Raw genomic sequence first — 55,611 nt, forward strand, 5'->3', positions numbered from 1 at the left:
CCTTCAACGCCTGGGCGGAGGAAATCCGCGCCTTGCCGCAGAACGCCAACTATGGCGAATGGATGTTTGCGCATCCTGATGGCCGTGAAGCGATCGGCTATCGCACCGGCGCCGAGCTGGTGCGTCGCGCCATGGCGAACTCCGGGCTCGGGATTGTCGAGCTCAGTGCGTACAGCCCTGACGAAATCTGGCGCATGGCGGGATTTGAGGGGCTTTAGGGCCATGACATCAGCCGCAATGGCGGACACGGGTTTTCATACTCGTCCGGCATGGCTATAAGCCGCGGCAAATCCATTCACCCCTCGAGGACAGAGGGGCCAGTCAGGGACCATCATTCATGGCGATCCAGCGCACCTTCTCCATCATCAAACCCGACGCGACCGCGCGGAACCTCACCGGCGCCATCAACGCCAAGATCGAGGAAGCCGGTCTGCGCATCATCGCCCAGAAGCGCATCCGCCTGAGCAAAGAGCAGGCTGAAGGCTTCTACGCCGTGCACAAGGAGCGTCCGTTCTTTGGCGATCTCGTGAGCTTCATGATCTCCGGCCCGGTGGTCGTTCAGGTTCTCGAAGGTGAAGACGCCATCGCGAAATACCGCGACGTCATGGGCGCGACCAACCCGGAGAACGCCGAGCCGGGCACCATCCGCAAGGAATTCGCTGAATCCATCGAAGCCAACTCCGTGCACGGTTCCGATGCGCCGGAAACCGCCGCTCAGGAAATCCCGTTCTTCTTCTCCGAAGACGAGATCGTCGGCTAATCTGCCTCTCGCAGAGCTGAACAAGACCCCGGCGGAGCCATCCGCCGGGGTTTTTTGCATGCAGGCGCTTGGACAGCGGTAGTGGCTCGGCCGGACTTGTCGTTGCCCGCGGAAGCCTGTTTGATCACGGCCCTTGAGGACGCAGGGCGAACCTGCGTCATTGCACTTCCGGCAAGGATGCAGACCCTGGCGGGATTTCAGTGATCTGCATCACGATGATGGCCCCATGACTCTTCCCGAGACGATCAGAGAGAAGCTCGAAGTCCTGCTGGGATGGTTGCTCAGAACCCTGGGCGGGATCTGGCGTTTCATCGGAACGATCACGACCTTCCCTCCGCGGTCGAGCTGGTATTGGGGTGATCGCAACTCGATGCTGGCCTGGGCGCTGTTCAATACGGTCGCCCTGGTCCGGTTCATCAGCCCTTTGCAGTGGTGGAAGCGCCTGTACAGAAAGGACTGGTCCAACCGCTCTTCCAGCAAGCGGCCGAATTTTCACGCGCTCCATACCGAGCGCTATTTCGTCTCGGTCATGATTGTGGCGGTTGCGGCGGCGAACCTGTTTCCCGACGCGCTGAAATACAGCCCGTTCGTCATGCCCGTCGTCATTCTGCTGACCATCGAGACGATCGGATGGATATTCTATTATCTGTTCGTCCGGAATTTTGTTGAGCCCGATTATACGCTGTACCACCGAGCGGAGTACTTTGTGCTTCTGCCTGTCGTTGTGGTCGCGCAGACCGCCTTGCTCTCGATCCTCTATGAAAGCCCGATGGTGAATGTGTTCTTCGCCATTTTTGGCGGTGGGGCGGGGGAAGATGCGAGCCCTCAGGGCGCCTGGGAATTGCGCCTGCTCGGATTGTGTTACCTGGCTCTGATCATTGGCAATTTACGGATGATGTATCCGGAGACGCGCTTCAAGCAGACCACGGTCTTCTCGATCATCGGCTATGGCGATGTGACGCGGAACCGCATTCTGCCGGCCTTGAAGGCTCTGGAGGTTCCTGGCCGACGTTATGATGTGATGACGGACGAGCTGTCCAACGCCGAGCTGGGCGAGGCGGCGCTTGCCGGGCTCCGGGTTCAGGGCGCCCCGCCCGCCCAGATCGAGAAACAGATCAAGGCGCAACGTCATCCTGTCTATATTGCGACGCCTACGCCGTCTCACATGGATTATATCCAGTTGCTGGCGGATGAGGGGATACGCTTTGTCGTCGAAAAGCCGATATCAGCCCATACGTCCGAGATCGCGCAGCTGAAACGACGGGCGGCGGTCCTGTTCAAGGATGGTTTTGCAGCCAGTTACTACACGCTCGAGAAGTCGCTGCCGCTGACCTATCTGTACAATCCTCACAGATCGTATCTGAAGTATCTGGAATTCTCGGAGGGGCTGCCCAAGGAATATGCCTCGATAACCCGCGAGCTGGGCGCGCTTGAGGCCGCGCGCATCGAGATCCTCGAAGGCCCCAACCGGTCCCCCAGCCATGATCGGCGGTTGTGGACGCTGGATCCAACCAAGAGCGGCGAGCTGTATGAGACGTTCATCCATACGGTGACGGTGGCCCTGAGCGCCGAGGTGGATCTGCAGCGTTCAAACCTCGTCTCACTCAATGTCGGAACCTTCCGGAACTCGCCCAAGAAAGGCTGCCCGACGCTCTACTCGGCGGTTCTCGAGACCCCTGGCCAGGCCCGGATCGTTCTCAGCAGCGGCAAGTACATGCCAGAGGCGTCTTGCCGACGCTCAGCGGAGTTCGTCTTTTCCGGAGGCCGGCTGACGATGGACTTCAACGCCAAGCGGCTCGACATCAAAACCCCCACGGTAGAGGGCCATATCCGCGTGCGTGACGAGTATCAGTGCAACTATGCGGTTTCGATGTCGCTCGCGATGGACTTCATGCAGAACGGGTGGAGCGCCTCACGCTTTGACGATCTGGATAATCAGCTTGAAGCGTTGAGCTGGCTGGTCAGCTCCAGCCCGTTCCACACTCAGCCGCCCACGCTCTATGATGACGAAGATGTGGAAAGGCTCGTTCAGCCCATGGATCCGGCCTCGCAGACTGGCGTTCTGCTCTAGGCGGCCTGAACTGAACGGCATGCAGAGCGCGCAGGAGACATCCCGGCGGAAGGCTCCGCCGGGATAACCATCTAGCGCAAAACGCCTTCAACATGAGTAATGGCTGCGTCTAGGACGCGGTCGCCCTCATCGCCGAGTCGGGGCGAGGGCAGACGCACATCCGGAATGAGCGGCGTCGAGCTTTCATCCCCATTGGGACGGATGATCAGGGCCTTGGGATAGCCGACCACAAGCCCGGTGCGGGGCAAGGGGAAATGCTCCATCGCGCCATAGGTGGTGGCCATGTCCGTGGTCGCTTCGCCCATCACTACGCCAAAGCCGTAATCCTGAATGATCGCGCCGACCGAGACGGCGTTCGAATAGCTCTGCCGGTTCACAAGGGCGTAGACCCGGCCTTCAAAGCGCCGCCCGTCGCGCGGATGGACATAGTCGATCTCGAAGCTCACCGTCTCTCCCACGGGAACGCCGTCATAAAGATCGGCCAGGGTCCGAGATAAGCCGGTATCTCCCGCATCGATCCGGGCCTGGTTCGAAGCGATGCTCTGCTCGCTGATGCGGATGCGGAAGTCGGACGCAAAGCGGAAGGGACGGTCCGCGATCCAGCTCAGAACCAGATCGGAGAACGCATTGCTGCCGCCCGGATTGTTTCGCAGATCGAGGATGAGCGCCTCTGCGCCGGAGGCGAGGAAGGTCTCAAAGCTGGCGTCCACGAAGTCGGAGAATCGCGCGACCGCTTCGGGCAGATACGCGGTCTCCGCCGATTGCGCCTCAAGATCATAAAAGGGGCCAGGGCGCAGATAGGCGATCTCATCGGTCAGCATGCGCGCCTCACGCCCGTTCAGATCCAGCCGGGACAGACCTTCCCGGTCCATCAGCGCGTCATAGGAGATTGCGGGCAGTTCAAGCGTGCGCCGCGCGCCGTCTTGGCTCTCGATCTCAAGCGTGAAGCGCTCTCGCGCGCCGTATTCGAGCCAGACGAAATAGGCTTCGCTGCCTTCCATCTGGGCATAGGCGAAGGGGGCTGTTTCGGCGGGGACATTCCGCGTCAGTCGCGCCAGCCAGTCAGAGTTCGCTGCGCCTTCAAGCGAGATGATACGGTCGCCGGGGCAGGCCGGGAAATTCGCTGGCGCCTGGGTGATGATCACTTCGCCGTCGCGCACCTCAAAACTCACGGGGAAAAGCCGGGCGTCGTCGTCTGACAGATACTCCAGAAAGCCCGGGTTGAGGCCCTCGATACGGGTATGGGCGAAATGGGCGTGCGCTGCGAAGCGCTGGAAGGCGCGATGCAGCTGCGGCAGGCTTCGGGGTTCGGAGGCCAGCTCCTCGCGGAGCTCCCGAAAATATTGATCGTAGAGTGGTTCGGGTGTCGTGGCGAACAGGTCATAATGCGCCTCTTGCAAGCCGTCATACAGCATTTGCGCATCGGCTAGGGCGTCTTGAGGCGGGACAAGGTCCTGCGCATGACAGGCGGGGAGCAGAAGGTTGGCGACAAGGCCGGCGAACAGGGATCGCGATAGCATGGCGTACTCTCATCATGGTGTTTCAGCGCCTCTTGCCGGCGCCTTGAACAGAGAGGCTGGCCGGGGCGAGATTGCCATGACCGACGCTTCCTGATTGTCTGACCATTCCTCCTTTTACCGGATTAAAGCTGACATGAGCGCTGATACGCCCTTCCTGATGGGCCCGGTCCGGGTCGAACCGGCGATGAACCGCATCACCAGCGAAGAGGGGCCGGTCGAGCTGGAGCCGCAGGTGATGGACCTTCTGGTCTATCTGGCTCAGGCGAAGGGTGAGGTGCGCTCCAAGGACGACATCGCCCGTGCGCTCTGGCCTGACGCCAGCGTCAATGACGACGCCCTCTCGCGCACCATCTGGAAGCTGCGTCAGGCGCTGGGCGATGACGCGAAATCGCCGCGCTTCGTGCAGACCGTGTCACGGCGCGGCTATCGTCTGATCATGCCGGTGGCGACCCTGGGCGCGGGTATGGAGGCGCAGACCGAGACGGGCCCGCGAATGAGCGCAACGGTCTTGCTGGCCTCTGCGGCGGTGCTGGTGGTTCTGCTGGTCGGGGCCAGTGTGATCCTGCGCCAGCCTGCGGACATCGCCCCGCCCATGGCCGCCCAAACGGACGAGGCCGGTGCGCTGCTCAATCGCGCGGACGGTTTTTATGCCCAGTACACGCGCGCGGACAATGAAGCAGCCTTGCGCCTTTATGAGCGGATACTGGCGGGCGATCCGCAGAACGCAGCGGCCTTGGCCGGGCAGGCGAACGCGCTCACCCAACGGGTCATCCGCTGGGGTCTGGAGGGGCAAGCGAACCGCACCACCCTGACCGAGGCGCTGCAATCGGGGGAGTTGGAGACACCCCGGTCTCAGGCGGCTCTTGAGCGCGCCGAGGCCCTGGCGCAAGAGGCGACCCGGCTGGATCCCGGTCATGCGCGAGCCTGGCGGGCGCTGGGGCTCATCAAGGCGGCGCAATCAGACTTTGACGCCGCGCGCCGGGCCTATGACCGGGCGCTGGTGATCGACCCTGAAAACTGGGGCGCGATGATCAATCTGTCGGAACTTGAGGACCTCTCAGGTCATCCCGAACGGCAGGCGGATCTTCTGGCGCGCAGCTTTGAGGTGATGTCGCGCGACTATGCCGCCAACCCGGTCGCGATCCGGCCCTGGCAGTCTGAAGTGGGGCTGGCGGTGGCGCGCTTGCGCGCCGAGGCAGGTGAGCCGCAACAGGCCGAGCTCTGGTATCGCCGCGTGCTGGCGCTGGACCCTTTGAACGTCGAGGCCGTGAACGGGTTGGCGTCGGTGCTGCGAGACGGCGGGGATGAGCAGGGCGCCGAGGCGCTGTGCCGCGAGCTGGAAGCGGCGGGCGGCGGGCTGTGTGATCAGCCTGCGCAGCCATAGCGGTCCGGCAGATAGTCTGACAACACGCCGCAGCCTTCACCGCCCGGTCCTGTGCCGTCCGCGAAGATGATTGCGGTGAAGGCGATGCTGATCACCCCATAGCTGAGCACATGAGTCAGGATGGACGCGCGGGTGGCGCGGGCGGCGATGACCACGCCTGCAAACAGGACCAGAGACACGATCACTGGCAGCACCCAGAAGGGCAGGCCCATCATCAGGCTGACGCGCGCCTCGTCATTATGGACCCCGGCGACCGTCCCCACGGTCAGCGCCAGGAAGCGCTGTGCGAACGCCACCACGATAAGCTCATAGCCCAGAAAGCTCTTCCTGCTCACCGCCAGCCAGACGCCCAGCGCGCCCAGCAGCCAGGTGAAGACCGGGCCGGAGATCGAGACGAGCGCTGTCTCCAGCAGGGTCGGGTTGGCGTCATCATGCACGAAACCGGCGCGGGTGAGCTGCATGAACATGTCATGGCCCAACGCGTGACCGGTCAGCCAGTGCACGGCTTCATGGGTGATCATGGTCAGCCAGATCAGCACCAGCATGGATGCAAAGAACAGCACGCCGGGCGTGCGGCGTTTCGTGTTCATCGTCAGACTCATGATGTTCCCCCAAACAGCTTCCAGAAGCCTATGGGAGGTATACGGACTTGTCCCGGATAAACGCCAATATGTCGGTCTTCAATCCAGACGGGGCTTCTGACGCAGGCTCTTGGTTTGGCTCTTCTTCGCCTTCTTGTCCTTCTGGCGCTTGATCGAGCTGAGGGATGGGCGGGACTTGATGCGCGGCTTGGGCTTGCGGCTCGCCTGTTCGATCAGGCGCTTGAGTCGGGTGCGGGCTTCGGCGCGATTGCGGTCCTGGGAGCGGTGGTCTTCCACATGCAGGATCAGCACGCCGTCCTGGGTCATCCGCGTGCCCGCAATCCGTTTCAGGCGCTGCTTGATCGCGTCGGGCAGGGCGCTGGCGCTGACATCAAAGCGCAGCTGCACCGCGCTTTCGGTCTTGTTCACATGCTGGCCGCCCGGCCCGGACGAGCGGACGAAGCGTTCGGTGATCAGGCTTTCATCAATGCTGAGATCATCAGTAATGCGCATGTCAGCCAGAGACGGGTTTGAGCGAGACGGCGAGCCCGGCGCCTGCGAGAGCGCTCAGGGCGAGGCCGATCATGACCCAGGGGCCGGCCAGTTGATAGAGCCCGCCCATGACAAGACCATAGACCAGCAAAAGCACCCCGATCACCGTGTTGGAGACGGCGGTGTAGCTGGCGCGGGTGTCCTCGTCCGCGAGATCCACCAGATAGGTGGAGCGGCCCAGCCGGACGCCCTGATGGCCGAAGGCGAGGATGAAGAGGATGGCGGCGTGAAACACCATCAGCTCCGCCCAGGGCGCCTGCATCAGAAGGCTTGCCCCGCTTGCCAGACAGGCGACAGCGCCCGCAAGCCCGCCCGCCGCCAGCACCCAGCGGCTCGATCTGTCGGCCAGTCGTCCCCAGGCCCAGCCACTGACAAAGCCCGCCCCCGCGGACGCCATCAGGAAGCCGCCCAGACCCGCAAGCTCGGCCCCCGTGCGCGCCTGTGCTGCGGAGACGAGGAAGGGCGGGGCGATGGATGTGGCGATCATCAGCGTGCGCGCAGCGACGAACTTGCCGAAATCGGGATCGGTGCAGAGAAGCCGGAGTTGCCTGATCGCTTCGGGAAAGGCGTTGGCGCCGCCCTCGGTCGAGCCCGGCGCCTCGGCGAGCTGGAGATAGACGAGCGCCGCGATCACCCACAGGGCCGCCCCCAGAAACAGCAGGCCGGCGATGATCGGAGCGCTGGTGTCAGGCGAGACCACCAGCACGCCGCCAAGAAGCAGCGCCACAAGTCCCGAGACCGTGGTGGCGTAACCGCTGACCGCGCCGCGGCGGGTTTTGGACACGGTCTTTCCCAGCACATCCTTGTGGCTCACCGAGCAGAGCGAGCGGGAAACGGCGAACACGGCCACCATCCCCACCAGCAGCCAGCCCGCCAGCGCGCCTTCAAGGCTCAGAGCGGTGACGCCCATGATCACCAGCGCCAGGGCCTGACCCAGCGAGCCGAAAGCCCAGACATATTTGCGTTTCTCGCGTTGGCGAATGCCAGCAGCGATAAAGAGCTGGGGCAGCAGCGCCCCCGCTTCGCGAACCGGCGCCAGAAGACCGATGAGAAAGGCCGGCGCGCCCAGAGCGCCCAAGAGCCAGGTCAGGGTCAGTTTGGGATCAACCAGTGCGTCGCCGGTCTTGGTCAGGCTGAGAGACAGGGTCGAAAACACCCAGTTGCGCGGCTGGTGCTGGCAGGCGCTTTCGGGAACATCCTTGCAGACCCGCGCTTCATCATCATCGTACAGCGCGGAATAGACGGTTTCAGACACCGTATCTGCAGGTGTTTCGCTCATGCTTTCAGTCCTCTCACGGCGATCGTGAGACTGAGCTAGACCGACGGATTGATCAGAACAGTCTCGGCGTCCGGTTCGCTGCCTTCGGCAATGCGCACGCATTCGGCCGAGACGCGCGCCTTGCCTTCAGCGACGAGCTTGAGACAGGCGGGGTAAAGCTTGTGTTCGGCTTCAAGCACGCGGGCAGAGAGGGTTTCAGGCGTGTCGCCCGCCATGACGGGCACTGCGGCCTGGCCGATGATCGGGCCGTCATCCATTTCCGCGCGCACGAAATGCACGCTGCAGCCATGGACGCGCACGCCCTGTTCCAGCGCCCGCTCATGGGTATGCACGCCCTTGAAGGCGGGCAGGAGCGAGGGGTGAATGTTGATGAGGCGGTCCCGCCATTTCTCGACAAACCAGGGCGTCAGGATGCGCATGAATCCGGCGAGGCAGACAATCTGAACGCCAGCTTCGCGCAATTTCGCGTCCAGATCTTTTTCAAAGTCCTCGCGGTCTTCGTAGAGCGTATGGTCGATGAAGCCTGTGGGCACATCCACCTTGCGCGCCCGTTCGAGCCCTTGCGCGCCTGCCTTGTTGGACAGGACCAGAACGATCTCGGCCGGATAGTCGTCATGCTGGGCCGCGTCGAGCAAGGCCTGAAGGTTTGATCCCCGACCGGAGATCAAAACGCCGACTTTGGTTTTCGCCATGCTTAGCTCGCCTTCAAAACGCCAATGACACTCGCGGTTTCACCCGCGGCGTTTAACGTGTCGCAAATCGAGTGCGCCTCAGACGCCTCGACCGCGAGGATCATGCCGACGCCGCAATTGAACGTCCGACGCATTTCGCTTTCGGCGACATTGCCCGCCTCTGCCAACCATTTGAAGACGGCGGGGCGCTCGAAGCTGTCATAATCCACCTCGAAGGTCAGGTGGTCGGGCAGCATTCGCGGCGTGTTCTCGGTGATCCCGCCGCCCGTGATATGGGCGAGGCCCTTGATGCGGCCCTCGCGGATCAGCGGCATCAGCGCTTTGACATAGATCCGGGTCGGTTCCAGCAGCGCTTCGGCCAGCTTGCGGCCCGACGCGAAGGGCGCATCGCTGTCAAAGTCCAGACCGGCATGGTCGATGATGCGGCGGATCAGAGAATAGCCGTTCGAGTGCGGACCGGAGGAAGCGAGACCGATCAGCGCATCGCCTTCTTTCATCAGGTCATGACGCGGCAGCAGCGCGCCGCGCTCGGCGGCGCCGACGACAAAGCCCGCCAGATCAAAATCCTCGCCCGTATACATGCCCGGCATTTCCGCGGTCTCGCCGCCGATCAGCGCACAGCCGGACTGGCGACAGCCTTCGGCGATGCCTTCAACGACCGCCGCGCCACGGGCCGGGTCGAGCTTGCCGGTGGCGAAGTAATCGAGGAAGAACAGCGGTTCGGCGCCCTGGGCCAGAATGTCGTTCACGCACATGGCCACAAGGTCGATGCCGACCGTGTTCACGATGCCCGAGCTGATGGCGAGCTTGAGCTTGGTGCCCACGCCATCGGTGCCGGACACCAGAACCGGATCGTTGAAGCCGGCGGCCTTGAGATCAAAGGCGCCGCCAAAGCCGCCCAGACCCGTATCCGCGCCCGGACGGGCCGTGGATTTCGCCAGCGGCTTGATGGCCTGGACCAGCGCATCGCCGGCATCAATGCTCACGCCGGCTTCCGCGTAGGTCAGTCCGGTTTTGTTGGTCGCGTCGGATTGGGACACGGGCGGCTCCCTTGGCCAAGTCGTCAGTTTCCGCGTGCATAGCGCGCAATTGTCAAAAGCGCGAGGGGGCGGGGCGCCGCAACAGGGTTCACCGCAGCGCCCAAGCGCGTATAGTCGCCGTCGAACTGGCGCATTAGGGGATGACCATGCAAGCGATCAGGCAGGCGATGCAATGGGCTTTGGCGGGTTTGGCGGCGGGCGCGATGAGCGCTGCAGCGCTGGCGGACAATCCCTTCGTGGTGGATGGCGTGGCCATTGATGCACGCGCGGACAATGCGACCGAAGCCCAGCGCACCGCTCTGCAACAGGGCCAGACAGAGGGCGCCGTGCGACTGATCGAGCGTCTGACGCTGCCGGAAGACCGGATGGAATCAGACCTGCCCGTGGTGAGCGCCGATGAGGCCGCCAGCCTGCTCGCCGGGTTGCAGATCTCGGACGAACAACGCTCGTCCACCCGCTATCGCGGCGTGCTCAGCCTCGAGTTCGATCCGCGGGCCGTTCGGCGCTATCTGACGGGGCTGGGCGTGCCGTTTGTGGAATCCCAGGCGGCGCCGATCGCGCTGATCGCCGTGACCGAGCGCCCGACCGGAGAGCGTGTGCTGGGCGGAGACTGGCAGGAGGCCTGGGCCAGGGGCGGATTTGAACATGCCCTGACCCCGGTCCGGCTCGTGCCGGCTGACAGCGTTGTGCTCGAAGAGATCGTCTCGCTTGATCCGATCGCCCTGCAGACCGTCATGGAAACGACGGGCCTGGATCAGGTTATGGTGCTGGTTGCGCGCCAGGACGCGGGGAATACCCGGGCGGCGGGCGTGATCGTCAGCTTTGATGCGGAGGGCGCGCTGCAGCGAGAAACGGTCGATCGGGTCAGCGTCGCGGGGGGTTATGTGGATGCGGCGCGCGCCATCATCGAACCGCGCGAGCAGGCCTGGAAACGCGCCAGCGTCGTGCGCGACATGAGCGTGGCCGAGCTGGACGTGAGCATTCTTTTTGACAATCTCGCCGAATGGCGTGAGCTGCAGCAGGCGGTGACGGGCGCGTCGCTGATTCAGAATGCGCGCCTGGACGCCGTGTCGCGCAGTGGCGCAGCGATGACGATCACCCATCGCGGCGCACGCGAACAGGTCATGGCCGAATTGCGCGCCCGTGGCGCGGTTCTGGCCGAGGATGAAACGCTCGGGTGGACAGTACGCAGTCGCTGATGAAGCCAGGACAACTCGCGCTCGATCTGGTTCTGGAGCCCGATTACCGGGCGGAAGCCTTTGCGGTGAGCGAAGCGAACGCCGCCGCCCTGGCTCTGGTCAATCGCTGGCCGCGTTGGCGGCAGGGCCATCTTCTGCTGGTCGGACCGGCAGGCAGCGGAAAGACCCATCTGTCGCATATGTGGACAGCGCGCACCCGCGCCACCCGACTGGACCCGGCCAGCCTGTCCAACGGGCTCAAGACCGTCGGGCGCGGCGCAGCGGTTCTGGTGGAGGACTGCGACAGGGGCGTGGATGAGGACGCGCTCTTTCATCTGCTTAACCGGGCGGCCGGCGATGCCGGCGTCACCGTGCTGATGACCGCCGGCAAGGCGCCCGCGGAATGGCCGGTCCGCCTGCCCGATCTCGCCTCACGCCTGATCGCGACCGAGACCGCGGTGTTGCATGAACCTGATGATGCGTTGCTGCGGCAGGTCATGGAGAAGCTGTTCCGGGACAAGCGTACGCCGCTGTCACCAGGTGTTCTTGAATATCTGCTTGATCGCATGGAGCGTTCGGTTGATTACGCGAGGCGGCTGACAGCCTGGCTCGATCGTGAGGCGCTGGCCCGCAAGGGGCCGGTCACTCGCACCCTTGCGCGCGAGGCGTTGTCAGTCCTATCCAGTTGACGCAACGCGCCCTTCGCCTGTTTGGAGTCCCGGTATGACCGACGCAGCGCCTTCATCCTCCGGATCCCCGACTGATGTGGAGGCTCTGATGGCGTCTCCGGACCGGTTCATCAATCGCGAGCTGTCCTGGCTGCAATTCAACTGGCGGGTCATCGAGGAGGCGCGGAATCCGCGCCATCCGGTGCTGGAGCGCCTGCGCTTCTTGTCGATCTCGGCGAGCAATCTGGACGAGTTCTACATGGTCCGCGTGGCCGGCCTGCGCGCCCAGGTGCGCAACGGCATGGACCGGCCCGGCATGGATGGCTGCACGCCCGGCCAGCAGCTCGACCAGATCAACGCCGCCGCCACCGACCTGATGAACGCCCAGCAGGAGACCTGGCGCGAGCTGCAGGACCTGCTGGCCGCTGAAGGGGTGGAGCTGGTCGATCAGGACACGCTGACCGCCAAGGAACGCGAATGGCTGCGCGATGACTTTCTCGCGCACACCCTGCCGGTGATCACGCCGCTGGCAATCGATCCGGCGCACCCGTTCCCGTTCATTCCCAATCTGGGCTTCGCCCTGATGCTCAAGCTCAAGCGCCAGCGCGATGGGCGCATCATGAACGCGCTTTTGCCCATGCCGGCAGGGGTGAAGCGCTTCATCGAGATCCCGACAGAGCGGGTGGATGAGCAGGGCCGGCCCGTCAAACGCTTCATAGCGCTCGAGACGATCCTGATCCTGTTCATGGATGCGCTGTTCCCCGGCTTCGATCTCGTCGGCAAAGGCGCCTTCCGGATCATTCGCGACAGCGATATCGAGATCGAGGAAGAGGCCGAGGATCTGGTGCGCGAGTTCGAGGCGCTGCTCAAGCAACGCCGCCGCGGGGTGCTGGTGCGCCTGAAGATCGAGGCGGGCATGCCCGAAGAGCTGCGCCGCTTCATCACCCAGCAGCTGCATGCGGAGAAACAGGACGTGCAGCTGGTGGACGGGCTGCTGGGCATGGCGCAGCTGGGACAGATGATCCCCGATGAGCGGCCCGAGCTGAAGTTCGATCCCTATGAGCCGCGCTTTCCAGAGCGGATCAAGGATCATGGGGGCGATGTCTTTGCGGCGGTGCGCGCCAAGGACCTGATCGTTCACCATCCCTATGAGAGCTTTGACGTGGTGGTGGAATTCCTCCGTCAGGCGGCGCGGGACCCGGATGTCATCACCATCAAGCAGACGCTGTACCGGACCTCGAAGGACTCGCCCATAATCGCGGCCCTGATCGAGGCGGCGGAAGCAGGCAAGAACGTCACGGCGCTGGTGGAATTGAAGGCGCGCTTTGATGAAGAGGCCAATCTGCGTTGGGCGCGGGACCTTGAGCGCGCGGGCGTGCAGGTCGTCTATGGCTTTATCGAGTACAAGACCCACGCCAAGATCTCGCTGGTGGTGCGGCGCGAGGGCTCGGAGCTTCGCACCTACGCCCATTTCGGCACCGGCAATTATCACCCGATCACAGCGCGCATTTACACCGATCTGTCGCTGTTCACCGCCGATCCGGCCTTTGGCCGCGATGCCGGGCGCATCTTCAACTATGTGACCGGATACGCCCGTCCGCAGGAGCTGGAAAAGCTGGTGATCAGCCCGATCAACATGCTCGAATTCATCTGCGAGAAGATCGATCGCGAGATCGCCAACGCCCGGGCCGGAAAGCCGGCGGGAGTCTGGGCGAAGATGAACTCGCTGGTTCATCCGCGCGTGATCGACAAGCTGTATGAAGCCAGTCAGGCAGGGGTGCGGGTCGAGCTCATCATGCGCGGCATCTGCTGCCTGAAGCCGGGCGTTCCGGGATTGTCAGAGAACATTCGGGTGAAGTCCATTGTCGGACGGTTCCTCGAGCATTCCCGCATCGCCTGCTTCGCCAACGGAGCGCCCATGCCCAGTCCGCAGGCGGAGATTTACATTTCCTCCGCAGACTGGATGCCGCGCAATCTGGATCGCCGGATCGAGACCCTGTGCCCGATCGAGAATCCGACCGTGCATCGTCAGGTGCTCGATCAGATCATGGTCGCCAACCTCAATGACGAGACCCAGAGCTGGTACATGAACCCGGACGGCACCTACACCCGCTTTGATACTGATGGAGTCGAGGACCCGTTCTCCGCACACGCTTATTTCATGACCAATCCGTCCCTGTCCGGACGCGGTGAAGCGCTCAAGCAGGACCAGCCGCCCGCCTTTCCCCATGTGGGTCCGCGCGACTGATGGGCATGCGGGACATTTTCGGCTTTGGCGGGGCCGAGCCCCGGCTGAAGGGCCGCGATGTGGCGGTCATCGATGTCGGCTCGAACTCGGTGCGTCTGGTGCAGTTCCGCGTGGAGGGGCGCGTGCTCTGGCCGGTCTTCAACGAGAAGACCATGGCCGGTCTGGGCAAGGGCGCGCCAGAAACCGGGCGGCTCAATCCCGAAGGCGTGGAAGCGGCCCTGCGCACCCTTCGACGCTTTACTCGCTTGCTCGACGCCAAGGGCGTGAGCACTCGCGGCGCGGTGGCGACCGCCGCAGTGCGCGAGTGCGAGGACGGCCCTGACTTTGTCGAGCGCGTGCGTCAGGAGACTGGCCTCGTCATTGACGTGCTTAGTGGTGAGGAAGAAGGGCGCTATTCCGCGCTAGGCGTGCTTGCAGGGGTGGGCGACGCCTGGGGCGTGGCGGGCGATCTGGGCGGCTCCAGTCTGGAGCTGACCGGGCTTGAGGGCCGCAGCGCCCAGCAAGCCATCACCCTGCCATTGGGGCCGCTGGCGGTGAACGCCGCCGGGGCCAAGGCCGAAGAGTTGCGCGATCGCGTCGACGCCCATCTGGAGCGCGCAGCCGAAGTGCTGAGCCAGACGGGGGACACGTTTTACGCCGTCGGCGGCGCCTGGCGCTCCTTTGCCAACCTGTCCATGAGCATGCGCAATTACCCGCTGCGCCTGCTGCACGAATACGAGATGAGTCTCGACCAGGTGCGCAAGACCGCCCAGTTCGCGATGAGCCAGAGCGAAAGCTCGCTGGCGTCAGTGCCGGGCGTGTCTTCCAAGCGCGCCGCAACCCTGCCTTACGCCGCCCTGCTGCTCGAGCGGATCATGAAGTCGGGCCGCTTCAAGCGTGTGGTCTTCTCAGCCTATGGCCTGCGAGAAGGCGTCGTCTGCGTTAGCGATTCTTCACTAGTGGAGGAGGGCGACCCGCTGTTGAGCGGCACGGAGATCATGGCGTTGTCTGCGTCCCCCGAGCCTGGATTCGGGCCAGCTTTGGCGGAGTGGCTTGAACCGGCCTTCAGGGGGGAGCCGTCCGTGTTCGGAGAGCTGCAGGACAAACGGTTGCGAGGGGCTGCCGCGCGGTTGAGCGATATCGGCGCGCGTCTTCACCCTGATCATCGCGGCGATCTGGCCTTTACCCAGGTGCTCTATGCGCCGATTGGCGGTCTCAGCCATGCCGAACGCGCCTTCCTGGCGCTGACCCTGCATCACCGGTATGAAGGCAAGTCTTCCCGCGGCGAGGATTGCGTCTCCACGCATTTGCTCGACGAGGCGCAGCGCACCGCAGCCTTGCGGCTGGGGCTGGGCATGCGGTTCGGCGCTGCGCTTTCGGGACGGACCGGCAAGCTTTTGTCCTCGTTCACATTGACGCGGACCGAAGACGCGCTTGTGATTTCACTGGCGTCTGACGCCGGCGATCTGATCGTGGAGCGCGCCCTGCGCCGGTTCGAGCAATTCTGTGCGGCCATGGAGCTCAAGGCGGCGCCCGAGGTCTAGGCGTTTGAGCTGTCGCGAAACGGAGGGTCGGCGATGAATCTGGCGTCTTCTCTGCTGCTCTCCACTGTCATGGTGGTGCTGACGACCGCCATTCACATGGCGGGGCTGGCCGGATTGATCGCCGTGATGCGCTGGCGGGAAGGGCGGTCGAGCTATGTGTCCACCGCCTGGTGGCAGATGGCCCTGATCCTGGGCGTGATGCTGACCCTGTTCTTCCTGCATGCGATAGAGATCTGGGTTTATGCGGCGCTCTATCGGATTGGGGGCGTGATCGACACGTTCGAAGCCGCGCTCTATTTCTCGACCTCCACCTTCACCACAGTGGGGTATGGCGACATCGTGCTGGGGCCGGGCTGGCGGGTGCTGGCCGCCATCGAGAGCGCCAACGGCTTTCTGCTGCTGGGCTGGTCCACGGCCTTCCTGCTTCAGGTGGTCAGTCGTTTGCGCTCTGTCGAATTTCGCTGGCTGGACCGCCGTGAGGATGAGGCGGAGCTGTTTGAAGCGCGAAAGGCGGCGCGCAAGGAGGAGGACGCGGACTAGTTCGCGCTTGCAGCGCGACTTGCCCACCGCATCCGCACCGCGCTAAACCGGCGTCACATAAATCAGAAGTTCCACAGGACCGGACATGTTCAACAAAATCCTCATCGCCAACCGCGGCGAAATTGCTGTGCGCGTCATCAAGACCTGCAAGCGGTTGGGCATTCCCACCGTGGCGGTCTATTCCGAAGCGGATGCCGATACGCTGGCGGTGGAAATGGCCGATGAGGCGGTGTTCATCGGACCGCCCGCGCCGGGCGAATCCTATCTGAAGATGGACACGATCATTCAGGCCTGCCTCGACACGGGCGCCGATGCGGTTCACCCCGGTTTCGGCTTCCTGTCTGAAAACGCGGCCTTTCCCAAGGCGCTGGCGGAAAAGAACATCGCCTGGATCGGCCCGAACCCGCACGCCATCTCGGCCATGGGCGACAAGCTGGAATCCAAGAAGCTCGCCGCCGAAGCGGGCGTGAACACGGTTCCGGGCTTCAAGGGCGAAATCGAGGATGACCAGCAGGCCGTCGAGGTGGCCAACGACATTGGCTATCCGGTGATGATCAAGGCCTCCGCCGGTGGCGGCGGCAAGGGCATGCGCATCGCCCGCTCTGACGACGAAGTGCGCGAAGGCTTCAAGGCGGCGCGCAACGAAGCGAAATCCTCGTTCGGCGATGACCGCATCCTGATCGAGAAATTCGTCGAGAAGCCGCGCCATATCGAAATCCAGGTTCTGGGCGACAAGCACGGCAATGTGGTTCACCTTAATGAGCGCGAATGCTCCGTGCAGCGCCGGAACCAGAAGGTTCTGGAAGAGGCGCCGTCGCCCTTCCTGGATGACGCGACCCGTAAGAAGATGGGTGATCAGGCGGTCGCACTGGCCAAGGCCGTGGACTATGACAGCGCCGGCACCGTCGAATTCATCGTCGACCCGGATCGCAATTTCTACTTTCTGGAAATGAACACCCGCCTGCAGGTGGAGCACCCGGTCACCGAGCTGACCCACGAGATCGATCTTGTGGAGCAGATGATCCGCGTGGCCTCTGGCCAGAAGCTGGGCTTCAAGCAGAAAGACATGACGATCAAGGGCTGGGCGGTCGAAGCGCGCCTTTATGCCGAAGACCCGTATCGCGGCTTCCTCCCTTCCATTGGCCGTCTGAAGCATTATTCCGAGCCGCTGGAAGGCCCGATCGGCAATGGCGCGCTGCGTATTGACTCCGGCGTCCGCGAAGGCGACGAGATCTCGATGTTCTATGACCCGATGATCGCCAAGGTGATCGGGTATGGCGACAACCGAGAAGCGGCGATCGACGCCCTGTCGGAAACGCTGGACCGTCTGCATGTGGATGGCCTTCAGTCGAATGCGCCCTTTCTGTCCGCCGTGCTGGACGAGACGGACTTCAAGGCGGGCCGCATCCATACCGGCTATATCGAGGAACACTTCCCCGAGGGCTTCAGCGGAACGGCGCCGACGGAATTCCAGCTCAAGATCATGGCCGCAGCGGCGGCCTTCATGCACACCGTCTTCGTTGAGCGCGCAGCGCGGATCACTGACCGCATCACGCCGCTGCCCGAGGAGGGCCTCGCCCATGAATGGGTGGTGATACTCAATGATCAGCGTTTCCCGGTTGAAATGCGCATCCCGGAAGGGGCAATGGACCTGGATGAAGCAGGTGCGGAAATCTGGGCGCCGGGCCTGATTGCCGAGCCTGTGGTGCTGACCACCAGCTGGAAGCCGGGCGAGCACATGTTCGAAGGCACGCTGGACGGCCAGGATTTCTCGCTCTTCGTGGCCGACCGTACCGAGGGCTACAAGCTGCGTCATCGCGGTTACAAGGCGGACGCTCTGGTCTGCACGCCGCGCATCGCCGAGCTGCACGCCCGTCTGCCGGAAAAAGAGCCGGTGGACACCGCCAAGCTGATCGCCAGCCCGATGCCGGGCCTTGTGGTCTCCGTCGCCGTCAAGGCGGGGCAGGAGGTCAAGGCGGGCGAAGCGCTGATGGTCGTTGAAGCCATGAAGATGGAAAACGTGCTGCGCGCCGAGCTCGATGGCGTGATCAAGTCGGTCAATTGCGAAGCGGGCGCATCGGTCGCCGCTGACGAGCTTCTCATCGAGTTCGAATAGGCGTCACGGATAAACTGACATAAAAAAGGCTGCGCTCGTTCGAGCGCAGCCTTTTTCTTTGGCCGTGAAGGCGCGGGTTTCTAGAACCAGCCCTTTTTCTGGACCTCATAGGTCTCGGTGAAGGCGTCATCATCCTTGGTGAGGTAGATGATGCCTTCGATCAGCGCGATCAGGCCGATGATGAGGGTCGGGATGCCGAACAGGATCCAGCCGAACAGCCAGACCACCAGCATGATGATGCCGGGACCGGCCATGCCGAGATAGAATTTGTGGATGCCGAGGCCGCCAAGGAAGATAGCCAGCAGGCCCGCCACGATCTTGTTCTTCTGACCGGTGGCCGCCGGAACGGAGAGGGGGAAGATGTTGATGGCTTCGCCGCCCGCTTCCGCCACTTCGAAATCGACTTCGGCGCCGATCTTGATCTTCGTCACGTCGCCGCGGAACTCTGTCCCCTTGAAGGTGTAGCGAACGCCGTCATTGCCGCTGATCAGACCGGAGCCGGAGGCGGGATTGTATTCGAGAATTGCGCCTTTCATGGCCTGTCCCTTCAAATTTGTGCACCGCTGCAAGCAATTGCGCGCATGGCGGGAATCGTAAACCCGGCCCAGAAAACCCCGGCTGAAGCCTGAAAGCAAGGCCTCGAACGGAGACGGACTGAAGCGGCGCCGGGACAGGCGTGACCTCAGCTTACCCAGACTTCATTTGACCTTGAGGGCGGCTGGCGGGCAGGGTGAGAGACCATTTCAAGGAGTCTTGAATGAATCTGGGTCATATCCTTTTCAGCCCCCACGGGCGCATCAGCCAGAATGAATACTGGCTGGGCATGCTGATCGTGGTGCTGGCCAACCTGTTCCTGACTCCCTTGCCCTTCATTGGCGGGCTGGTCTTTCTGGGCCTGATCTATGTGGGGGCCGTCATTCCCGCCAAGCGCCTTCATGACGCGGACAAGACGGGCTGGATCCATCTCATTCCCTGGGCGATCTCCCTGTCCCTGCTCGGATTTGGCGTTGTCGCCGCTGGCGGCGCGGCGCTCGCCCCGTTTCTGGATGTCGTCGGCAGGCCTGGCGGATGGGAAATGCTGGAATCGGGCGATCTGTCGCCACAGGCCACGGCGCAACTGGTCAGCGGCGGGGTGCTTGCGGCAGGCGGATTGCTGCTGTTCTGGTCGCTCTCGGCCCTGACCTGGCTGGTCTACACCATCTGGGTGGGCGTTCTGGCGTCTGATCCGGACGACAATGGCTATGGTCCGGCGCCCCGTCAGGCGCAGTACGCCCGCGCGGCGGCCCGTTCGGCCGGAGCTCCGCCCGCAGAAGGCTGATCCTTTTGTCCTCCCGGCATTGCTCCTGACTTCGGTTTCGGGAAGGATGGGCATGCACCTGGTCAGCCGCCCGGATGACCGCAAGCCGCTCACAGTGAATTTAAGGGGACCCCATGAGCCTTGTAGCCTCCATGATGTCAGCCAATGGCCGAATGGCGCCGGCGGACTTCCAGAAAGCCGGTCTGATCCTGATTGCGATCTCCTTCGTGCTGGCGCTGACTCCGCTTGTCCTGCCCGTGGTCCTGGCCAGTCTGCTCACGATCATCGTGGGACTGGCGCTGATCTATCCCTGGGCCTGCATATGGTCCAAGCGGCTTCACGACGCCGGGCGCTCAGGCTGGATGTTCCTGGTCGTACTCGTAATCTGGATCGTGCTGGGCCTGATCGTGAATCAGATTGTCGCCACGATCTTTGGCGGGGAAGCCGCGCGGATGATGGTCGCCGCCATGGAAACCGGAAATCCTGACGCCATGATGCAGGCCAGCAAGGCCGCAACCCAGGCGACGGCGCTGCCCTCCGCCGTGCTGAACGCGATTGTCGGGTTCGGCGTGATCTTTGCGGGCAATGCGATCCTCAAGCAGGATCCACAGGAAAACCGCTATGGTCCGGTTCCGGGCGCCGAAGGCGCGCCGGAAGCCATGCCGGCGGAGTCTCCGGTGGAGACGCCTGACGACACGAACCAGAACTGATCTGACCGGCCCTCAAGCGCAGGGCAGGCTTGCCATGAACGCGCGCTCCGTATCATACCGGAGCGCGCGTTTGTCTATGAGGAGCCGGCGTGACCCAGCCCAGCATTGATCTCAAGACGGCTTTCATGCCGGTCTATCGCTCCACCGAGGACGAATTCTGGATCGGGCTGGGCGTGATCGCGGCGCTGGATGCGCTCAGGATCAGCTTCTCTCCGGCGGCGGGTCTGCTGTCCTGGCTCTTGATCGCTTTCTTCGTCAGCACGGTGTTCATCAATCGCTATCGCGCGCTTGGGAAGCCGTCGATCCTGTCGCTCGGCGTCCTGGGCGGCGCGACGCTGGTGAAGATCATCACGGGGCTGTTCGCCATGGCGGTGCGGGCTTATCCGCAGTTCGTGACGTTCCTGGAAAGCCAGGGCGTGAACATGAACGATCCCGCAGCCGTGCAGGCGGCGGCCTCTGACCCGGTCATCCAGCAGGCGTATCAGACTCGTCTGAGTTCCGATCCGGAATTCGCCATGGCGATCCTGCACGCCGGCGCCTGGCCGTCTGTCTGGGGGTTCTGGCTGGTTCTGGCGGCGGTCGGGTACTGGACCGCCCGGCGCTAGACCGGCGGGGCTTCGCGACGGGTCTCGCCAAACACGCCTTCAAACGCGCGTTTGAGGGCCAGATCGGCGTCCTCCATCGTGACCGGCAATCCCAGATCCACAAGGCTGGTCACGCCATAACGCGGATCGGAGATGCCGCACGGCGTGATGCCGCCAAAGTGCGACAGGTCCGGCTCCACATTCAGCGCGATGCCATGAAACGACACCCAGCGGCGCAGGCGGATGCCGATGGCGGCGATCTTGTCCTCGCGTTCGGGACCCCCGGGCTGAGTGCGGTCGACCCACACGCCGACCCGGCCACAGCGCCGCTCGCCCGTCACGTTGAAGGCGTCGAGCGTGTCGATGATCCATTGTTCGAGGTCGCGCACGAATTTGCGCGCATCCCGGCCTCGCTCGCGCAGGTCCAGCATCACATAGGCCACGCGCTGTCCGGGGCCGTGATAGGTGTACTCGCCGCCGCGCCCGGTCGCATGGACGGGAAAACGGTCGGGATCCTGCAGGTCTTCGGGCTTGGCGCTGGTGCCGGCCGTGTAGAGCGGATCATGCTCCAGGAGCCAGATCAGCTCTCCGGCTTCCCCACGGGCGATGGCTTCGGCGCGCGCTTCCATGGCCGCCACGGCGTCGGGGTAGGGGACGCGGCTTTCTGACACCGCCCAGCCGATCGTGTCGGTCATGTTTTGCACGCCTTTAACTGTCGAGAAACCGGTGCGGAACATCGTGAGCCTGACCGCGTATGGCAAGGGCCATGCGCCAGACAGCAACAGTGATGCACACTCCATGAGCCAACTCGGCGCCGTTCAGGTTGAAATTTCCGTCCTTCTGGGCCGGTCCAAGCTGCCGATTCACCAGTTCCTCCGCATGGGCCGGGGCGCGGTGATTCCGCTGGACGCCGCCGAGCATGACGAGGTGTGGATTCTGGCCAACAACCATCCCATCGCGCGCGGCGAGATCATTATTCAGGGGGATCGCGTGGCGGTCTCCATCACGGACGCGGCGGACGTTCATGACTATTTTGCTGCATAACGCCCGCACATGGGGGCTTCACAAGCGGGTCGGGGGTTGGTACATGCCCGCTTCCCAATTCGCGGCCGTGGCGGAATTGGTAGACGCGCAGCGTTGAGGTCGCTGTGGGGTAACTCCCGTGGAAGTTCGAGTCTTCTCGGCCGCACCATAATTCTCGCTTCCTGCAAGCGATGACAGACAAGCCTGACGCCCCGCGTCAGGCTTTTTTGTTTTTTCGCCCCAACAGCATTCGCCGTCTCGATTTCGTCGTGACGCGCGCCTATCGTGTCGTCTGCACCCTGACTCCCCCTTCTGACAGACGCGAGGCGCCATGACGCAACCGGTTGAAGAGCTGCACCGTGATGATGTGACGACCGGCATGGACCTGCCTGAGGGCGTGCTGGTGGAGCTGATCGGCGCGATCGCCGATGGTGACGCCGTCCTCGTCCGGCAGCTTCTTGAACCCTTGCACCCCGCCGATATCGCCGACCTGATCGAACAACTGAGCTGGGATCAGCAGCGCCATCTGGCCGAGCTTGATTCGGCGGTCTTCAGCGGCGAGGTCATCGCCGAGATCGGCTATGACACCCGGGCAGGCATTTTCGAGCTGCTTGAGCCTGCCCAGATCGTTGAAGCGCTGGACGAGCTTGATTCCGACGACAAGACCATGGTTGTCGAGGAGCTTGAGCCGGACGTGCGGGAAGCGGTGCTGGCGGCGGTATCTGCGGAAGATCGCGAGCATCTGGAAGCCTCGCTGTCCTTCGAGGAAGAGACTGCCGGTCGTCTCATGCAGCGCGAATTCGTGGCGGCGCCGTCCTTCTGGACTGTGGGGCACACGATCGACCATATGCGGCTTGCGGGCGAATCGCTGCCGGACCTGTTCTTCGAGGTGTTCATCGTGGATGAGGGCTTCCGCCCCATTGGCGCGGTGCCGGTGAGCCGTCTGATGCGATCCCAACGCCAGACCCCGCTCTCGGAACTGATGGAGTCGGCGAAAATCACCATTCGACCAGAGGATGATCAGGAAGACGCCGCCTATCTGTTCGAGAAATACCACCTGATCTCGGCGCCGGTCGTGGATGATTCCGGCCGGCTCAAGGGCATGCTGACCGTCGACGACATCGTTGATGTCATCCAGGAAGAGAACAAGGAAGACCTTCTGGCGCTGGCGGGCGTGAACGAGGCGGGCCTGGCCGACACCGTCTGGGAATCGGTCAAGTCGCGCGCGCCCTGGCTTCTGGTCAATCTGGGCACGGCCGTGCTCGCCTCTCTGGTGATCGCGCTCTTTGATCAGGCCATCGCCCAACTGGTGGCGCTCGCCGTGCTCATGCCGATCGTCGCCTCCATGGGCGGAAACGCCGGTACGCAATCGCTGGCGGTGGCGGTGCGGGCGCTCGCAACACGGGACCTGACCGGAGCGAACTCGTTACGGTTTGTCTGGCGTGAAGCGGCGGCGGGCCTGGTGAACGGCCTGATCTTCGCGGTGGTTATGGGCGTCATCGCCGCCGTCTGGTTCCAGGAACCTGACCTTGGTTATGTGATCGCCATCGCCATGGTCATCAATCTCGCCATTGCGGGGCTGGCGGGTGTTCTGGTGCCGCTTGGCCTGAAGCATTTCGGCGCCGACCCCGCCGTGGCTTCGTCGGTTTTCGTGACGACCGTGACCGATGTTGTGGGATTTGTCGTGTTTTTGGGCCTGGGCGCCCTTGTTCTGCTTTAATCAGTCGCAACCTATTAGTCGGTTGAGACCCCGAGGGAGGCCCTGACATGAAACAGACCGCTCTGGCGATTGTCGTCGCATTGGCGGGGCTTTCGCCTCTCGCCGCACAGGAGCCTGTGTCCGAAAGCCCGATCTTTGACAGCGGCCTGCGTCTGTCGGGGCCCTGGAGCATTGGCCCGCGCCTGGACCAGGCCCGCGCAGGCCTGTCCGCCACAGTGCTCGACGGGCGGGTCTACGCCGCCGGCGGCGCGGGGCTCGCCAATCCGCGCGACGCCCTGGAAGTCTATGACCCCGAAACCCGTGCCTGGCGCGTGCTCAAGCCCATGCCTGTCGGTCTTGAGCGGTTCGGCATGGCTGTGCTGGACGGCAGGATCTGGGTGGCAGGCGGTTATTCCTCCGAGGGTGGCGCCGAACCGATCGACAGCGTCTGGTCATATGATCCGCTAACGGACGCCTGGAGCGGGGAGAGCGCCTTGCCCGGTCCCAAGGCCAGCCTGTCTCTCGTGGCCCTGAATGGTCAGCTCTACGCCCTGGGCGGAGAGGATGGCGCACCGTGGCTCTTCGTCTATGACGCCGCGACCCAGACCTGGAATGCGGCCGAGGCGCCGGCGGACATCAACCGGCGGGGCGCAGCGGCCGTCACGCTGGGCGATGAGATCTGGCTGATCGGCGGGGCGCGCAACGGGCAGGCTTCTGCCCGGGTCGACGTTTACCACACCGTGTCCCAAAGCTGGCGCCGCGCTCCGGATCTTCCCGAGCCGCGCGCCGGACATGCCGCCGCGGTCCTTGATGGAAACATCCATGTTTTCGGCGGACGCAGCGCAGACATGCGCCGTACGCTCGCCTCCCATGTCGTGCTGGACGGTGACGCCGAGGTCTGGCGGAGCCTTCCGGATATGCCTGCGGCGCGTACGGAATCAGGCGTGGCGAGCGTTGACGGGACGATTTGGTTAATCGGCGGCGGCTCGGGCGCAGGCTTCTTTGCGCCCTTTACGGCCTTGGACGCGGTGGACATTTTCTCGCCGTCATAGTGCTGACGGTCCTGAGTTTGCATCGCGGTTCTTAACTTAAGATCCAACCGTTTCGAAACGGGACAGCGATGACACCGCGTTTGAAATCCACCCGCGCCGCGCGCGATCTGATCAAGGCTCACGAGCCCTTCCTGGCGACTGCCGAACGGCGTGGCAAACGCTGGGTAGTCGGCTATGGCCATACCGCCGCCGCCAAGGAAGGCGTGACGCTCAAGCCTGAAGATGCGGATCTTCTGCTGATCTATGACGTGATGCGGGCGGAGCAGACGCTGGATGCAAGCGTGGGGGCCGAAATGGCGGCGCCCATGCGCGATGCGCTGGTATCGTTTGCGCTGTCGGTCGGTCTGCGCGCCTTCAAGGTGTCGGATGTGGCCCGGCTGGCCCGTGATGGACGTCATCGTGAAGCCGCTGCGGCGATCGACACCTGGGTGCGCGCCGAACAGGACGGGCGCCTCGTGGTGTCCGACCGGCTTGTCGCGCGTCGGGCCGCGGAGAAGGCGCTCTATCTGAGCGCCCTGGAAGACAGCGCCGCCGTCATTGACGCGCCGACTGATTCACAAGCCCGGACGGATGCCGAGCCGGCAGACATCCAGACCCCTCTATCGCAAACCTCAGACGAGCAGGACGGCGAGACCGCGCCTGTGACGGATCTGACCACTCAGCCGTCCGACGCGGATGCGACGGATGAAGAGGCCGAGAACACAGACATGGCCACCACGGACGAGGAGTCTCTGGTCGAGCTCGACATCGCCTTCGAGCTGCCCGAGGAGACGCGCGAACCCATGCCCGTCGAGGCCGTCTCAGTGGCCGAGATCGAACCCGATGCGGAACGTGTTGAAGCCGCCGACACGGCCGCCGACGCTGCCCCATCCGATCCGATCGAGGCGGCGGCCGAGGACGCGTCCGAGCCTGAATCTGAGCCTGAAATTTCCGAGCCTCCAGTGCTTGTCGAAGCGGAACCGGAAACAGAAACCCAGACCGAAGACGTCAAGGCGGCTCAGGACGCCGCCATCGCCCAGGTGATGGCGCGTATGGCCAAGCAGGTCTCCGCCAGCATTTCGACCGCGCCTTCTGCCCAGGCGGATGAGCCGGTGCAGCTGGGGTACAGCTTCCTGTCTACAGCCCATGTGGGCCTGACCGCTCCGTCTTCGGAAAAGCCGGCGGACCAGGAGCCTGCGCCGCAGGTCCGTCCCAATGCTGCCTCTTCCAGTCTGTTCAGCGCGCCTTCAGTGCCGCTCAGCCCGTTGCAGAACGCGCTTCAGGTCTCGACCATCAAGGTGACCCCGATTGCACCGGCCTCCCTGCCGCAGGCTGCATCCGAGGATGTCACAACGTCCGAGCGGGCCGCCGGGCTGTCGGACCGGGAAGACGCGATTTCAGTGGACGTGCCTTCCGATGTTGAGGATGCGGCGCCTGAGCTGACCCAGGACGCGAAAAGCTCGGGACTGCAGGTGTTTTCCGCGCCGCCGCACCCGGCGCTGGCGCCAGCCTCCGCTCCGGGCCTGTCGGGGGATATCGAAGGCCCCGATCATCCCGACAAGGATGTGGATGATGGCCATCCGGACCTACACGAGGATATTGAAGTGCTGGATCCGGCTGTGGTTTCGGGCGCCGAGGCGTCTGCCCTGGCCGAGCCCGAGCCGGCTCAGCGCCGCGGCGGCGACGTCATGTTCATTTCCTCGCTTGCTCTGGGCGGCGTGATGATCGGTCTGGGAGGCTGGGATATTGCGGCGAACATGGACGCCTATATGGAGCTGGGCCTGGCATATTCGCCGCTCGGTCCGACCGTCTTCGGCGCAGGCGTGCTGCTGAGCGCAGCTTCGGCCTGGTTCATCATTGGTCGCCGCAACGAAAAGTAGCGGGCGGGGCCGTTTTTGGCGAGATTTGTGCGAACTTGACGCGCCCGCCGCGCGTGGTATCTCGCGGTCTATGATTTCGAACCAGTATCCCTCGCTCGAGTTCCCGCTCGGCGACACCGCGGACATGCTGCGCGATACCGTGCAGTCGTTCGCGTCCGATCATATCGCTCCGCGCGCCGCCGAGATCGACGCGAAGGACGAGTTCCCTGCAGATCTCTGGACCAAGATGGGTGAACTGGGCCTTCTGGGCCTGACCGTCGAGGAAGAGTATGGCGGATCCGGCCTTGGCTATGTGGAACACTGCATCGCCATGGAAGAGATCTCCCGCGCCAGCGCCTCGGTGGGCCTCAGCTATGGCGCGCACTCCAATCTGTGCGTCAACCAGATCCGCCTGAACGGGTCTGAGGAGCAGAAGCGCAAATACCTGCCCAAGCTGATTTCCGGCGAGCATGTGGGCGCGCTGGCCATGTCCGAGCCGGGCGCCGGCTCCGACGTCGTCTCCATGCGTCTGAAAGCCGTGAAGAAGGGCGATCACTACGTCCTCAATGGCAACAAGATGTGGATCACCAATGGTCCGAGCGCGGACACGCTGGTCGTCTACGCCAAGACCGATCCCGAAGCCGGCTCCAAGGGCATCACCGCCTTCCTGATCGAGAAGGGGATGAAGGGCTTCTCCATCGCCCAGAAGCTCGACAAGCTCGGCATGCGCGGCTCTGAAACGGGCGAGCTGGTCTTTGAAGACTGCGAAGTGCCTGAAGAGAACGTGCTCGGCCAGGTCGGCGGCGGCGTTCGCGTGCTGATGAGCGGGCTCGACTATGAGCGCGCCGTTCTGGCCTCGGGCCCTGTCGGCATCATGCAGGCCTGTATGGATGTGGTCATGCCCTACGTGCATGAGCGCAAGCAGTTCGGCCAGCCGATCGGCGAGTTCCAGCTGATCCAGGGCAAGATCGCCGACATGTACACCCGCATGAACGCGTCCCGCGCCTATGTCTACGCGGTGGCGCAGGCCTGTGATGCGGGCAAGACCACGCGTCAGGATGCGGCGGGCGTGATCCTGTTCGCCGCCGAGGCCGCCACCCAGTGTGCGCTCGACGCCATCCAGATCCTGGGCGGCAACGGCTATATCAACGAATATCCGACGGGCCGCCTGTTGCGCGACGCCAAGCTCTACGAGATCGGCGCCGGCACCAGCGAGGTGCGTCGCATGCTGATCGGGCGCGAGCTGTTCAACGCGACGCGATAGTCGCGCTCTGATCCTGTACTCAGCGGCCCGTCTGAATATTCAGGCGGGCCGTTTGCGTGAAGAGAGGGCGCAGACCTTTCAGGACGTGGCGGCGCACTTTCATGCAACGAAACAAGCGGCGAGGCGTTGTTTGACTGTCGAAGTAAACGACGCTCCCCGTAATCCTTTTGAGCCCGCGCTTCGGCGCGGGCTTTTTTCTTTGTTTTGAGAGAGACCTGATGGCTGACACGCACAGCGCTCCGCCCGCCCGCTATGACGATCTGAAGGCGCTTTTCATCAACTGCACGCTCAAGCGCTCGCCCGAACCCTCGCACACCGATGATCTGATGCATGTGTGCCGCACCATCATGAAGGCGCAGGGTGTCAGCATTGAGAGCGTGCGCCTTGTGGATCACCAGATCGCCTTTGGCGTCCAGCCCGACATGACCGAGCAAGGCTGGGAGCGTGATGACTGGCCCAAGATCTGGGAGAAGGTGAAGGCGGCGGACATTCTGGTGATCGGCACGCCGCTCTGGCTGGGCGAGGAAAGCTCGGTCGCGCGCGTTCTGATCGAGCGGCTCTATTCCCAGTCCGGACAGCGCCAGGACAATGGCCAATTCGTCTATTACGGCAAGACGGGCGGCTGCGTGATCACCGGCAATGAGGACGGGGTCAAGCACACCGCCATGACGCTGCAATACGCGCTCTCCCATATCGGCTATGCCATTCCGCCCCAGGCGGATGCGGGCTGGATCGGCGAGATCGGTCCAGGTCTGAGCTATGGCGATGAGGGCGAGGATGGAACGCCCGCAGGCCGCCAGAACGCCTTCACCCAGCGAAACGCGACAATCCTGAGCTGGAACCTGATGCATACGGCGCGTCTGTTGAAGGATGCGGGCGGTTTCCCGGCCTATGGCAATCAGGATGATGAGACGATGAGCCATCAGGCCCTCGGCCATCCTTTCTGGTCGCCTGGGGGCTGAAAATCGCCTTAGTCTCCCTTCAGGGTGAGAAAGCGTCGCGTTGAAGGGGGATGCCATGCTGTTTGAGATTCTGGTTTTGTCGCTGAGCCTGAGCGCCCAGAAAGCGCCACAGGCCGAGACACAGTCTCCGACCGCGATTGACGAGACGCGTCTTGAAGCGTGTCTGGCTGAAGCTCAGCAGGCTGAAAGCTGTATCGGCGTCGTGTCCAATGCGTGTCAGGAAGATCCGGGCGGCTACACCACCTATGGCATGATGGAGTGCGCGCATCGCGCGACGGAGCTCTGGGATCAGCGGCTGAATGCGGCTTATTTTGCCTTGCGCGACCGCCTTCAGGCGCGCGAACAGCTCCAGCGTCGCGAGCGTCTGCTGGACGCCCAGCGCGCTTGGCTGGCGTTTCGGGAGGCGGAATGCTCCCAGCAGAGCCTCGCCTATGAGGGCGGCACCCTGATGGGCGTCATCGCCAATTCCTGTTTCAATGATTTTACGGCCCGGCGGGCGCTGGATCTCGAAGCGCAGCTGGCCGAACTGGATATGTAAGAAAAACCCCGCGCCATTGGCGCGGGGTTTTTCTTGCGGGTCTACTTGTCCCAGTCGGGCACCCAGTCGGGGTCGATCAATCGGCCGTCCGGGCTGCGCAGTGAGTTGATCCGGCCCGTTTCCTCTTGGCTGAGTTTCAGGTCCGCAATCTCGAAGTTCGATTTGATGTGCTTGTCGCTCGAGCTGCGCGGAATGGCGATCACGCTGTCCTGATCTATCAGCCAGCGCAGCACGATCTGGGCCGGCGAGACATTGTGGGCCTTCGCAATCTCGGTGATGACCTCGTCGTCAAACACCTTGCCCTGGGCGATGGGCGAATAGGCGGTCATCGCCATGCCGGCGGCGCGGCAAGCGGTCAGCACGGCGTTCTGATCGAGATAGGGGTGGTATTCCACCTGATTGGCGACGAGCGGCGCGCCGGAATGCGCGCGCGCCTCATCCAGCAGGTCGACGGTGAAGTTGGACACGCCGATATGCCTGACCTGGCCGGCTTCCTTCACCTCGTTCATCGCCTTCATGGTTTCGGCGATCGGCACTTCGGGCACAGGCCAGTGCAAGAGCAGGAGATCGACATAATCGGTCTTGAGCTTGTCCAAGCTCTCTTTCACCGAAGCTTGAAGGTCGCCGTCGCGGAACTTGTCTCGCCAGACCTTGGTGGTCAGGAAGAAGTCCTCGCGCTTTACGCCGGACTGTTTCCAGCCATCGCCTACAGCGGCTTCATTGCCATAGATCTGGGCGGTGTCGATATGGCGGTAGCCGGTCTTGAGAGCCGTCGCCACGCCGCGCGCCGCATCCTCGTCTTCCAGCTGCCAGGTGCCAAACCCCAGCTTGGGAATGTCGGCGCCATTGGCTTGGGTTCGCTCGGTCATTGCGCGCTCCTTGGTTGCTTGTCTTCAGGACCTAGGCAACAGGAACGCGGATGGAAGGCGATGGGTTTCATCGCAGCGCAGCATTCCTGCACGCGGATCAACCGAAGCGACGGGCCAGGGCGTTGGGCATCTCCTGCATCATGCGCTTGGCGCTCTTGTATCCGGCCTCGACCGCTTCATCGAACCGCTTCCACTCGCGCATGTCGAGTTCCAGCTCGGGCAGGACCAGGATGTCTGCAGCTCGCCGGGTGAGGGCATGTTGCTCCAGCGTGCCTGCTGTCGCCGCCCGCATCAGAAGCGAGGCGATCGGCGGCGGATCGGACAGGCCATGGCGCGCCACCCAGCCGGTGAAACTGGGCACATCACGGAAATCGTCCGGGTTGATGGCGTTATTGCGCGTGACGTCACAGCCGACATTGACGCCGCGATGGTAGGCCTTGAGTTCCTGGATCGGGAAATTGTTGAACACCGCCCCGTCCACCAGCACGTCGTCGCCATCCACGATGGGCGGCAACAGGCCCGGAATGGCGATGGAGGCGCGCAGGGCCCGCGACAGCACGCCGGTGCGGTGAATGCGGGTGGCGCCGCTGCTCAGGCTCGAGGACACGCAGAAGAAGGGACGGGGCAGTTCGGAAATGTCGATCTCGCCAAAATGCTCTTTCAGGCGCCGGTCCACCCGCTTGCCCTTGGTCAGGCTGACTACAGGCATGACCCAGTCGCTCAGGGGATTTGAGTCCACGAAAGCGCGGCGCATCCGGTCCTCAAGCTCGTCCATGTCCCAGCCCATGGCCGCGCCAGCGGCGATGATGCCGCCCATTGAGGCGCCGCCATAGAAATCGAACTCGACGCCCGCTTCCTTGAAGGCGCGGATGGCGCCCACATGGGCGTAGGCGCGCGAGCCGCCGCCAGAGAGCACCAGCCCGACAGACTTTCCGCACATGGTTCGCGCCATATGGCGCACATCGCTGGCGTTCTGCTGGCGCCAGTGAAAGCAGCGCGCGGCATCCGCCGCCGCGATCCATTCAGACGGGTTCGCGGCTTTGCGCACCCCCTCATTGTGGACCATCACCATGTCGATCAGCTTGAGCTTGGCGGCGGGGCTCGGGTCTTCAGGCATGAGCGGGATGGAGGGACGGGCATCGGCCCGCGCCATCATCCAGATCCGGTCGGCGCGCGCCATGGCTCGCCGCGCCCAGTTGGAATTGCCGAGCCGGGCTTGAAGAATGACGATGTCATACTCGGCCTCGAACTTGTCCAGACGCGGCCCGGGCCAGTCCGCGCATTCCTCGCCGCAGGAAATGGAGGAGACGCCCATCTCCTCAAGCGCGTCGCGCAATTGCTGGCTGCGATATTCGAGATCGATCGTCGGCGAGGTGGAGATCAGCGCAAAGACCCGCGGTTCGGACCGGCGATAGGATTCCCCGGCCCGGATCCGCGACAGCATCATCTTGCTCAGCTCGCGCATCAGCGAGGCGTGCTTGTTGGTGAGTTTGTCGAACGCCGCCTTGGGCAGCTTCACCAGCTCGGAATCGCGCAAGGCGTAGACGCTGGCCGAATGGGGGCGGTCCTCCACGAGCGCCATCTCGCCTATGGGTTCGCCAGCGCGGATGTGACCGACCAGCTCAGGGCGGGCGTCGGCGCCGCGCCTGAAGGCGGCGAGGGCGCCGGATCGCACCAGATAGAAGGAATCCGCAATCTCGCCCTCTTCAAAGAGGGTCTGACCCGCCGGCAGACAGAACCATTCCACCTCCGCCTCAACGGCGCGGAGCGCGGCTTTTTCAACCCGGTTGAAAAACGGCAGAATGCTCAGTCCCAGGTTCATGACCTGTCCTTTGTGCGCAACGCCTCGCTCCTAGGATTGTCCCATGCGTTTGACCGGGGTCAATGTCTTGAACTCACCCCCGCGTTTTTCAGCGCGCGCCGTGATCGCCTCCATGATGTCTTCGGGGCTCCACAGCGAGGCCTGGAGCGTCATGGCGTGTTCCAGACTGTCAGCGATCGTGTGGTCGCGCGCATAGAGGAAGGAGCGCTTGATGCCCGAAATGGTCAAGGGCGCCTTGCTGGCGATGGCGTGCGCGATCCGGTCCACATGCGCTTTGAGGGTCTCCGCATCCGGCAGGACGGCATTGTAGAGGCCCAGGCGCTCGGCGCGCTCCGCGCTCAGATTCTCGCCGGTATAGGCCAGCTCGCGCGCTATGCCTTCGGGAATGAGACCCGGCAGGCGTTGCAGCGTGCCCACATCGGCGAACATGCCGATATTGGTTTCCTCGATCCGCAGCCAGGCGTCATCCGTCCCGTAGCGCATATCAGCTGCGCAGATCATGTCGACGCCGCCGCCCACGCACGGCCCCTGGATGGCGGCGATGACGGGAAAGCGGGCCTTCTCGAAAGCGGTGAAGCTGTCCTGGAGTGCGGTGGCCGCGGTCATGAAAGCTTCGCGCATCGAGGCGGAGTCCGTCTTGAGCGCGTTGGGGTCGGTAAAGACTGAGATGTCCATACCGGCGGTGTAGACCGGCCCTTCCGCGTCGAGAATCAGCACGCGAGTTTCGCCGGCGTCCGACAGGGCGCTCACCGCCTTGGGCAGCTCGGCCCAGAATGCGGGGGTCATTGTGTTGCGCTTGTCAGGCCGGTTCAGGGTGATCCGGGCGATCGGGCCGTCCTGGCTGACCTTGAAGCTCGTGTATTCCGTCATGATTTCTCCTCCGTTGGGCTCACCTTCGGATGGGTCCGGACAAACGGCAAGGGGCGCCGCAGCCATTGCGCGGGCTGTCCTGAACAGGCTAAGCAGCGCATCAGTCTCGATTTACCAGACGGATATTCGCGCCATGACCGAACTTCACACCCAGCTCGATACGTCCTCGGACAGCTTCAAGGCCAATGCCGAGGCGATGGCCAAGCTGGTCGCCGAGTTGCGGGAGAAGACCGCCCAGGCCGCTCTGGGCGGAAACGAGCGCGCCCGTGAGAAACATCTCAAGCGCGGCAAGCTCCTGTCTCGCGACCGGGTCCAGCGCCTGCTCGATCCGGGTTCGCCCTTTCTGGAGCTGAGCGCGCTGGCTGCGAACGACATGTATGAGGGCGATGTCCACGGCGCGGGCATGATCACCGGCATTGGCCGGGTGTCGGGCCGCGAATGCGTGATCGTGTGCAATGACGCCACGGTGAAGGGCGGCACCTATTACCCGATGACGGTGAAGAAGCACCTGCGCGCTCAGGAAGTGGCGCGCGAGAATCGCCTGCCCTGCATCTATCTCGTGGATTCAGGAGGCGCGAACCTGCCGCACCAGGCCGAAGTGTTTCCGGACAAGGAGCATTTTGGTCGCATCTTCTTCAATCAGGCCAATCTGTCGTCTGAAGGCATCCCGCAGATCGCTGTGGTGATGGGCAGCTGCACCGCAGGCGGCGCCTATGTGCCGGCCATGTCTGATGAAACCGTGATCGTGCGCAAGCAGGGCACCATTTTCCTGGGCGGCCCGCCGCTGGTGAAGGCCGCGACCGGCGAAGTGATCTCGGCGGAGGATCTCGGCGGCGCGGATGTGCACGCGCGCGGATCCGGCGTGGTGGATCATTACGCCGCGGATGATGATCACGCGCTGCAGATTGCGCGCCGGATCGTGGCGGGTCTCAACACCGTCAAACCCAAACAGGTTTTCCTCGAAGAGCCGCGCGAACCGCGTCTTGATCCCAGGGAGCTGGGCGGCGTGATCCCCGTTGATACGCGACAGCCCTTTGACGTGCGCGAGGTTATCGCGCGTCTGGTGGACGGCTCTGAATTTGACGAGTTCAAGAAGCTCTATGGCGAGACGCTGGTGACCGGCTTCGCCCGTCTGCACGGCATGCCTGTGGGCATCATCGCCAATAACGGCGTGCTGTTCTCGGAAAGCGCCCTCAAAGGTGCGCACTTCATCGAGCTGTGCTGCCAGCGCAAGATCCCGCTGCTGTTCTTGCAGAACATTACCGGCTTCATGGTGGGCTCGAAATACGAGGCGGGCGGCATCGCCAAGGACGGCGCCAAGCTCGTCACGGCGGTGTCCACCGCCAAGGTGCCCAAGATCACTGTGGTGATCGGGGGCTCCTATGGCGCAGGGAATTACGGCATGTGCGGCCGTGCTTTCAGCCCGCGCTTCCTGTTCATGTGGCCGAACGCGCGCATCTCGGTGATGGGCGGCGAACAGGCCGCCAGCGTGCTCGCCACCGTCAAGCGCGACGGCATGGAAGCGCGCGGTGAAGAATGGAGCGCTGAGGCCGAAGAAGCCTTTAAACAGCCCATCCGCGAGAAATACGAGGAAGAGGGTTCGCCCTATTACTCCACCGCCCGCATCTGGGATGATGGCGTCATTGCGCCAGAAGACACCCGCCGCGCGGTAGGCCTGGCGCTGTCCGCGGCTCTGAACGCCCCCATCGAGGACACCAAGTTCGGCGTCTTCCGGATGTAGGACTGATCCGGCTGGCCGGGCGAGCCGTAACAAGGCGCATGATGCGATTGGAGTTCGATCATGCGCGTGTTCGCTGGCTTGGCAGGCCTGGTCTGCCTACTCGCTTCCGGTGCGGCCATGGCCGCTGAAGAGCCGTCCTATACGCTGGTGGAGCGCGTGGGATCGATCGAGATCCGCGATTATCCCGGTCTCATTCACGCCGAGGTGACCGTCAGGGGGGATCGTCAGACCGCCACGCGGCGCGGCTTCCAGCCGCTCGCCAATTACATCTTCGGCGGCAATCAGCCCCGCGAAGACATCGCGATGACTGCGCCTGTCACCGCCTCTCGCTCGAGCCAGTCCATCGCCATGACGGCGCCGGTCACGTCCGAGCCGGCGGGAGAGGGGGAATGGGTCGTCTCCTTCATCATGCCGTCTGAATGGACGATGGAAACGCTTCCGGTCGCCAATGATCCCGATGTTCGATTGCGCGAGGCGCCGCCGCGTCGGGGGGCGGTCATCCAGTTTTCCGGTGTGATGAATGAACGCCGCGCCGAGCGCCATTTGGAAGAGCTTGAAGCCTTCCTCAGCGAGCGAGGGCTGTCAGCGCTGGGTGCGCCGACTTTCGCCGCCTACAACCCGCCCTGGATCCCGGGGCCCTTCCGACGCAATGAAATCTGGATCGAGGTGAGCGCCGATTAGGGGGCATTGCGCCGCATCCCGTGCGCTGCTCTTTCAGGGTAGTCTTCCTGCACAGCTTTGCAGGAGCGCCCCATGCCCAAGCGTATCTGCCTGATCAACGGCCATCCCGATCCATCGCCCGAGCGGTTCTGCCACGCGCTGACCGACGCCTATCAGGCCAGCGCGCAGGAGGCGGGCCATATCGTCGATCGCCTTGATGTGGGCGCGATGGAGTTCGGCTTTCTGTCCTCACCGCAAGAGTTCGAAACGAAGCCGCCTGCGGTCTTTGATCCGGTGCGGACGGCGATGAGCGAGGCGGATCACCTCGTGCTGATCTATCCGCTCTGGCTGGGGGAGATTCCCGCCAAGACCAAGGCGTTCTTCGAGCATGCCGCCAGCGGAGAATTCTTCTTGGCCACGAGCGCCAACGGCGCGGGCTGGCCATCGCAGCGCATGAAAGGCAAGTCTGCGCGCCTGATCGTCACCATGGGCATGCCGGGATTTGCCTACAAACTGATCTTCGGCGCGCATTCACTCAAAGCGCTGGAGGCGGGTCTGTTGAAGATTTCCGGCTTCAAGCCTGTGCGCCACACTGTCTTTGGCGGCGTCCAGATCAGCGAGAAAAGCCGTCTGTCCATGCTTGAAAAGACGCGGACCCTAGGCCGGGCAGCCCGATAGGGTTACAACACCCCCACGGGTTAATGGGGGACATTATGGAAATTCTCAACGACGTGCTCGACTTCATGCGGGCGGGCTTTAACGAGATCAATGCGGTGCAGGGGCTCCTCATTGCGCTGGTCGCCGCCATTGTGCTGCCGGACCTCAAGCGTTTGCCGATCATCGTGCTGGCGGCCACGGTCATCCACCTCGCCGTGGACATCCTGATTCCGGTCATCGCCAATGGCGCCGCTTTGCGTCTGCCGCCCATTCTGGAAGGCAATTACTGGCGTTACGCCGCTGTGGTCCTGGTGGGCTATCTGGTCGTCATCACGATCTTTGCGATCATCAAGCGCCTTCTGTTCAAGCGTTAACCAAGACCGAGAAACAGAGCCGCCGAGACTTGTCTGCATTGCCGTTTTTTGGCGCTGCAACAAGAGTTTTGCTTGATTTTTGTTAACTTCTTGGCACGCTCTGCTCAGTGGCGGCCTTCAGTAAGGCTGGCTGGCGAGGGGATGACTATGGAATACATCGATCAAATCTGGGCCTATATCGAGCCCGTCTGGTCCTGGCTCATGGCCGGACTGCAATACTCCATGCATGGCGATGGCGGCTCCATCAACTGGATCTTCCTGGGCGTGCAGATGGGCGTGATCGGCCTGGTGATGGCGCTGCTGATGCAGGAATACGCCGCCATTCTGATCTTCACGGTGCTCTCGGCGATCGTTCATGTGATCGTCGATATCGTGCTGCCGATGGTGCGTGACGGCGCAAGCTTCGCGATTCCGCCGGTGACCGACATGCTCTACTGGCAATACATCGCCTTTCTGGGCCTGACCTATCTGGTTGGCCTGACGGTGCTCTACATCATCAAGGCGATCGTCCTGCCGCGCTAGATCGCCGTCATTTCGGGGTCAGCAAGGCCCGCCGCCCTGACCGGCGGCGGGCCTTCGTCATTTCGACGCACAGGTGACGGCTTGGCCCGGCGCGCCCGGCGGAGTAATCAGAAGAGATACTGACTGCTAGCGAAGAGGCGATGTCTGATGGCTGCTGAAAACGAAGTCCTGCTCGATGTAACTCCCGGCGGCGCCGCCATCGTCACGCTCAACCGGCCTGACAAGCATAACGCTTTCAACGCCGACATCATTGCGCGCCTGTCCGACATCTTCGAGACCCTGCGCGCAAACACCGACGAGGTGCGCGTGGTCTTCCTGCGCGGCGCCGGGCGCAGCTTCTCCGCCGGTGCGGATCTGGAATGGATGAAAGCGGCGGCGGACTGGACCCATGAGGATAACCAGGCCGATGCTCTGAACCTCGCGCGCATGCTCAAGCGCCTGCACGATCTGCCCCAGACCACCATTGCGCTGGTTCAGGGCGCAGCCATGGGCGGCGGCGCCGGACTGATGGCGGCGTGTGATGTGGCCGTGGCGGTCAAGGACGCCAAGATCCGCTTCTCTGAAGTGCGCCTTGGACTGACCCCGGCGACCATTTCGCCCTTCGTGGTGCGCGCCATTGGTCCACGCTATGCCCGCGCCCTGTTTGCCACGGGCGAGGGCTTTGACGGCGAGTTCGCCCACAAGATCGGCCTTGCGCAATATGTGGTCGAGAGCGCGGACGAGCTCGATGACATGATGGAATATCTGGGCAAGCTCGCCTTCCAGACCGCCCCGGGCGCGGTGCGGGACGCCAAGGCGCTGGTGGATATGGTCGCCGATCGCGAGATCAATGACGACCTCCTGCGCAAGACCGCCCACCAGATCGCCGACCGCCGCGTCAGCGATGAGGGCCGCGAAGGCCTCGCCGCCTTCCTTGAAAAGCGCAAACCCTATTGGGCGGACTAGTCCGCTTGAGCCTGCGCGATCTTGAAGCCTGGTTTCACCGCGAGCGGGAGGCCTTGCGCGCCCGTTGGGTGAGGGGGCCGGTTTCGCTCGCGGCCTTCGAATTCCTGGCGTTCGGGATCAAGCAGGGCTGGGCGTGCCTCTTTGGCGGGCTGATGCTGGCGCTGATTCTGGGCGTCTATCTGTTCTATCCAGCCAATGCGCCGTTGCACCGGTTTGACGTCATCACGCTGGGCGCGGTGGCGATCCAGATCGGCATGATCGCCTTCCGGCTGGAAAGCTGGGCCGAGGTGCGGATCATCGCGGTCTTCCATGTGGTCGGCACCGCGATGGAAATCTTCAAGGTCCATGCCGGGTCCTGGGTCTATCCCGGCGCAAACGATGCCCTGTTCGCCATCTGGGGCGTGCCGCTGTTTTCAGGCTTCATGTATGCCAGCGTCGGCAGCTATATGGCGCGGGTCTGGCGCATTTTCGACTTCCGCTTTGACCGCTTCCCGCCGGTCTGGGCTCAGGCGCTGCTGGCGCTGGCCATCTACATCAACTTCTTCAGCCATCACTATGTGATTGATATCCGCTGGGCGCTCTTCGCCGCGAGCGCGCTGATCTATGGCCCCTGCGTGATCTGGTTCCGGCCCGACCGCGCCCATCGCTTCATGCCGCTTCTCCTGGGGCTCGTTCTGGTCGCGCTCTTTATCTGGTTCGCCGAGAATATCGGGACCTTCGCGCGCGCCTGGAGCTATCCCGGACAGGAGCATCAGTGGAAAATGGTCTCGCTCGCCAAGCTCGGGAGCTGGATCCTCCTCATGCAGATCAGTTTCGTGCTTGTGGTGCTGACCCGGGGCGCCGAACGCCCTGATAAACAGAGCTAAGCTTGCACACGGGCCCGGCTTGGCCCAAAACCGCGCCATCAGCTTTCACCGCAATGGATGCCAGCCCATGATGAAAAAGCTTCTGATCGCCAACCGGGGTGAAATCGCCTGCCGCGTGATGCGCACGGCGCACCGTCTGGGAATCGCCACGGTCGCGGTCTATTCCGAAGCCGACGCAGATGCGCCTCATGTGCGGATGGCCGATGAAGCCGTGCTGCTGGGCCCGGCGCCGGCGCGTGAAAGCTATCTCAAGGCCGATCTGATCCTGAAGGCGGCGAAGGATACAGGGGCGGACGCGATTCACCCCGGGTATGGCTTCTTGTCAGAGAACGCCGAGTTCGCCCGCGCCTGCGCGAAAGCGGGGGTCACCTTTGTGGGGCCGTCTGCCGAAGCCATCGAGGCGATGGGTCTGAAGGACCGCGCCAAGAAGCTGATGGAAGAGGCGGGCGTGCCCGTCACGCCGGGCTATCACGGCGACAATCAGGAGCCGGACCATCTCAAGGCCCAGGCCGACGAGATCGGTTATCCGGTGCTGATCAAGGCGGTCGCCGGCGGCGGCGGCAAGGGCATGCGCAAGGTCGAGGAGTCGGACGCTTTCCTGGAAGCGCTCGAAAGCTGCAAGCGCGAAGCGGCGTCGAGCTTTGGCGATGAGCGCGTCCTGATCGAGAAATTCATCTCCAGTCCGCGCCATATCGAGGTTCAGGTCTTTGGCGACAGCCGAGGCCGGGTGGTGCACTTCTTCGAGCGGGACTGTTCGCTTCAGCGCCGCCACCAGAAGGTCATCGAGGAAGCCCCCGCGCCGGGCATGACGCCCAATGTGCGCGCCGCCATGTGCTCGGCCGCTGTCCGCGCTGCGCAGGCGGTGGAGTATGTGGGCGCCGGGACCATCGAGTTCATCGTGGATGGTTCGGGCCCGCTGCGCGAGGACGGCTTCTACTTCATGGAGATGAACACCCGTCTCCAGGTGGAGCATCCGGTCACCGAATCTGTCACGGGCATGGACCTGGTCGAGCTGCAGCTGCGCGTCGCATCGGGCGGTTCGGTGCCGGAGCAGGACGAAATTCATCTCAAGGGCTGGGCCATGGAAGCCCGGCTCTATGCCGAGGACCCGGCGACCGGTTTCCTGCCCTCCATCGGGCAGCTCGATTTTCTCGATCTGCCCAAGACCGATCTGGCGAACGGCGTTCGCACCGATTCCGGCGTGCGGCAGGGCGGTGAGGTCTCGCTGCACTATGATCCGATGATCGCCAAGCTGATCACCTTCGGCGACACGCGTGAGGACGCCATCGACCGGCTTGTCACGGTGCTGGACCACGAGGTTCGCGTCTATCCGGTCAAGACCAATGCGGGCTTCCTGCGCCGGGCGCTGACCCATGCCGATTTCCGCGCCGGAGAGGTGGATACGCGTTTCATCGATGCGCGCCTTGAGGAATTGGCGCCGAAATCACCGCCTGCTTTCAGCTATGTGGCGGCGGCCCTCGGTCTGACCCATGGCGCAGGCCTCTTTGCTCACGCGTCAGATCCCTGGTCGGTTGCGGATGGCTTCCGCGCCAATGCGGATTCGGTCATCGAGATGGGCTTCCAGGCGGATGAAGCCCGGCTGTCGGTCTCGCTTGAGCGCGAGGGCGACCGCATCACCGCCCGGATTGGCGAGGAGAGCTTTGCGCTGAGTGAACTCAGATTGAGCGCGACCGAAGTTTCGGCCCGCCTGAACGGCCGGGAAGTCTCGGCCCGTCTCGAGGCGCGCAAGCGCGGCATGCTGGTGGCGACACAAGGCGAGACCCACTTGATCAGCCTCTACAATCCGGCGGCGATGGCGGATGCGCTGGAGGCGGGCGGCGCGGTTAAGGCGCCGATGCCCGGCAAGGTGTTGTCCGTGCCGGTCAAGGCGGGCGATAGCGTGAAGAAGGGCCAGACGCTGGCGGTTCTGGAAGCCATGAAGATGGAGCACGCGCTGTCTGCGCCGCGCGATGGCGTGGTGGACAGCGTTTCGGCCGCAGAGGGCGATCAGGTCGGCGACGGCGCCATTCTGGTGACGCTGGCGGACGAGTAGTCCGCCTCTGATCAAGGGTTTGGCCCGTGTGATGCACCGTTTGCGACAGAGGATGCGAGAGCGTCCCAGTTTGCGACGGAGCGCCCGTGATGACCGACCCTGTGCTGATCGACTGGAATGACGACAAGCGGAAGGATTTCCGCCAGGGCGTTGTGACCGCGCGTCACCGTCTTCACATGGATCCGGCCTTCAGCGAGCTGGCGCTCGCCGCGCTGCTGAACCGTCACCCCAAAGGGCTGACGGACATTTGCACCATGGGCGATGATCCGACCGATCGGGAAAGCTAGCGAGCCGGCGAGGGCGGAGGCCTGAAAGGCCGTGAGCTGATCGAGGCGGTGCGCGAAGGCAAGCTGTGGATCAATCTGCGCCAGGCGATGGACACCGATCCGGTCTACAAGCCGATCTTCGAAGCCCTGATCAGTCAGCTCAAGCGTCTCAATCCGGGATTCAGTCCGCTGCGCGCCTATGGCGGCATCCTGATCTCCAGCCCCCGGGCGCAGGTGTTCTTCCACTCTGACGTCTCTGAGACCCTGCTGCTGCATGTGAAGGGCCGGAAACGCTTCCGCATCTATCCACCGCGCGCGCCCTTCGTGGATCCGCAATTCATGGAAGCGATCCTGCACAAGACCCAGACCGAGGATGTCCCGTTTGACCCCGCCTGGGACGAACAGGCGGCCCAGATTGATCTCGACCCTGGCGCATTTGTCTCCTGGCCGCTGCACGCGCCGCACCGGGTTGAGAACCTTGAGGGTCTGAACGTGTCGATCACCGTCGAGATGGTGACGCCCCAGTCCACGCTCCAGAACGGCGTCTATCACGCCAATGGCGTGCTGCGTCAGGCCGGCTGGACCCCGCGCACGGCGTCGACCCGTGGGGTTCAGGCTTACGCCAAGATGGGGCTGTCCAGGGCGTTCAAGGCATATCAGAGCGTGATGGGCGCTCCTTCCGAGCCCGCGCCGAAAAGCGAAACCACATTCGATGTGGATCTCGCGCACAAGGACGGCCTGTCGGATCGCGCCACCGCCTGATCAGGGACAATTTGTCTGATGTCGGCCCTAGTCTCGCCGCATTAGGAAGGCGACACTGCCGCCTCCTGATAATGACAAGGGCTGTTTCATGCTTCGCACCCTGACGCTGGGCGCTTGCGCCGCGCTTTGCTCCTCCGCCGCTCTCGCTCAGCTGCCCGACCCGCTCGAGCGGGCGTTGTCGGTCAGCCTCAATGACCCGGTCGCTCAACGTGTGGACGTGATGGTGGGCGATAATGACGGCCAGATCACGGTGCGCATCCAGGAGGATGCGGACGGTGCGAGCCATTACACGCTGCTATCGCCGTCTGAAGCGGGTCTGAACGAGTCAGAACGCGAGATGTGGGAAGAGATGTTCTTGTCCGATGAGGACGCCTCTGAGGAAGACGAGGAGGACGGCTTTGGGGGGGAGGATTTCGATCCTGAAGACCTGCGCCGCATCATCGGATCCGAAGCCACTCTCCTGCGTGAGGAAGACGGTCTGCTCATCTACGGTTTCACGCCCCAGGCCTTTCCCGATGACGAGGATGAACCCGATGGCGCCGCGCGACGCATGCTGGACGCCATGACGGGCGAAGTCAGCGTGAACGCCCAGACCGGTCATGTGGCCGGCTTCCAGATGATCCTGCGCGAGAGTGTGAAGCCCAACTTCGCTGCCCGCATCGAGGATTTCCGTTTCGTGCAGAGCTATGTCTTTGACGAAGTGGTGAACGGGCCGCGACTGGAGAGCCTGAGGTTCAACATTGCTGGGTCAGCCGCCTTCCAGTCATTCGACGAGAGCATGAGCGTGGACATTCTCGACGTGCAGTGGGCGACGCCCTCTGCAGGCGGAGCGGTTGTTGACGCGGCGGAGTCGCACTAACTCCGCGCCATGGCGCTCAATCTGGTCAAACTCTGCGTCGGTGTGGATTCGGTTGAACAGCTGCAAGGCTGGCTCGACCGTCATGACGGTCAGCCGACGGTCCACACCACCCGCATGACGCCCAAGCGCAAGGACGAGATCCTTGCGGGCGGCTCGCTGTACTGGGTGATCAAGCGCGTCATCCAGGTGCGGCAGCCAGTGCTCGACCTGGAAGAGTTCACCGACCCCGAAGGCGTCAAGCGGTGCAATATCTGGCTTGAGAACAAACTTGTTCGCACCGCGCCGTCGCCGCGGCGCGCCTTTCAGGGCTGGCGCTATCTGAAGGCGGAAGATGCGCCTGCGGACCTCACAGAGCATTCGGGTGGGGAAGATCTGCCCGACGAGCTGCGCCGCAAGCTGATCGAGCTGGGCGCCTGGTGATCTAGGCCTTCGGGGCGGGGCGATTGTCGATCAGACGCGTCTTGCCCACGCGCACCGCCGCCAGAACCCGCGCGTCACCCTCGATCGGACCGGAGGGCAGCGCCTCGAGCGACGCTGCATCGCGCGCAACCACATAATCCACGCCATCGAACGCGGATTGGGCCTTGAGCTGAGCCTGATGCTGGGCGTCGGCGACATTGGCGCCGTCTTTCAGCGCGTCAGCGAATTCCTGCAAGATCACATTGAGGCGCGCAGCGCGCTCGCGGTCCGTCTTGCTCAGATAGACATTGCGGGAGGAGAGGGCGAGGCCGTCGGTTTCACGCACCGTCTCCCCGCCTGCAATCTCCACAGGCAGGTTGAGGTCGCGCACCATGCGGCGGATCACCATGAGCTGCTGGTAATCCTTTTCGCCAAAGACCGCGAGATCGGGCTGGACCTGATTGAGCAGCTTGCAGACGACGGTTGCGACGCCGTTGAAGAAGTGAGGACGAGAAATGCTTTCCAGCCCATGTGTGGGTCCGGTCAGGCTGACGGTGGTGACATAGCCTTCGGGATACATCTCCCCCGCATCGGGCGAATAGACCAGATGCGCGCCAATGCTGGCGAGCTTCTGGGCGTCCGCCTCGAGCGTGCGCGGATAGGAGTCAAAATCCTCGCCCGGCGCGAACTGGGTCGGGTTCACGAAAATGCTGACGATGACGCGATCTGAGGTTTCCAACGCCTGTTTGACCAGCGCCAGATGGCCGTCATGCAGCGCGCCCATGGTCGGCACGAAGCCGATGCGCAGGCCATCGGATCGCCATTGCCGGACCTGTTCGCGCAGATCAGCGATGTTGTAGGCGGCGGGCAGGGCGAGTTCGGGACCGTTGGACACGGCGGCCTCCTGGGCGAAATTACAGGCTGCACGCTAGCCTTAGCCGTGGCAGACTCGCAAGCGCGCGACTCGGTTCTGGGGATAGGCATGCGACTGGTCTTCATCACATTGGCGACACTGGGCCTGACGGCCTGTGTCAGCACGGGCTCTCCATCTGTGGAAGGTCGGGCGCAACCGGCTCTGGAGCTCGCGCGCCTGCTTGAAGACACCGCCCAGCGTCATCCTGAACGGATCGAGGCCTCGAGCGCCGAGATGGGCGCCTTGCGGGCGGCGCTGCTCGAAGCGCCTCAAACCCCTATGACGCCGACGGCGGCCCTCGCGGGACCAGAGGATTTTGCGCCGGCTCCGGATCTCGATAACGCGCAGAGCCTTCTTTACGCCGCCCATCTGGCCTCCTACCGGCTGATGAGCAACGCCGAGATCGGCTGGCGGCAGCTGAGCGGACAATTGCCCGCGCTGTCTTCCATGCAGGCGCGCACAGAGCTGGTGCATCTCGAGCAGGGCGACTTCCTGCGGCTGAAGGCTGGCCCGTTCGACACGCGCGCCGACGCGCAGGCCCTGTGCGCACAGGCGCAAGCAGCGGGTCTGTGGTGCCAAACCACGCACTTTACCGGTGCGGCTCTGCCCGGTTAGGTCCACAACATCACTTTGCCATTGAGCGCGGAGCATGCTAGCGCCGCGGCATCTGGGTATCGGGGAGTCGTCAACGTGTCTGCTGACGCCGTTGGGTCATCGGGGCGCGCCGTAGAGGGCGCGCACGTCATCGTGGTCGGGAACGAGAAGGGCGGCGCGGGCAAGTCCACCGTCGCCATTCACCTGGCGGTGGCCCTGATGCGAATGGGCAAGACGGTGGGCGTGATTGATCTGGATTTGCGTCAGGCGAGCCTCAGTCGCTATCTTGAGAACCGGCGCCGCTGGGCGGATGCGCGCGGCGTCACCCTGCCCATGCCGGTGCAGGGGCGCCTGCCGATCTCTCAGTCACGCTCGCTTGATGAAGTGGAAGCGGAAGAGCGGGCGGCCTGGGAGGAAACCCTGGGGCAGCTTCATCGCGGCTGTGATTTCATCATCGTGGATTCACCCGGCGGCGACACCCATTACGCCCGGCTCGCCCATGCGAGCGCCGACACGCTGATCACGCCGATCAATGACAGCTTCATCGATTTTGCGCTGCTGGCGGAGATCGATGGCGACACATTCGAAGTCGGCCGCCCGAGCGTCTATTCGGAAATGGTCTGGGAGTGCCGCAAGCGCAAGGCCATGCGTGACCGCAAGTCCATTGACTGGCTGGTCATGCGCAACCGGGTCTCCAATCTCGATTCCCGCAACAAGCGCCGCGTTGGTCGCGGTTTGAAAGCGCTCTCCGAGCGCGTCGGGTTTCGTCTGGCGCCGGGCTTTTCCGAGCGCGTGATCTATCGCGAGCTCTTTCCCGCAGGGCTGACCTTGCTTGATCTGACCGAAGCGGGCTCGTCCATGACCTTCACCATGAGCCATGTGGCCGCCCGTCAGGAATTGCGCGAACTGATGATCGTGCTCAAACTGCCTGGCGTGAGCGGGAAACCCTTCCCGTTCTGAGGCGGACTGAAACGCGATCATGATCTATTACTTCTTCGTCCTGTTGATCCTGGTCGGCGTTGTCATCGCCATCCTGATGGCGAAACTGCCGTCCAAACAGGCGGCCAACCTCTTGCGTTGGGTGCTGGGCGTTGGCGGATTGCTGGTGGGCGGCCTGCTCACCATCCGCGGCCTCGCTGTGGCCGGCATTCCCATGATTGGCGCAGCGCTCGGATTTCTGGGCGTCGCCATGGGACGCAAGCCGTCCCGCCGCTCGGGCGGGGGGTCATCCTCGTCTCCCGCCTCAACGGGGATGAGCGAAGCCGAGGCGCGCGCCATTCTGGGCGTCGGCCCGGATGCGGACGAAGAGACGATCCGCAAGGCCCACCGCACCATGATGAAACGGGTCCATCCCGATCAGGGCGGATCCGATGCGCTGGCCGCCAAGGTGCAGGAAGCGCGCGACGTTCTCTTGAATGACTAGGCCGAAGGCGGCACGGCGAAGCAGGATTCCCCGCTCGCTTCGAGGCGCTGGCAGATCGAGCGGGCGCGGTCGCCGTCCAGACCGGCATAGCGGGCGCGCCAGAGCTGGCGTCCATTACGCTCCAGCGGCTCCACGCGGGCTTGCGCCTCGCCCAGAAGCGAATGCAGGCCCATCATGGCGATGCTCTCAAGGCGCGCCGAGGCGGCGGCTTGGGACGTGAAGGCGCCCACCTGGACCGACCAGCCTTCGGGCGTTGCAACAGGCGAGAAGGGCCGCGGACGGGGCGCAGCGTCCAGATCCGCCAGCTCCACCTGAGCCGCAGGCGCGCCCGGGGCGGAGCCCTGGGCGGTCTGGGCGGGCAGGGTGGTGAGCTCAGCGGTGAGGATTTCCTGTTCGCGCACCGGGTTCAGGCGCGGCGTGTTCATGGCCGCCAGCATCCGGCCTTCCGAACGGGCGTTGAGTGCGGAGAACGCGGCTTCGATCAGTTCACGGGCATGGGCGTCACGGACCGAGGCGGAGACCCCGCCCATCACCACGGCGATGATGCGATGACCGTCCCGCTCTGCGCTGGCGGCGAGGTTGAAACCCGAGGCGCGGATATAGCCGGTCTTCAGACCGTCCACGCCCGCCTGGTTGCCGACCAGAGAGTTGTGATTGCGATGGGTGACGCCATTCCAGCGGAAGCGGGTCTCACCGAAATAGTGATAATACTGGGGAAAGTCCTCATGCAGGGCATAGGCGAGCCGGGCGACGTCCCGCGCCGTGGTGTGCTGGGCCGCGTCAGGCAGGCCGGAGGCGTTCCGGAATACGGTGTTGGTCATGCCCAGCTCACGGGCGCGCAGGGTCATGACGGCTGCGAACCGCGCCTCGTCGTCCTGAAGGTGTTCGGCGACCGCGACCGCCACGTCATTGGCGCTCTGGATGATGAGGGCGCGGATCGCGTCCTCGACGCGGATCGTCTGTCCTGCACGCAAGCCCAGTTTCGAGGACGGACGGCTGGCTGCTTCCGCTGAGGCCGTAATGGCGTCATCCAGGCTGACCTCTCCGCGCTCCAGCGCCTCGAACAGCATGTAGAGGGTCATCATCTTGGTCAGCGAGGCGGGATAGCGCTCGGCGTCAGCCCGCCGCGAATGCAGGACCTCGCCGGTCTCCATGTCCGCGACAAAGGCGGCGTATCGCTCGCTCGCCTCGGCGCGGGAGGTGAGGGCGAAAACGCTCAGAACGCACAGCAGGGCCAAGATGTATCGAGACATGCCCCGGACGATGGGGCACAAGCTCTTGCTCGAGCGTTAACCGTGCCGGGATTTTCTGCGCTCACAGGGCGCGACAAATTGTGCACCGCACAAAAACGCCTTGACGAGTCGCCTCTGAGCGTACATATATGCTGCACCTGCGAACGAGCAGGCAGCGCATGGAGCCCATCATGGCGAACGCGACTCCGAAAGAAACTGCGTCTGAGACGCCCGCGCCGACCGCTGCTGAAGCGGCGAAATCGGCGGCGTCTCAATCGGAAGCGAACCCTGAGGCTGCTGCGGAGCCGGCGAAGCAACCGGCTCGTCCCGTGAAGGCCAGCGCGAAGGCGCCGGCCAAGCGGACCGCCAAAAAGACGCCGGGCCAAAGCAAAACCCGAAAACCCTCGCCCCCGCGCAAATATTCTGGAGACACGTCGATGACCACCGCCAAGAACACCGCGAAAGACACGATCGAGACCATGACCACCGCGTCGAACGAAGCCATCAAGGACGGCTTCGAGAAGTCCATGAAGGCTGTGAATGATTTCAGCGCCTTCCACAAGGACACTGTTGACGCCGTGATCGCCTCGAGCACCACGGCCGCGAAATCCATCGAGGAACTGAACGCTGCGAACCTGGCCTTCGCCAAGAAGTCCATGGAAGACAGCGTGGCCGCCGCCAAGTCCATGGCTGGCGCCAAATCGGTTCAGGAAGTTCTCGAGATCCAGTCCGACTACGCCAAGTCGTCCCTGGACGCCATGATGGCCGAGATGAACAAGAATTCCGACCTGATGTCCAATCTGGTCAAGGACACCTTCAAGCCGATCAATGATCGCTTCTCCGCCGCTCTGGAACTGATGCAGTCCCAGCGCTAGGCGCACCTGATCGCCGGACCGCGTCTCGACGCGCGGTCCGGCCCCGTATCCTCCCTGACTGGTCCGGCGTTCGACGTCGGACCATTTTTTTTGACCCGATTGGCGCGCTTTCCACGAATAAGCTGCGTTGTGATCAGTTGAGGGGGTTCTCAGTAACCCCGCCGCGCTTATTTAATTACAGGATCGATTGCCGCAGCCGAAAAACCGGATCAAGCTGGGGCAAGCTTATATGAGACGCCTGACTGCCCATGAGTGAGCCTAAGAAGCCAGACCTGCCCGATCAGGAGACCGGCGTTACAGTCAAGCCGCGCGCACGGACCAAGCGTCCGTCGATGTACAAGGTTTTGCTGCTCAATGACGACTACACGCCGATGGAGTTCGTCATCGAGGTTCTGGTTCGCATTTTTCACAAGGGGCAAGAAGACGCGACTCGCATCATGCTTCATGTGCACCAGCATGGAGTCGGGGTGTGCGGCGTGTTCACCTACGAGGTCGCCGAGACCAAGGTGGCCCAGGTCATGGACGCTGCGCGTCGCGCTCAGCACCCGTTACAGTGCACGATGGAAAAGGATTAGGCCTTGCCCTCTTTCTCACCCACTCTCGAACGTTCCCTGCATCGCGCCCTGACGGCCGCGACTGAACGCAAGCACGAATACGCCACGCTGGAGCATCTCCTGCTCTCGCTGTGCGAGGATGTGGATGCGTCTGCGGTCATGCGCGCGTGCGATGTGGATGTGGACGAGCTTCGTGACACGCTCAATGAGTATGTAGACGAAGAACTGGCGAGCCTCATGGTGGATGATGGCGAGGACGCCAAACCCACGGCCGGCTTCCAGCGCGTCATCCAGCGCGCGGTGATCCACGTGCAGAATTCCGGTCGCGATGAAGTGACGGGCGCCAATGTGCTGGTCGCGCTCTTCGCCGAGCGCGAAAGCCATGCGGCCTACTTCCTCGCCGAGCGGGACATGACCCGCTATGACGCGGTCAATTACATCTCGCATGGCATCTCCAAGAAGCCGGGCGAATCTGACTCCCGTCCGCCCCGCGGCGCGGATGAAGACGCGGTCGAGCCGGGCGAGGGCGCCGAGGAGAAGGATGACGCGCTGTCGGCCTATTGCGTCGACCTCAACGAGAAGGCCCGCGAAGGCGGCGTCGATCCGCTGATCGGGCGCGAGCATGAGGTGGAGCGCTGCATCCAGGTGCTGTGCCGCCGCCGCAAGAACAACCCGCTGCTGGTGGGCGATCCGGGCGTGGGCAAGACCGCTATCGCCGAGGGTCTGGCGCGCAAGATCGTCGAGAAAGAAGTGCCTGAAGTCCTGGCCGAGGCGACGATCTACTCGCTCGACATGGGCGCGCTTCTCGCGGGTACGCGTTATCGCGGCGACTTTGAAGAGCGCGTGAAACAGGTCGTCAAGGCGCTCGAAGCGCGTCCGAACGCGGTGCTGTTCATTGACGAGATCCACACCGTGATTGGCGCGGGCGCCACCTCTGGCGGCGCGATGGATGCGTCCAACCTGCTCAAGCCGGCCCTGCAACAGGGCGGTCTGCGCTGCATGGGCTCGACCACCTACAAGGAATACCGTCAGCATTTTGAGAAGGACCGTGCGCTGGCGCGTCGCTTCCAGAAGATCGACGTGACCGAGCCGTCCGTTCCGGACGCGATCAAGATCCTCAATGGCCTCAAGCCCTATTTCGAGGAGTTCCACGACATTCGTTTCACCGCGGATGCGCTGAAATCGGCTGTGGAGCTGTCGGATCGCTATATCGGCGATCGCAAACTGCCCGATAAAGCCATCGACGTGATCGACGAGGCCGGCGCCTCCATGCGTCTGGTTCCGGCGTCCAAGCGCAAGAAGACCATTGGCGTGAAAGAGATCGAGGCGGTGGTCGCCAAGATCGCGCGCATCCCCCCGAAATCGGTCTCCAAGTCCGACGAGGCGGTGCTGCGGGATCTGGAAAACTCGCTCAAGCGCGTGGTCTTCGGTCAGGACGATGCGATCGAGAAGCTCGCCAGCGCCATCAAGCTGGCGCGTGCGGGTCTGCGTGAACCGAACAAACCCATCGGCTCGTACCTGTTCTCCGGCCCCACCGGGGTGGGCAAGACCGAAGTCGCCCGCCAGCTGGCGGACACGCTGGGCGTCGAGCTGCTGCGCTTTGACATGTCCGAATACATGGAGCGCCACACGGTGAGCCGTCTTCTGGGCGCGCCTCCGGGCTATGTGGGCTATGACCAGGGCGGCCAGCTGACCGACGCCATCGACCAGCATCCGCACTCGGTGCTGCTGCTCGATGAAATCGAGAAAGCGCACCCGGACATCTTCAACATCCTGTTGCAGGTGATGGATAATGGTCAGCTAACCGACGCCAACGGCAAGTCGGTGGACTGCCGCAATGTCATCCTGATCATGACTTCCAACGCCGGGGCCGCCGACGCCGCCAAGGAAGCCATCGGCTTTGGACGTGGCAAGCGCGACGGCGAGGATCAGGCGGCGATTGAGCGTCTGTTCACGCCGGAATTCCGCAACCGTCTGGACGCGATCATCCCGTTCTCGGGCCTCAAGATCGAAGTCATTGGTCGGGTGGTCGAGAAATTCGTCCTGCAGCTTGAAGCACAACTGGCCGATCGCGGCGTGACGTTTGAGCTGACCGAGGCGGCGACCCGCTGGCTGGGCGAGCGCGGCTATGACGAGAAGTTTGGCGCCCGTCCGCTGAGCCGGGTCATTCAGGATCATATCAAGAAGCCTCTGGCGGAAGAGATCCTGTTTGGTCAGCTCAAGAAGGGCGGCGTGGTGAAGGTGGATGTGGACGCCGCCGACCCCGAACGCCTCGATTTCGAGATCATTCCGGGTGATCGCCTGAATGACGCCAAGCCCAAGCGAAAACCGAAAAAGACAAAAGAAACAGTGAAGTGATCAAAAACCTTCATGCTTGCGCGCCGCTGATCCTCAGCGGCGCGTTCGTTTTCGGCGTCAGCGCTCAAGCGCAAACGCCCGATTACCGCGCCGACGCTGAATATTTGCTCGATCTGATCGACGAAGAGTACGCCTATTTTGAGCGGTTTGACGGGCGTAATCCGGCCCGGGGCGCGAACGGTGTTGATCTCGACGCGGTCACGGATTCTGTGAGCCTGCTGCGCTTTGCCGAATGCGCCATCAACGCCATTCAGGACCATCACGCCATTCTGGGCATTTCCTCGCGCAGCTCTTACGGGCTGACGCCGAGCTATAACGATCTGTGGGTCGAGCATCGTGACGGCGCCTATGTCATCACCGATGTGCGCGACGGATCCCCGGCGCAGGCTGCGGGCGTGATGCCGGGCTGGCGTCTGGTCGCGGTGGCGGGGCAGTCGATGGACGAGGCCGTATCCGAGCTTTGCGGCGGCCCTTATGACAGCGACGCCGCGAAAGGCTATGCCGCGCGGGTTCTGGCGGCGGGACCGCGGGACCAGGCGCGAGCGTTTGTCTTTCTTGACGCCAGCGGTCAGGAACAGGCCCTGAGTCTGCCCAATCTTTATCAGGTCGAGACGCCCGATCGGCCGCTCATCAGCGTGACGGAGCATGACGGCATCCGGGTTCTGCGGTTCAACAATTCATTGGGCGAGGATGGCCTGATCGCCGCCATTGATGAAGCGCTGTCCGGCGAACGCCCGGACGGGCTGGTGATTGATCTGCGCGATACGCCCAGCGGCGGCGACACCCTTTATGCCCGCGCCCTTATGGGGCGTCTGATCGATGAGACACGACCCTATCAACGCCATGCCTTCCCGCAGATCGAACGCGACACCGGCGTCGCCCGGCAATGGGTGGAAGAGGTGTTGCCGCGGGGCGACAGCCTGGCCGGTGTGCCGGTCGTGGTGATCTCCGGGCGCTGGACCGGCTCGATGGGCGAAGGTCTAACCATAGGTCTCGACGCCGTGGCGGACGCCGTCACCCTCGGCGCGCCCATGGCGGGGCTTCTGGGCGCGATCTATGATTATGAACTGCCCGAAACCGGCTGGACGGTGAAATTGCCCACCGAGGCGCTGTTTCATGTGAACGGCACGCCGCGCGAAGCCTATGTAGCGGACATCCCGCTTGAAAGCGCGGATCTGCGCGGGCCGAGCGGTGAGGACCTGGCGCTTGAACGGGCGTTGAACCTACTAAGATAAGTCGGACTTAGCCCTGCTGACCTGCGGTCAAAAAAGGCAGAACTCGCTCGACAACACGCGGGTCCCGCAGAATGCCGCGATGGCCGACGCCTTCAATCACCTCTGATACGGCGTCGGGCCAGGCGCTGGCGATGCGCTCGGCGCAGACGGGCGGGGCGATCTGGTCGTTCTCGCCGTGCAGGATCAAAGCGGGCGCCGTGAAATTGGGCGCATCCAGCGTGATGTCGAGATTGGCGGCGGGCTCGCCAAAGCTCTCGCTCACTGCTTCGAGCATCAGGGCGACGGCGCGCTGTGATAATCCCATCGCTTCGCCTTGAAACGCCATATTGCGGGGCAGGGCGTCCGGCGCGCCCAGGCCCACCACGCGGCCCGGCGCCAAGCCGTGCCGGGCCATGGCCAGAACGGTGGCGGGCAGGCCCATGGAATGAGCGATCACGGCGTGCGGTTGGCCCAGTTGCGTCCCCGCTGCGCCCAGACCTTCCGCGAAAAGCAGGATATAGGCCTTGTGGCCTTCGCTCTGACCATGGGCAGGGCCGTCGATCAGCGCGACCGAGAACCCGGCCTCCATCACGGCCTGACCCAGCGTGGAGAGATCCGCGCTATCGGCTTCCCAGCCATGCTGGAAGAAAACGAGCGGTCCTTTGCCGCCGCGATAGACGCGCTGCTTGCCTTGCGGTCCCTCAAAGCTCGCCTTCTCAAGGCTTTCCAGCCAGTCGCGACCGTTATCGGTCTGCTGCTTCACGCGCGGGCGTGTGAACTGACGCTGCACCGACGCCTTGAACGTGCGCGGAAACATCACGGCGGTGGCGTTGGCGGCGATCGAGAAGGTTGAAGCAGGCATGACTCAGTCTCAGGACTTTGAAAGCGGACACGCTAGGTCGTTTCCCCTTGTGGGCAAAGCGTCTGGCGTGCATGTCTGTCATAAAGAAATGACTGAGCCGCTGTTTGAAGGGAGCCGCCCATGATCCTGTCCGTTCTCGCCCTCACGCTGACGATGACCCCCACGCCCGATACGCCTGTGACGGGGCGCGTTGTGGCGGTGGATTTCACACAGGAACCCGCGCTGGTGGAAACGTTTGGCGGTCGGCGCTTCTATGTCGAGGACGATCTGGGTGATCCCCGCTCGCGTCTGGTCTGGATCGCCTATGACTGTCAGGGCGAGGAGATGGCGCGCACCTATCCCTTTGATCCGCGCTGGAGCAGTGGCGGCCATGCCGAGGCGGACCCGTCCGGTGAACTGGGCCCGCGTTCCGGCGCAGGGCTGGACGACTGGCCGCTTGAGGACGCTGACGCCATTCTGCCTGTGAACGCCGCCCGTTTCGAGATCATCGAGCGGGACGCCCAGGGCGAGACCCTGACGGTCCACGGCCCCTTCGACATGCCGGAGGTCTGGTGTGAATAGCGGCGCCTAGAGCGCCGCCTTGATCTTTTCGCACAGGGCGTTGAGCTCATCCATATCCGCCTGGCCCGCGCTGCCATGGCCGGCGATGTCCTGGCCTTCCCAGCGGGGAATGATGTGGAAATGGATGTGGTAGACGGTCTGGCCGGCCGGCGCGCCGTTGAACTGTGCGATGGTGACGCCATCAGGCTTGAGCGCGGTTTCGACGGCTTTGGCGACCTTCTTGACGCGCTTGACCGCCTCGGCGGCGCCAGCATCAGAAATCTCGAGAAGATTGCGCGCAGCCTCCTTGGGGATGACCAGGGTATGCCCTTTGCTTTGCGGGAAGATGTCCATGAAGGACAGCACATGCTCGTCCTCATAGACCTTTACGCAGGGCGCTTCGCCGCGCAGGATCTTGGCGAAGATGTTCTGGTCGTCATAGGTCCCGTGAAGGCTCATGGCGGGTCTCCCGATTGCAAAGGCTTTGGGGTGTGGTAGCGCGAACCGGAGGGCGGTCCAAGACCTAACCGTCCTTGCGATAGGGGCTGTCTGCGTCTAACGCCTGACGCTCGGTTTCCACCGCCCGGCGCTCGGACCGCAGATAGCGATCCACCGCGCCCTGAAGGCCCTCATGGACCACATCATGGGTGGAATAGACGAGCTGCGGGCGATAGCCGCGCGCCAGCTTGTGTCCGCCCTGTGCACCCGCTTCGACCCGTTTGAGGCCGTGGGCGAGGGCGTAGTCGATGGCCTGATGATAGCAAAGCTCGAAATGGAGCTGGTCGGCGAAGCGAAGCGCACCCCAGTACCGGCCATAGAGCGTGTCCGATCCGATGAAGTTCAGGGCGCTGGCGATATGGGTTTCGCCCTCCTTCGCCATCACCAGCAGCACCTTGTCGGCCATGCGCTCATGGATCAGGGAAAAGAACTCGCGGTTGAGATAGGGCGTGCCCCATTTGCGCGCGCCGGTATCCTGATAACAGGCGAAGAACACGTCCCAATGGTGTTCGGTCAGCGCGTCGCCGGTGAGCTGTTCGATCGTGACCGCTTGCTGGGCGATCTTGCGTTCCTTTCTTAAGGCCTTGCGCTTTCTTGAGGAGAGGGCGGCGAGGAAGCCTTCATAATCGCCATAGTCCTCGTCCTCCCAGATGAACTGGATGTCCTGCCGCGCCAGCAAACCTGCGCCGGTCAGGTCGGCCTGGGTGGGGGCGTCGGGGAAGAGTACGTGCCAGCTTGACAGATCGAGCTCGCGCACGGCGTGCCGGCCAGCCTGGATCAAGGCGCTGCGTATGTCGGGATCGCGGCTCAGCACACGCCGGCCGGTCGCGGGGGTGAAGGGAATGGCGGTCAGCAGCTTGGGGTAATAGGCGCCGCCGGCGCGCTCCAGCGCATCCGCCCAGGCATGATCAAAGACATATTCGCCATACGAATGCCCTTTCACATAGAGCGGCATCACGCCGAGAACCTGCCCGGCATCGTCCTCGGCGATCAGATGGCGCGGGCCCCAGCCCGTTTCCTCCACGGCGCTGCCGGAGGTTTCCAGGGCATCCAGGAAATCCCAGCTCAGGAACGGGTCATAGGGCTGATCCTCCGGATTGGCGCATCGATCCCAGTCTGCGGGATCGATCTGCGCCATAGCGGTGATCATGCGCACGGAGATGTCGGTCATGACCCGTCCAGAAGCCTGCTCAGCGCCTCGATATAGGGTGGCGGGACCCGTTCTTCGAGCGGGATCACGCGATCTCGATCACCGCATCCACTTCCACGGCTGCGTTCAGCGGCAGAACCGCTACTCCGACGGCGGACCGGGCGTGGCGACCGGCGTCGCCGAACACCTCGACCATGAGGTCGGATGCGCCGTTGATCACCTTGGGTATGTCATGAAAGTCCGGATGGGCGTTGACGAATCCGCCCAGCTTCACGACACGCAGCACGCGGGTGAGATTGCCGTCACAGGCGGATTTGAACTGGGCGATCAGGTTCAACGCGCACAGACGCGCGGCGGCCTGTCCGTCTTCCAGCGTCAGGCCGTCGCCCAGACGCCCGGTCACCAGACCGGTCGGGCCCATCGAGATCTGACCGGAAATATGGACGGTCTGACCGGTTTGCACGTGCGGCACGTAATTGGCTACGGGCGCCGCAGCTTCGGGCAGGGTGAGGCCCAGTTCTTTCAGGCGGGATTCAATTTCGGCCATGGGGCAAGCTCCGATTGGAAGTGGACCGCTTCAATTAGGCGCCTGAGAGACGATCTGGCAATGAGGG

Annotated in this window: 57 protein-coding genes and 1 tRNA gene; 41 read left to right on the top strand and 17 right to left on the bottom strand. The window is 63.5% G+C overall.

The genetic code is table 11. The features are described from left to right. The 3 genes from OA2633_RS01025 to OA2633_RS01035 form a co-directional block, all read left to right on the top strand. On the top strand, nt 1–218 hold a 218-nt coding region (locus OA2633_RS01025; protein WP_009800609.1), incomplete at its 5' end, for a hypothetical protein. A 119-nt stretch (nt 219–337) separates the two neighbouring features. After that, nucleotides 338–760 (top strand): nucleoside-diphosphate kinase, encoded by a 423-nt coding sequence (gene ndk, locus OA2633_RS01030; RefSeq protein ID WP_009800610.1) that lies wholly within the window; start codon nt 338–340, stop codon nt 758–760. Nucleotides 761–986: 226 nt separating this feature from the next. Next, nucleotides 987–2,831, top strand: coding sequence for a Gfo/Idh/MocA family oxidoreductase (locus OA2633_RS01035; RefSeq protein ID WP_009800611.1), 1,845 nt, complete (start codon nt 987–989; stop codon nt 2,829–2,831). A gap of 71 nt (nt 2,832–2,902) precedes the next feature. On the opposite strand, the gene OA2633_RS15075 is transcribed toward OA2633_RS01035, so the two are convergent. After that, nucleotides 2,903–4,351: a S41 family peptidase gene (locus OA2633_RS15075; RefSeq protein WP_009800612.1), complete on the bottom strand. Its 1,449-nt coding sequence runs from the start codon at nt 4,349–4,351 to the stop codon at nt 2,903–2,905. A 133-nt stretch (nt 4,352–4,484) separates the two neighbouring features. Between OA2633_RS15075 and OA2633_RS01045 the strand changes: the two genes are divergently transcribed. Beyond that, nucleotides 4,485–5,735 carry a winged helix-turn-helix domain-containing protein gene (locus tag OA2633_RS01045; RefSeq protein ID WP_009800613.1) on the top strand — a complete coding sequence of 417 codons (1,251 nt, stop codon included), beginning with the start codon at nt 4,485–4,487 and terminating at the stop codon, nt 5,733–5,735. Here OA2633_RS01045 and OA2633_RS01050 read toward each other — a convergent pair. From OA2633_RS01050 to purM, 5 genes are all read right to left on the bottom strand, one after another. Beyond that, the gene (locus OA2633_RS01050; protein WP_009800614.1) at nt 5,717–6,337 is read right to left on the bottom strand and encodes a hypothetical protein; all 621 of its coding nucleotides are present in this window, start codon (nt 6,335–6,337) and stop codon (nt 5,717–5,719) included. The two genes, OA2633_RS01045 and OA2633_RS01050, sit on opposite strands and share 19 nt — an antisense overlap. A 78-nt stretch (nt 6,338–6,415) precedes the next feature. Then, the gene (gene arfB, locus OA2633_RS01055) at nt 6,416–6,829 is read right to left on the bottom strand and encodes an alternative ribosome rescue aminoacyl-tRNA hydrolase ArfB (protein WP_009800615.1); all 414 of its coding nucleotides are present in this window, start codon (nt 6,827–6,829) and stop codon (nt 6,416–6,418) included. 1 nt (nt 6,830) lies between these two features. Then, entirely contained in the window at nt 6,831–8,147 is a 1,317-nt protein-coding gene (locus tag OA2633_RS01060) for an MFS transporter (protein WP_009800616.1), read from the bottom strand. Between the two features lie 35 nt (nt 8,148–8,182). Next, nucleotides 8,183–8,839: a phosphoribosylglycinamide formyltransferase gene (gene purN / locus OA2633_RS01065; RefSeq protein WP_009800617.1), complete on the bottom strand. Its 657-nt coding sequence runs from the start codon at nt 8,837–8,839 to the stop codon at nt 8,183–8,185. Nucleotides 8,840–8,841: 2 nt separating this feature from the next. Next, complete coding sequence (gene purM, locus OA2633_RS01070; RefSeq protein WP_009800618.1) at nt 8,842–9,879, bottom strand: phosphoribosylformylglycinamidine cyclo-ligase; 1,038 nt, start codon at nt 9,877–9,879, stop codon at nt 8,842–8,844. A gap of 146 nt (nt 9,880–10,025) precedes the next feature. On the opposite strand from purM, the gene OA2633_RS01075 reads away from it, so the two are divergent. The 6 genes from OA2633_RS01075 to OA2633_RS01100 all read left to right on the top strand — a co-directional run bounded on the left by OA2633_RS01075 (nt 10,026) and on the right by OA2633_RS01100 (nt 18,152). Next, a complete protein-coding gene (locus OA2633_RS01075) occupies nt 10,026–11,078 on the top strand; it encodes a DUF2066 domain-containing protein (RefSeq protein ID WP_009800619.1) in 1,053 nt (350 codons plus the stop codon). Beyond that, nucleotides 11,078–11,746 (top strand): hypothetical protein, encoded by a 669-nt coding sequence (locus tag OA2633_RS01080; RefSeq protein ID WP_009800620.1) that lies wholly within the window; start codon nt 11,078–11,080, stop codon nt 11,744–11,746. Before OA2633_RS01075 ends, OA2633_RS01080 begins: the two co-directional genes overlap by 1 nt. A gap of 34 nt (nt 11,747–11,780) precedes the next feature. Beyond that, complete coding sequence (locus OA2633_RS01085) at nt 11,781–13,973, top strand: RNA degradosome polyphosphate kinase (protein ID WP_083783157.1); 2,193 nt, start codon at nt 11,781–11,783, stop codon at nt 13,971–13,973. 5 nt (nt 13,974–13,978) lie between these two features. Beyond that, entirely contained in the window at nt 13,979–15,496 is a 1,518-nt protein-coding gene (locus OA2633_RS01090) for a Ppx/GppA family phosphatase (protein WP_162010954.1), read from the top strand. A gap of 33 nt (nt 15,497–15,529) precedes the next feature. Then, nucleotides 15,530–16,036, top strand: coding sequence for a potassium channel family protein (locus OA2633_RS01095; RefSeq protein WP_009800623.1), 507 nt, complete (start codon nt 15,530–15,532; stop codon nt 16,034–16,036). A gap of 85 nt (nt 16,037–16,121) precedes the next feature. Continuing rightward, a complete protein-coding gene (locus OA2633_RS01100; protein WP_009800624.1) occupies nt 16,122–18,152 on the top strand; it encodes an acetyl/propionyl/methylcrotonyl-CoA carboxylase subunit alpha in 2,031 nt (676 codons plus the stop codon). Between the two features lie 80 nt (nt 18,153–18,232). On the opposite strand, the gene OA2633_RS01105 is transcribed toward OA2633_RS01100, so the two are convergent. Beyond that, on the bottom strand, nt 18,233–18,688 hold the full coding sequence (locus tag OA2633_RS01105) for a TM2 domain-containing protein (protein ID WP_009800625.1): 456 nt from the start codon (nt 18,686–18,688) through the stop codon (nt 18,233–18,235). Nucleotides 18,689–18,909: 221 nt separating this feature from the next. Here OA2633_RS01105 and OA2633_RS01110 point away from each other — a divergent pair, with 221 nt between their 5' ends. The 3 genes from OA2633_RS01110 to OA2633_RS01120 all read left to right on the top strand — a co-directional run bounded on the left by OA2633_RS01110 (nt 18,910) and on the right by OA2633_RS01120 (nt 20,764). Continuing rightward, nucleotides 18,910–19,470, top strand: a complete 561-nt coding sequence (locus OA2633_RS01110) for a DUF805 domain-containing protein (RefSeq protein WP_009800626.1) — start codon at nt 18,910–18,912, stop codon at nt 19,468–19,470. 113 nt (nt 19,471–19,583) lie between these two features. Then, complete coding sequence (locus OA2633_RS01115) at nt 19,584–20,159, top strand: DUF805 domain-containing protein (RefSeq protein WP_009800627.1); 576 nt, start codon at nt 19,584–19,586, stop codon at nt 20,157–20,159. An 89-nt stretch (nt 20,160–20,248) separates the two neighbouring features. Continuing rightward, complete coding sequence (locus OA2633_RS01120) at nt 20,249–20,764, top strand: hypothetical protein (protein ID WP_009800628.1); 516 nt, start codon at nt 20,249–20,251, stop codon at nt 20,762–20,764. On the opposite strand, the gene lipB is transcribed toward OA2633_RS01120, so the two are convergent. Further along, nucleotides 20,761–21,438: a lipoyl(octanoyl) transferase LipB gene (lipB, locus tag OA2633_RS01125; protein WP_009800629.1), complete on the bottom strand. Its 678-nt coding sequence runs from the start codon at nt 21,436–21,438 to the stop codon at nt 20,761–20,763. The genes OA2633_RS01120 and lipB overlap by 4 nt on opposite strands. A 103-nt stretch (nt 21,439–21,541) precedes the next feature. On the opposite strand from lipB, the gene OA2633_RS01130 reads away from it, so the two are divergent. From OA2633_RS01130 to OA2633_RS01165, 8 genes are all read left to right on the top strand, one after another. Continuing rightward, complete coding sequence (locus OA2633_RS01130; protein WP_028284815.1) at nt 21,542–21,787, top strand: FliM/FliN family flagellar motor switch protein; 246 nt, start codon at nt 21,542–21,544, stop codon at nt 21,785–21,787. 61 nt (nt 21,788–21,848) lie between these two features. Continuing rightward, nucleotides 21,849–21,935 (top strand) — tRNA-Leu (locus OA2633_RS01135). A 162-nt stretch (nt 21,936–22,097) separates the two neighbouring features. Then, nucleotides 22,098–23,486, top strand: a complete 1,389-nt coding sequence (mgtE, locus tag OA2633_RS01140; protein ID WP_009800631.1) for a magnesium transporter — start codon at nt 22,098–22,100, stop codon at nt 23,484–23,486. Nucleotides 23,487–23,533: 47 nt separating this feature from the next. Beyond that, nucleotides 23,534–24,517 (top strand): kelch repeat-containing protein, encoded by a 984-nt coding sequence (locus OA2633_RS01145; protein WP_009800632.1) that lies wholly within the window; start codon nt 23,534–23,536, stop codon nt 24,515–24,517. A 68-nt stretch (nt 24,518–24,585) separates the two neighbouring features. Continuing rightward, nucleotides 24,586–26,376, top strand: a complete 1,791-nt coding sequence (locus OA2633_RS15080) for a lysozyme (RefSeq protein WP_009800633.1) — start codon at nt 24,586–24,588, stop codon at nt 26,374–26,376. 70 nt (nt 26,377–26,446) lie between these two features. Continuing rightward, nucleotides 26,447–27,619: an isovaleryl-CoA dehydrogenase gene (locus tag OA2633_RS01155; protein WP_009800634.1), complete on the top strand. Its 1,173-nt coding sequence runs from the start codon at nt 26,447–26,449 to the stop codon at nt 27,617–27,619. A 218-nt stretch (nt 27,620–27,837) separates the two neighbouring features. Next, a complete protein-coding gene (locus tag OA2633_RS01160; RefSeq protein WP_009800635.1) occupies nt 27,838–28,581 on the top strand; it encodes a flavodoxin family protein in 744 nt (247 codons plus the stop codon). A 55-nt stretch (nt 28,582–28,636) separates the two neighbouring features. Further along, nucleotides 28,637–29,119: a lysozyme inhibitor LprI family protein gene (locus OA2633_RS01165; RefSeq protein ID WP_009800636.1), complete on the top strand. Its 483-nt coding sequence runs from the start codon at nt 28,637–28,639 to the stop codon at nt 29,117–29,119. 41 nt (nt 29,120–29,160) lie between these two features. Here OA2633_RS01165 and OA2633_RS01170 read toward each other — a convergent pair whose 3' ends face one another. The 3 genes from OA2633_RS01170 to OA2633_RS01180 all read right to left on the bottom strand — a co-directional run bounded on the left by OA2633_RS01170 (nt 29,161) and on the right by OA2633_RS01180 (nt 32,680). Continuing rightward, complete coding sequence (locus tag OA2633_RS01170; RefSeq protein ID WP_009800637.1) at nt 29,161–29,988, bottom strand: aldo/keto reductase; 828 nt, start codon at nt 29,986–29,988, stop codon at nt 29,161–29,163. A 97-nt stretch (nt 29,989–30,085) separates the two neighbouring features. Continuing rightward, nucleotides 30,086–31,810, bottom strand: a complete 1,725-nt coding sequence (locus OA2633_RS01175; protein ID WP_009800638.1) for a patatin-like phospholipase family protein — start codon at nt 31,808–31,810, stop codon at nt 30,086–30,088. A gap of 30 nt (nt 31,811–31,840) precedes the next feature. Next, on the bottom strand, nt 31,841–32,680 hold the full coding sequence (locus tag OA2633_RS01180; protein WP_009800639.1) for an enoyl-CoA hydratase-related protein: 840 nt from the start codon (nt 32,678–32,680) through the stop codon (nt 31,841–31,843). 133 nt (nt 32,681–32,813) lie between these two features. Between OA2633_RS01180 and OA2633_RS01185 the strand changes: the two genes are divergently transcribed. From OA2633_RS01185 to OA2633_RS01240, 12 genes are all read left to right on the top strand, one after another. Next, nucleotides 32,814–34,421, top strand: a complete 1,608-nt coding sequence (locus tag OA2633_RS01185) for a carboxyl transferase domain-containing protein (protein WP_009800640.1) — start codon at nt 32,814–32,816, stop codon at nt 34,419–34,421. Nucleotides 34,422–34,481: 60 nt separating this feature from the next. After that, nucleotides 34,482–35,102 (top strand): heme-binding protein, encoded by a 621-nt coding sequence (locus OA2633_RS01190; protein ID WP_009800641.1) that lies wholly within the window; start codon nt 34,482–34,484, stop codon nt 35,100–35,102. A gap of 72 nt (nt 35,103–35,174) precedes the next feature. Next, entirely contained in the window at nt 35,175–35,759 is a 585-nt protein-coding gene (locus OA2633_RS01195; protein ID WP_009800642.1) for an NAD(P)H-dependent oxidoreductase, read from the top strand. Nucleotides 35,760–35,794: 35 nt separating this feature from the next. Next, a complete protein-coding gene (locus OA2633_RS01200; protein ID WP_009800643.1) occupies nt 35,795–36,112 on the top strand; it encodes a hypothetical protein in 318 nt (105 codons plus the stop codon). 147 nt (nt 36,113–36,259) lie between these two features. After that, the gene (locus OA2633_RS01205; protein ID WP_009800644.1) at nt 36,260–36,634 is read left to right on the top strand and encodes a hypothetical protein; all 375 of its coding nucleotides are present in this window, start codon (nt 36,260–36,262) and stop codon (nt 36,632–36,634) included. Nucleotides 36,635–36,781: 147 nt separating this feature from the next. Continuing rightward, nucleotides 36,782–37,579 carry an enoyl-CoA hydratase-related protein gene (locus OA2633_RS01210; protein WP_009800645.1) on the top strand — a complete coding sequence of 266 codons (798 nt, stop codon included), beginning with the start codon at nt 36,782–36,784 and terminating at the stop codon, nt 37,577–37,579. A gap of 5 nt (nt 37,580–37,584) precedes the next feature. Continuing rightward, nucleotides 37,585–38,445, top strand: a complete 861-nt coding sequence (locus OA2633_RS01215) for a DUF817 domain-containing protein (protein ID WP_009800646.1) — start codon at nt 37,585–37,587, stop codon at nt 38,443–38,445. A 67-nt stretch (nt 38,446–38,512) separates the two neighbouring features. Beyond that, nucleotides 38,513–40,498 carry an acetyl/propionyl/methylcrotonyl-CoA carboxylase subunit alpha gene (locus tag OA2633_RS01220; RefSeq protein WP_009800647.1) on the top strand — a complete coding sequence of 662 codons (1,986 nt, stop codon included), beginning with the start codon at nt 38,513–38,515 and terminating at the stop codon, nt 40,496–40,498. A gap of 89 nt (nt 40,499–40,587) precedes the next feature. Further along, nucleotides 40,588–40,785 carry a hypothetical protein gene (locus OA2633_RS16435; protein WP_009800648.1) on the top strand — a complete coding sequence of 66 codons (198 nt, stop codon included), beginning with the start codon at nt 40,588–40,590 and terminating at the stop codon, nt 40,783–40,785. Between the two features lie 48 nt (nt 40,786–40,833). After that, a complete protein-coding gene (locus tag OA2633_RS01230) occupies nt 40,834–41,526 on the top strand; it encodes a cupin-like domain-containing protein (protein ID WP_009800649.1) in 693 nt (230 codons plus the stop codon). Between the two features lie 88 nt (nt 41,527–41,614). Continuing rightward, entirely contained in the window at nt 41,615–42,385 is a 771-nt protein-coding gene (locus tag OA2633_RS01235) for a hypothetical protein (protein WP_009800650.1), read from the top strand. A 9-nt stretch (nt 42,386–42,394) separates the two neighbouring features. Beyond that, nucleotides 42,395–42,805, top strand: coding sequence for a DUF1489 family protein (locus OA2633_RS01240; protein ID WP_009800651.1), 411 nt, complete (start codon nt 42,395–42,397; stop codon nt 42,803–42,805). Between the two features lies 1 nt (nt 42,806). On the opposite strand, the gene panC is transcribed toward OA2633_RS01240, so the two are convergent. After that, complete coding sequence (panC, locus tag OA2633_RS01245; RefSeq protein ID WP_009800652.1) at nt 42,807–43,679, bottom strand: pantoate--beta-alanine ligase; 873 nt, start codon at nt 43,677–43,679, stop codon at nt 42,807–42,809. Nucleotides 43,680–43,766: 87 nt separating this feature from the next. Between panC and OA2633_RS01250 the strand changes: the two genes are divergently transcribed. From OA2633_RS01250 to OA2633_RS01260, 3 genes are all read left to right on the top strand, one after another. Beyond that, nucleotides 43,767–44,312, top strand: a complete 546-nt coding sequence (locus tag OA2633_RS01250; protein WP_009800653.1) for an SPOR domain-containing protein — start codon at nt 43,767–43,769, stop codon at nt 44,310–44,312. 75 nt (nt 44,313–44,387) lie between these two features. Beyond that, nucleotides 44,388–45,251, top strand: coding sequence for a division plane positioning ATPase MipZ (locus OA2633_RS01255; protein ID WP_050752837.1), 864 nt, complete (start codon nt 44,388–44,390; stop codon nt 45,249–45,251). A gap of 19 nt (nt 45,252–45,270) precedes the next feature. Continuing rightward, nucleotides 45,271–45,714: a DnaJ domain-containing protein gene (locus tag OA2633_RS01260; protein ID WP_009800655.1), complete on the top strand. Its 444-nt coding sequence runs from the start codon at nt 45,271–45,273 to the stop codon at nt 45,712–45,714. Here the strand turns inward: OA2633_RS01260 and OA2633_RS01265 are convergent. Continuing rightward, nucleotides 45,711–46,967 carry a D-alanyl-D-alanine carboxypeptidase gene (locus OA2633_RS01265; protein ID WP_009800656.1) on the bottom strand — a complete coding sequence of 419 codons (1,257 nt, stop codon included), beginning with the start codon at nt 46,965–46,967 and terminating at the stop codon, nt 45,711–45,713. The two genes, OA2633_RS01260 and OA2633_RS01265, sit on opposite strands and share 4 nt — an antisense overlap. 416 nt (nt 46,968–47,383) lie before the next feature. Between OA2633_RS01265 and OA2633_RS01270 the strand changes: the two genes are divergently transcribed. From OA2633_RS01270 to OA2633_RS01285, 4 genes are all read left to right on the top strand, one after another. Next, entirely contained in the window at nt 47,384–47,821 is a 438-nt protein-coding gene (locus OA2633_RS01270) for a phasin family protein (protein ID WP_040612875.1), read from the top strand. A 248-nt stretch (nt 47,822–48,069) separates the two neighbouring features. Then, nucleotides 48,070–48,396: an ATP-dependent Clp protease adapter ClpS gene (clpS, locus tag OA2633_RS01275; protein WP_009800658.1), complete on the top strand. Its 327-nt coding sequence runs from the start codon at nt 48,070–48,072 to the stop codon at nt 48,394–48,396. A 3-nt stretch (nt 48,397–48,399) separates the two neighbouring features. Further along, a complete protein-coding gene (gene clpA, locus OA2633_RS01280; RefSeq protein ID WP_009800659.1) occupies nt 48,400–50,733 on the top strand; it encodes an ATP-dependent Clp protease ATP-binding subunit ClpA in 2,334 nt (777 codons plus the stop codon). Next, nucleotides 50,730–51,968 carry a S41 family peptidase gene (locus OA2633_RS01285; protein ID WP_009800660.1) on the top strand — a complete coding sequence of 413 codons (1,239 nt, stop codon included), beginning with the start codon at nt 50,730–50,732 and terminating at the stop codon, nt 51,966–51,968. Before clpA ends, OA2633_RS01285 begins: the two co-directional genes overlap by 4 nt. A 7-nt stretch (nt 51,969–51,975) precedes the next feature. Here OA2633_RS01285 and OA2633_RS01290 read toward each other — a convergent pair whose 3' ends face one another. Beyond that, nucleotides 51,976–52,809, bottom strand: a complete 834-nt coding sequence (locus OA2633_RS01290) for an alpha/beta fold hydrolase (protein ID WP_009800661.1) — start codon at nt 52,807–52,809, stop codon at nt 51,976–51,978. A 120-nt stretch (nt 52,810–52,929) separates the two neighbouring features. On the opposite strand from OA2633_RS01290, the gene OA2633_RS01295 reads away from it, so the two are divergent. Continuing rightward, on the top strand, nt 52,930–53,370 hold the full coding sequence (locus OA2633_RS01295) for a hypothetical protein (protein WP_009800662.1): 441 nt from the start codon (nt 52,930–52,932) through the stop codon (nt 53,368–53,370). Nucleotides 53,371–53,376: 6 nt separating this feature from the next. On the opposite strand, the gene OA2633_RS01300 is transcribed toward OA2633_RS01295, so the two are convergent. The 3 genes from OA2633_RS01300 to OA2633_RS01310 form a co-directional block, all read right to left on the bottom strand. Then, nucleotides 53,377–53,808: an HIT family protein gene (locus OA2633_RS01300; RefSeq protein ID WP_009800663.1), complete on the bottom strand. Its 432-nt coding sequence runs from the start codon at nt 53,806–53,808 to the stop codon at nt 53,377–53,379. Nucleotides 53,809–53,872: 64 nt separating this feature from the next. Then, nucleotides 53,873–55,018 carry a GNAT family N-acetyltransferase gene (locus tag OA2633_RS01305; RefSeq protein ID WP_009800664.1) on the bottom strand — a complete coding sequence of 382 codons (1,146 nt, stop codon included), beginning with the start codon at nt 55,016–55,018 and terminating at the stop codon, nt 53,873–53,875. A gap of 64 nt (nt 55,019–55,082) precedes the next feature. Further along, nucleotides 55,083–55,544: a RidA family protein gene (locus OA2633_RS01310; protein WP_009800665.1), complete on the bottom strand. Its 462-nt coding sequence runs from the start codon at nt 55,542–55,544 to the stop codon at nt 55,083–55,085. Nucleotides 55,545–55,611 lie beyond the last annotated feature (67 nt).

It is taken from the genome of Oceanicaulis sp. HTCC2633 (assembly GCF_000152745.1).
Lineage (GTDB): Bacteria > Pseudomonadota > Alphaproteobacteria > Caulobacterales > Maricaulaceae > Oceanicaulis.

Coding starts and splice junctions, on each gene's coding strand:
- OA2633_RS01310 (WP_009800665.1), bottom strand. CDS start 55,544: ATGGCCGAAATTGAATCCCGCCTGAAAGAACTGGGCCTCACCCTGCCC.
- OA2633_RS15075 (WP_009800612.1), bottom strand. CDS start 4,351: ATGCTATCGCGATCCCTGTTCGCCGGCCTTGTCGCCAACCTTCTGCTC.
- OA2633_RS01095 (WP_009800623.1), top strand. CDS start 15,530: ATGAATCTGGCGTCTTCTCTGCTGCTCTCCACTGTCATGGTGGTGCTG.
- OA2633_RS01250 (WP_009800653.1), top strand. CDS start 43,767: ATGCGACTGGTCTTCATCACATTGGCGACACTGGGCCTGACGGCCTGT.
- OA2633_RS01155 (WP_009800634.1), top strand. CDS start 26,447: ATGATTTCGAACCAGTATCCCTCGCTCGAGTTCCCGCTCGGCGACACC.
- arfB (WP_009800615.1), bottom strand. CDS start 6,829: ATGCGCATTACTGATGATCTCAGCATTGATGAAAGCCTGATCACCGAA.
- OA2633_RS01175 (WP_009800638.1), bottom strand. CDS start 31,810: ATGAACCTGGGACTGAGCATTCTGCCGTTTTTCAACCGGGTTGAAAAA.
- OA2633_RS01205 (WP_009800644.1), top strand. CDS start 36,260: ATGGAATACATCGATCAAATCTGGGCCTATATCGAGCCCGTCTGGTCC.
- OA2633_RS01295 (WP_009800662.1), top strand. CDS start 52,930: ATGATCCTGTCCGTTCTCGCCCTCACGCTGACGATGACCCCCACGCCC.
- OA2633_RS01035 (WP_009800611.1), top strand. CDS start 987: ATGACTCTTCCCGAGACGATCAGAGAGAAGCTCGAAGTCCTGCTGGGA.
- OA2633_RS01090 (WP_162010954.1), top strand. CDS start 13,979: ATGCGGGACATTTTCGGCTTTGGCGGGGCCGAGCCCCGGCTGAAGGGC.
- OA2633_RS01100 (WP_009800624.1), top strand. CDS start 16,122: ATGTTCAACAAAATCCTCATCGCCAACCGCGGCGAAATTGCTGTGCGC.
- OA2633_RS01235 (WP_009800650.1), top strand. CDS start 41,615: ATGCTTCGCACCCTGACGCTGGGCGCTTGCGCCGCGCTTTGCTCCTCC.
- OA2633_RS01105 (WP_009800625.1), bottom strand. CDS start 18,688: ATGAAAGGCGCAATTCTCGAATACAATCCCGCCTCCGGCTCCGGTCTG.
- OA2633_RS01080 (WP_009800620.1), top strand. CDS start 11,078: ATGAAGCCAGGACAACTCGCGCTCGATCTGGTTCTGGAGCCCGATTAC.
- OA2633_RS01185 (WP_009800640.1), top strand. CDS start 32,814: ATGACCGAACTTCACACCCAGCTCGATACGTCCTCGGACAGCTTCAAG.
- OA2633_RS01170 (WP_009800637.1), bottom strand. CDS start 29,988: ATGACCGAGCGAACCCAAGCCAATGGCGCCGACATTCCCAAGCTGGGG.
- OA2633_RS01145 (WP_009800632.1), top strand. CDS start 23,534: ATGAAACAGACCGCTCTGGCGATTGTCGTCGCATTGGCGGGGCTTTCG.
- OA2633_RS01130 (WP_028284815.1), top strand. CDS start 21,542: ATGAGCCAACTCGGCGCCGTTCAGGTTGAAATTTCCGTCCTTCTGGGC.
- OA2633_RS01290 (WP_009800661.1), bottom strand. CDS start 52,809: ATGCCTGCTTCAACCTTCTCGATCGCCGCCAACGCCACCGCCGTGATG.
- OA2633_RS01270 (WP_040612875.1), top strand. CDS start 47,384: ATGACCACCGCCAAGAACACCGCGAAAGACACGATCGAGACCATGACC.
- OA2633_RS01220 (WP_009800647.1), top strand. CDS start 38,513: ATGATGAAAAAGCTTCTGATCGCCAACCGGGGTGAAATCGCCTGCCGC.
- OA2633_RS01085 (WP_083783157.1), top strand. CDS start 11,781: ATGACCGACGCAGCGCCTTCATCCTCCGGATCCCCGACTGATGTGGAG.
- OA2633_RS01160 (WP_009800635.1), top strand. CDS start 27,838: ATGGCTGACACGCACAGCGCTCCGCCCGCCCGCTATGACGATCTGAAG.
- OA2633_RS01260 (WP_009800655.1), top strand. CDS start 45,271: ATGATCTATTACTTCTTCGTCCTGTTGATCCTGGTCGGCGTTGTCATC.
- mgtE (WP_009800631.1), top strand. CDS start 22,098: ATGACGCAACCGGTTGAAGAGCTGCACCGTGATGATGTGACGACCGGC.
- lipB (WP_009800629.1), bottom strand. CDS start 21,438: ATGACCGACACGATCGGCTGGGCGGTGTCAGAAAGCCGCGTCCCCTAC.
- OA2633_RS01075 (WP_009800619.1), top strand. CDS start 10,026: ATGCAAGCGATCAGGCAGGCGATGCAATGGGCTTTGGCGGGTTTGGCG.
- OA2633_RS01060 (WP_009800616.1), bottom strand. CDS start 8,147: ATGAGCGAAACACCTGCAGATACGGTGTCTGAAACCGTCTATTCCGCG.
- OA2633_RS01265 (WP_009800656.1), bottom strand. CDS start 46,967: ATGTCTCGATACATCTTGGCCCTGCTGTGCGTTCTGAGCGTTTTCGCC.
- OA2633_RS01305 (WP_009800664.1), bottom strand. CDS start 55,018: ATGACCGACATCTCCGTGCGCATGATCACCGCTATGGCGCAGATCGAT.
- OA2633_RS01200 (WP_009800643.1), top strand. CDS start 35,795: ATGGAAATTCTCAACGACGTGCTCGACTTCATGCGGGCGGGCTTTAAC.
- OA2633_RS01195 (WP_009800642.1), top strand. CDS start 35,175: ATGCCCAAGCGTATCTGCCTGATCAACGGCCATCCCGATCCATCGCCC.
- OA2633_RS01045 (WP_009800613.1), top strand. CDS start 4,485: ATGAGCGCTGATACGCCCTTCCTGATGGGCCCGGTCCGGGTCGAACCG.
- OA2633_RS15080 (WP_009800633.1), top strand. CDS start 24,586: ATGACACCGCGTTTGAAATCCACCCGCGCCGCGCGCGATCTGATCAAG.
- purN (WP_009800617.1), bottom strand. CDS start 8,839: ATGGCGAAAACCAAAGTCGGCGTTTTGATCTCCGGTCGGGGATCAAAC.
- ndk (WP_009800610.1), top strand. CDS start 338: ATGGCGATCCAGCGCACCTTCTCCATCATCAAACCCGACGCGACCGCG.
- OA2633_RS01300 (WP_009800663.1), bottom strand. CDS start 53,808: ATGAGCCTTCACGGGACCTATGACGACCAGAACATCTTCGCCAAGATC.
- OA2633_RS16435 (WP_009800648.1), top strand. CDS start 40,588: ATGACCGACCCTGTGCTGATCGACTGGAATGACGACAAGCGGAAGGAT.
- OA2633_RS01240 (WP_009800651.1), top strand. CDS start 42,395: ATGGCGCTCAATCTGGTCAAACTCTGCGTCGGTGTGGATTCGGTTGAA.
- OA2633_RS01190 (WP_009800641.1), top strand. CDS start 34,482: ATGCGCGTGTTCGCTGGCTTGGCAGGCCTGGTCTGCCTACTCGCTTCC.
- OA2633_RS01115 (WP_009800627.1), top strand. CDS start 19,584: ATGAGCCTTGTAGCCTCCATGATGTCAGCCAATGGCCGAATGGCGCCG.
- OA2633_RS01050 (WP_009800614.1), bottom strand. CDS start 6,337: ATGAGTCTGACGATGAACACGAAACGCCGCACGCCCGGCGTGCTGTTC.
- OA2633_RS01210 (WP_009800645.1), top strand. CDS start 36,782: ATGGCTGCTGAAAACGAAGTCCTGCTCGATGTAACTCCCGGCGGCGCC.
- OA2633_RS01180 (WP_009800639.1), bottom strand. CDS start 32,680: ATGACGGAATACACGAGCTTCAAGGTCAGCCAGGACGGCCCGATCGCC.
- OA2633_RS01165 (WP_009800636.1), top strand. CDS start 28,637: ATGCTGTTTGAGATTCTGGTTTTGTCGCTGAGCCTGAGCGCCCAGAAA.
- clpS (WP_009800658.1), top strand. CDS start 48,070: ATGAGTGAGCCTAAGAAGCCAGACCTGCCCGATCAGGAGACCGGCGTT.
- OA2633_RS01110 (WP_009800626.1), top strand. CDS start 18,910: ATGAATCTGGGTCATATCCTTTTCAGCCCCCACGGGCGCATCAGCCAG.